This window comes from Pseudonocardia adelaidensis (assembly GCF_039543345.1).
GTDB lineage: Bacteria > Actinomycetota > Actinomycetes > Mycobacteriales > Pseudonocardiaceae > Pseudonocardia > Pseudonocardia adelaidensis.
Genome location: NZ_BAABJO010000045.1, coordinates 1 through 54749, shown reverse-complemented (window position 1 = coordinate 54749; position 54749 = coordinate 1). Strand labels below are relative to the sequence as shown.

Annotated in this window: 58 protein-coding genes, 1 tRNA gene and 1 pseudogene (1 of these 60 running past the window's edge); 33 read left to right on the top strand and 27 right to left on the bottom strand. The window is 73.6% G+C overall.

Going from position 1 to position 54749, the window contains the following annotated elements:
* From ABEA81_RS38315 to ABEA81_RS38305, 3 genes are all read left to right on the top strand, one after another.
* A protein-coding gene (locus tag ABEA81_RS38315) for an SDR family oxidoreductase (protein ID WP_345612313.1) crosses the window boundary here: on the top strand, positions 1-487 show its 3' portion. It extends 479 nt beyond the left edge of the window; the window shows 487 of its 966 coding nt (coding positions 480-966); its start codon lies beyond the left edge, outside the window; the stop codon is at positions 485-487.
* Positions 406-1311, top strand: coding sequence for an SDR family oxidoreductase (locus ABEA81_RS38310; RefSeq protein ID WP_345612344.1), 906 nt, complete (start codon positions 406-408; stop codon positions 1309-1311). The genes ABEA81_RS38315 and ABEA81_RS38310 overlap by 82 nt, the downstream gene beginning before the upstream one ends.
* 250 nt (positions 1312-1561) lie before the next feature.
* Complete coding sequence (locus ABEA81_RS38305) at positions 1562-1831, top strand: transposase (protein WP_345612342.1); 270 nt, start codon at positions 1562-1564, stop codon at positions 1829-1831.
* Positions 1832-2298: 467 nt separating this feature from the next.
* On the opposite strand, the gene ABEA81_RS38300 is transcribed toward ABEA81_RS38305, so the two are convergent.
* Positions 2299-2946, bottom strand: a complete 648-nt coding sequence (locus ABEA81_RS38300; protein ID WP_345612311.1) for an NAD(P)-dependent oxidoreductase — start codon at positions 2944-2946, stop codon at positions 2299-2301.
* A gap of 100 nt (positions 2947-3046) precedes the next feature.
* On the opposite strand from ABEA81_RS38300, the gene ABEA81_RS38295 reads away from it, so the two are divergent.
* Positions 3047-3430 carry a winged helix-turn-helix transcriptional regulator gene (locus ABEA81_RS38295; protein WP_345612309.1) on the top strand — a complete coding sequence of 128 codons (384 nt, stop codon included), beginning with the start codon at positions 3047-3049 and terminating at the stop codon, positions 3428-3430.
* Positions 3431-3440: 10 nt separating this feature from the next.
* On the opposite strand, the gene ABEA81_RS38290 is transcribed toward ABEA81_RS38295, so the two are convergent.
* The 4 genes from ABEA81_RS38290 to ABEA81_RS38275 form a co-directional block, all read right to left on the bottom strand.
* Positions 3441-6185, bottom strand: a complete 2745-nt coding sequence (locus ABEA81_RS38290) for an ATP-binding protein (RefSeq protein WP_345612307.1) — start codon at positions 6183-6185, stop codon at positions 3441-3443.
* 150 nt (positions 6186-6335) lie between these two features.
* Positions 6336-7856 carry an aldehyde dehydrogenase family protein gene (locus tag ABEA81_RS38285; protein ID WP_345612305.1) on the bottom strand — a complete coding sequence of 507 codons (1521 nt, stop codon included), beginning with the start codon at positions 7854-7856 and terminating at the stop codon, positions 6336-6338.
* Positions 7853-9172, bottom strand: coding sequence for a multidrug effflux MFS transporter (locus ABEA81_RS38280; protein WP_345612303.1), 1320 nt, complete (start codon positions 9170-9172; stop codon positions 7853-7855). Before ABEA81_RS38280 ends, ABEA81_RS38285 begins: the two co-directional genes overlap by 4 nt.
* Positions 9173-9345: 173 nt before the next feature.
* On the bottom strand, positions 9346-10371 hold the full coding sequence (locus ABEA81_RS38275) for an aldo/keto reductase (RefSeq protein ID WP_345612301.1): 1026 nt from the start codon (positions 10369-10371) through the stop codon (positions 9346-9348).
* A 449-nt stretch (positions 10372-10820) separates the two neighbouring features.
* Between ABEA81_RS38275 and ABEA81_RS38270 the strand changes: the two genes are divergently transcribed.
* Positions 10821-11678: a hypothetical protein gene (locus ABEA81_RS38270; RefSeq protein WP_345612299.1), complete on the top strand. Its 858-nt coding sequence runs from the start codon at positions 10821-10823 to the stop codon at positions 11676-11678.
* Positions 11679-11704: 26 nt separating this feature from the next.
* On the opposite strand, the gene ABEA81_RS38265 is transcribed toward ABEA81_RS38270, so the two are convergent.
* Positions 11705-11788, bottom strand: a tRNA-Leu gene (locus tag ABEA81_RS38265).
* Positions 11789-11859: 71 nt separating this feature from the next.
* Between ABEA81_RS38265 and ABEA81_RS38260 the strand changes: the two genes are divergently transcribed.
* Genes ABEA81_RS38260 through ABEA81_RS38250 form a run of 3 tightly spaced genes read left to right on the top strand, consistent with a single transcriptional unit; the run spans position 11860 to position 14323 of the window.
* Positions 11860-13176, top strand: coding sequence for a M20/M25/M40 family metallo-hydrolase (locus ABEA81_RS38260; RefSeq protein ID WP_345612297.1), 1317 nt, complete (start codon positions 11860-11862; stop codon positions 13174-13176).
* The gene (locus ABEA81_RS38255) at positions 13176-13946 is read left to right on the top strand and encodes an SDR family oxidoreductase (protein WP_345612295.1); all 771 of its coding nucleotides are present in this window, start codon (positions 13176-13178) and stop codon (positions 13944-13946) included. Before ABEA81_RS38260 ends, ABEA81_RS38255 begins: the two co-directional genes overlap by 1 nt.
* On the top strand, positions 13931-14323 hold the full coding sequence (locus tag ABEA81_RS38250; RefSeq protein WP_345612293.1) for a hypothetical protein: 393 nt from the start codon (positions 13931-13933) through the stop codon (positions 14321-14323). The genes ABEA81_RS38255 and ABEA81_RS38250 overlap by 16 nt, the downstream gene beginning before the upstream one ends.
* A 66-nt stretch (positions 14324-14389) precedes the next feature.
* On the opposite strand, the gene ABEA81_RS38245 is transcribed toward ABEA81_RS38250, so the two are convergent.
* A complete protein-coding gene (locus ABEA81_RS38245; protein ID WP_345612291.1) occupies positions 14390-15256 on the bottom strand; it encodes an aldo/keto reductase family oxidoreductase in 867 nt (288 codons plus the stop codon).
* A 101-nt stretch (positions 15257-15357) separates the two neighbouring features.
* Between ABEA81_RS38245 and ABEA81_RS38240 the strand changes: the two genes are divergently transcribed.
* Positions 15358-16206, top strand: a complete 849-nt coding sequence (locus tag ABEA81_RS38240; RefSeq protein ID WP_345612288.1) for a helix-turn-helix domain-containing protein — start codon at positions 15358-15360, stop codon at positions 16204-16206.
* Between the two features lie 16 nt (positions 16207-16222).
* Here ABEA81_RS38240 and ABEA81_RS38235 read toward each other — a convergent pair whose 3' ends face one another.
* Positions 16223-16462 (bottom strand): DUF5703 family protein, encoded by a 240-nt coding sequence (locus tag ABEA81_RS38235; RefSeq protein WP_345612286.1) that lies wholly within the window; start codon positions 16460-16462, stop codon positions 16223-16225.
* A gap of 98 nt (positions 16463-16560) precedes the next feature.
* Positions 16561-17505 (bottom strand): aldo/keto reductase, encoded by a 945-nt coding sequence (locus tag ABEA81_RS38230; RefSeq protein WP_345612284.1) that lies wholly within the window; start codon positions 17503-17505, stop codon positions 16561-16563.
* Between the two features lie 51 nt (positions 17506-17556).
* On the opposite strand from ABEA81_RS38230, the gene ABEA81_RS38225 reads away from it, so the two are divergent.
* The 6 genes from ABEA81_RS38225 to ABEA81_RS38200 all read left to right on the top strand — a co-directional run bounded on the left by ABEA81_RS38225 (position 17557) and on the right by ABEA81_RS38200 (position 22215).
* Complete coding sequence (locus ABEA81_RS38225) at positions 17557-18378, top strand: undecaprenyl-diphosphate phosphatase (protein WP_345612282.1); 822 nt, start codon at positions 17557-17559, stop codon at positions 18376-18378.
* Positions 18379-18413: 35 nt separating this feature from the next.
* Positions 18414-19121 carry a histidine phosphatase family protein gene (locus ABEA81_RS38220; protein ID WP_345612279.1) on the top strand — a complete coding sequence of 236 codons (708 nt, stop codon included), beginning with the start codon at positions 18414-18416 and terminating at the stop codon, positions 19119-19121.
* Between the two features lie 50 nt (positions 19122-19171).
* Positions 19172-19741 (top strand): DUF3090 domain-containing protein, encoded by a 570-nt coding sequence (locus ABEA81_RS38215; protein WP_345612277.1) that lies wholly within the window; start codon positions 19172-19174, stop codon positions 19739-19741.
* Between the two features lie 11 nt (positions 19742-19752).
* Positions 19753-20547, top strand: coding sequence for an SCO1664 family protein (locus ABEA81_RS38210; protein WP_345612275.1), 795 nt, complete (start codon positions 19753-19755; stop codon positions 20545-20547).
* A 248-nt stretch (positions 20548-20795) separates the two neighbouring features.
* On the top strand, positions 20796-21263 hold the full coding sequence (locus ABEA81_RS38205; protein WP_345612273.1) for a TetR/AcrR family transcriptional regulator: 468 nt from the start codon (positions 20796-20798) through the stop codon (positions 21261-21263).
* A 79-nt stretch (positions 21264-21342) separates the two neighbouring features.
* The gene (locus ABEA81_RS38200) at positions 21343-22215 is read left to right on the top strand and encodes an alpha/beta fold hydrolase (protein ID WP_345612271.1); all 873 of its coding nucleotides are present in this window, start codon (positions 21343-21345) and stop codon (positions 22213-22215) included.
* Here ABEA81_RS38200 and pdxR read toward each other — a convergent pair.
* Positions 22190-23608 carry a MocR-like pyridoxine biosynthesis transcription factor PdxR gene (gene pdxR / locus ABEA81_RS38195; protein ID WP_345612268.1) on the bottom strand — a complete coding sequence of 473 codons (1419 nt, stop codon included), beginning with the start codon at positions 23606-23608 and terminating at the stop codon, positions 22190-22192. The two genes, ABEA81_RS38200 and pdxR, sit on opposite strands and share 26 nt — an antisense overlap.
* Positions 23609-23636: 28 nt before the next feature.
* Here pdxR and ABEA81_RS38190 point away from each other — a divergent pair, with 28 nt between their 5' ends.
* Both ABEA81_RS38190 and ABEA81_RS38185 read left to right on the top strand, forming a co-directional pair.
* Positions 23637-24302, top strand: a complete 666-nt coding sequence (locus ABEA81_RS38190) for a B3/B4 domain-containing protein (protein WP_345612266.1) — start codon at positions 23637-23639, stop codon at positions 24300-24302.
* Between the two features lie 106 nt (positions 24303-24408).
* A complete protein-coding gene (locus tag ABEA81_RS38185) occupies positions 24409-25275 on the top strand; it encodes an LLM class F420-dependent oxidoreductase (protein ID WP_345612264.1) in 867 nt (288 codons plus the stop codon).
* Between the two features lie 74 nt (positions 25276-25349).
* Here ABEA81_RS38185 and rpsT read toward each other — a convergent pair whose 3' ends face one another.
* The gene (rpsT, locus tag ABEA81_RS38180; RefSeq protein WP_345612261.1) at positions 25350-25610 is read right to left on the bottom strand and encodes a 30S ribosomal protein S20; all 261 of its coding nucleotides are present in this window, start codon (positions 25608-25610) and stop codon (positions 25350-25352) included.
* A gap of 148 nt (positions 25611-25758) precedes the next feature.
* Positions 25759-27471, bottom strand: a complete 1713-nt coding sequence (locus tag ABEA81_RS38175; protein ID WP_345612259.1) for a GGDEF domain-containing protein — start codon at positions 27469-27471, stop codon at positions 25759-25761.
* A gap of 230 nt (positions 27472-27701) precedes the next feature.
* On the opposite strand from ABEA81_RS38175, the gene lepA reads away from it, so the two are divergent.
* On the top strand, positions 27702-29540 hold the full coding sequence (gene lepA / locus ABEA81_RS38170) for a translation elongation factor 4 (RefSeq protein ID WP_345612257.1): 1839 nt from the start codon (positions 27702-27704) through the stop codon (positions 29538-29540).
* Positions 29541-29622: 82 nt separating this feature from the next.
* Here lepA and ABEA81_RS38165 read toward each other — a convergent pair whose 3' ends face one another.
* Positions 29623-29991 (bottom strand): hypothetical protein, encoded by a 369-nt coding sequence (locus ABEA81_RS38165; RefSeq protein WP_345612255.1) that lies wholly within the window; start codon positions 29989-29991, stop codon positions 29623-29625.
* A 70-nt stretch (positions 29992-30061) separates the two neighbouring features.
* Here ABEA81_RS38165 and ABEA81_RS38160 point away from each other — a divergent pair, with 70 nt between their 5' ends.
* The 3 genes from ABEA81_RS38160 to ABEA81_RS38150 are packed head-to-tail and all read left to right on the top strand — an operon-like array spanning position 30062 to position 32176.
* Entirely contained in the window at positions 30062-30442 is a 381-nt protein-coding gene (locus tag ABEA81_RS38160; protein ID WP_345612253.1) for a hypothetical protein, read from the top strand.
* A 55-nt stretch (positions 30443-30497) separates the two neighbouring features.
* On the top strand, positions 30498-31532 hold the full coding sequence (locus ABEA81_RS38155; RefSeq protein WP_345612252.1) for a nitronate monooxygenase: 1035 nt from the start codon (positions 30498-30500) through the stop codon (positions 31530-31532).
* Positions 31529-32176, top strand: coding sequence for an MOSC domain-containing protein (locus ABEA81_RS38150; protein WP_345612250.1), 648 nt, complete (start codon positions 31529-31531; stop codon positions 32174-32176). The genes ABEA81_RS38155 and ABEA81_RS38150 overlap by 4 nt, the downstream gene beginning before the upstream one ends.
* Positions 32177-32210: 34 nt before the next feature.
* On the opposite strand, the gene ABEA81_RS38145 is transcribed toward ABEA81_RS38150, so the two are convergent.
* Positions 32211-32621: a MarR family winged helix-turn-helix transcriptional regulator gene (locus ABEA81_RS38145; RefSeq protein WP_345612248.1), complete on the bottom strand. Its 411-nt coding sequence runs from the start codon at positions 32619-32621 to the stop codon at positions 32211-32213.
* A 148-nt stretch (positions 32622-32769) separates the two neighbouring features.
* Positions 32770-33735 carry a zinc-binding dehydrogenase gene (locus ABEA81_RS38140; protein WP_345612246.1) on the bottom strand — a complete coding sequence of 322 codons (966 nt, stop codon included), beginning with the start codon at positions 33733-33735 and terminating at the stop codon, positions 32770-32772.
* A gap of 86 nt (positions 33736-33821) precedes the next feature.
* Here ABEA81_RS38140 and ABEA81_RS38135 point away from each other — a divergent pair, with 86 nt between their 5' ends.
* Positions 33822-34013, top strand: a complete 192-nt coding sequence (locus ABEA81_RS38135; RefSeq protein WP_345612244.1) for a hypothetical protein — start codon at positions 33822-33824, stop codon at positions 34011-34013.
* A 183-nt stretch (positions 34014-34196) separates the two neighbouring features.
* Positions 34197-35453 carry a lipopolysaccharide biosynthesis protein gene (locus ABEA81_RS38130; protein ID WP_345612242.1) on the top strand — a complete coding sequence of 419 codons (1257 nt, stop codon included), beginning with the start codon at positions 34197-34199 and terminating at the stop codon, positions 35451-35453.
* Here ABEA81_RS38130 and ABEA81_RS38125 read toward each other — a convergent pair.
* Positions 35450-36283 (bottom strand): NAD-dependent protein deacetylase, encoded by an 834-nt coding sequence (locus tag ABEA81_RS38125; protein ID WP_345612240.1) that lies wholly within the window; start codon positions 36281-36283, stop codon positions 35450-35452. The two genes, ABEA81_RS38130 and ABEA81_RS38125, sit on opposite strands and share 4 nt — an antisense overlap.
* Before the next feature lie 77 nt (positions 36284-36360).
* On the opposite strand from ABEA81_RS38125, the gene ABEA81_RS38120 reads away from it, so the two are divergent.
* Together ABEA81_RS38120 and ABEA81_RS38115 are read left to right on the top strand one after the other, a co-directional pair.
* A complete protein-coding gene (locus ABEA81_RS38120; RefSeq protein ID WP_345612238.1) occupies positions 36361-36948 on the top strand; it encodes a TIGR03086 family metal-binding protein in 588 nt (195 codons plus the stop codon).
* On the top strand, positions 36945-37388 hold the full coding sequence (locus ABEA81_RS38115; RefSeq protein WP_425570835.1) for a nitroreductase/quinone reductase family protein: 444 nt from the start codon (positions 36945-36947) through the stop codon (positions 37386-37388). The genes ABEA81_RS38120 and ABEA81_RS38115 overlap by 4 nt, the downstream gene beginning before the upstream one ends.
* A gap of 53 nt (positions 37389-37441) precedes the next feature.
* Here ABEA81_RS38115 and ABEA81_RS38110 read toward each other — a convergent pair whose 3' ends face one another.
* Positions 37442-38278, bottom strand: a complete 837-nt coding sequence (locus ABEA81_RS38110) for an SCO6745 family protein (RefSeq protein WP_345612237.1) — start codon at positions 38276-38278, stop codon at positions 37442-37444.
* A 144-nt stretch (positions 38279-38422) separates the two neighbouring features.
* Positions 38423-39346, bottom strand: a complete 924-nt coding sequence (locus tag ABEA81_RS38105; protein ID WP_345612235.1) for a LysR family transcriptional regulator — start codon at positions 39344-39346, stop codon at positions 38423-38425.
* A 72-nt stretch (positions 39347-39418) separates the two neighbouring features.
* On the opposite strand from ABEA81_RS38105, the gene ABEA81_RS38100 reads away from it, so the two are divergent.
* Together ABEA81_RS38100 and ABEA81_RS38095 are read left to right on the top strand one after the other, a co-directional pair.
* Positions 39419-40795, top strand: a complete 1377-nt coding sequence (locus ABEA81_RS38100; RefSeq protein WP_345612233.1) for an MFS transporter — start codon at positions 39419-39421, stop codon at positions 40793-40795.
* 14 nt (positions 40796-40809) lie between these two features.
* A complete protein-coding gene (locus ABEA81_RS38095; protein ID WP_345612231.1) occupies positions 40810-43035 on the top strand; it encodes an arylsulfatase in 2226 nt (741 codons plus the stop codon).
* A gap of 88 nt (positions 43036-43123) precedes the next feature.
* Here the strand turns inward: ABEA81_RS38095 and ABEA81_RS38090 are convergent, their stop codons facing one another.
* The 3 genes from ABEA81_RS38090 to ABEA81_RS38080 all read right to left on the bottom strand — a co-directional run bounded on the left by ABEA81_RS38090 (position 43124) and on the right by ABEA81_RS38080 (position 45434).
* Complete coding sequence (locus tag ABEA81_RS38090) at positions 43124-43894, bottom strand: enoyl-CoA hydratase-related protein (protein ID WP_345612229.1); 771 nt, start codon at positions 43892-43894, stop codon at positions 43124-43126.
* Positions 43891-44223, bottom strand: a complete 333-nt coding sequence (locus ABEA81_RS38085) for a hypothetical protein (protein WP_345612227.1) — start codon at positions 44221-44223, stop codon at positions 43891-43893. Before ABEA81_RS38085 ends, ABEA81_RS38090 begins: the two co-directional genes overlap by 4 nt.
* Before the next feature lie 86 nt (positions 44224-44309).
* Positions 44310-45434: a serine hydrolase domain-containing protein gene (locus tag ABEA81_RS38080; RefSeq protein ID WP_345612226.1), complete on the bottom strand. Its 1125-nt coding sequence runs from the start codon at positions 45432-45434 to the stop codon at positions 44310-44312.
* Between the two features lie 370 nt (positions 45435-45804).
* Here ABEA81_RS38080 and ABEA81_RS38075 point away from each other — a divergent pair, with 370 nt between their 5' ends.
* On the top strand, positions 45805-46029 hold the full coding sequence (locus tag ABEA81_RS38075; protein WP_345612224.1) for a hypothetical protein: 225 nt from the start codon (positions 45805-45807) through the stop codon (positions 46027-46029).
* Here the strand turns inward: ABEA81_RS38075 and ABEA81_RS38070 are convergent.
* Together ABEA81_RS38070 and ABEA81_RS38065 are read right to left on the bottom strand one after the other, a co-directional pair.
* Entirely contained in the window at positions 46013-46366 is a 354-nt protein-coding gene (locus ABEA81_RS38070) for a hypothetical protein (RefSeq protein ID WP_345612223.1), read from the bottom strand. The two genes, ABEA81_RS38075 and ABEA81_RS38070, sit on opposite strands and share 17 nt — an antisense overlap.
* A 56-nt stretch (positions 46367-46422) precedes the next feature.
* The gene (locus ABEA81_RS38065; protein WP_345612222.1) at positions 46423-47220 is read right to left on the bottom strand and encodes a helix-turn-helix domain-containing protein; all 798 of its coding nucleotides are present in this window, start codon (positions 47218-47220) and stop codon (positions 46423-46425) included.
* 87 nt (positions 47221-47307) lie between these two features.
* On the opposite strand from ABEA81_RS38065, the gene ABEA81_RS38060 reads away from it, so the two are divergent.
* Together ABEA81_RS38060 and ABEA81_RS38055 are read left to right on the top strand one after the other, a co-directional pair.
* The gene (locus tag ABEA81_RS38060) at positions 47308-47709 is read left to right on the top strand and encodes a PaaI family thioesterase (protein ID WP_345612220.1); all 402 of its coding nucleotides are present in this window, start codon (positions 47308-47310) and stop codon (positions 47707-47709) included.
* Positions 47710-47924: 215 nt separating this feature from the next.
* Positions 47925-48863 (top strand): NADP-dependent oxidoreductase, encoded by a 939-nt coding sequence (locus ABEA81_RS38055; protein ID WP_345612339.1) that lies wholly within the window; start codon positions 47925-47927, stop codon positions 48861-48863.
* Here ABEA81_RS38055 and ABEA81_RS38050 read toward each other — a convergent pair.
* The gene (locus tag ABEA81_RS38050) at positions 48853-50112 is read right to left on the bottom strand and encodes a sensor histidine kinase (RefSeq protein ID WP_345612217.1); all 1260 of its coding nucleotides are present in this window, start codon (positions 50110-50112) and stop codon (positions 48853-48855) included. The two genes, ABEA81_RS38055 and ABEA81_RS38050, sit on opposite strands and share 11 nt — an antisense overlap.
* Complete coding sequence (locus ABEA81_RS38045) at positions 50109-50783, bottom strand: response regulator transcription factor (protein WP_345612215.1); 675 nt, start codon at positions 50781-50783, stop codon at positions 50109-50111. Before ABEA81_RS38045 ends, ABEA81_RS38050 begins: the two co-directional genes overlap by 4 nt.
* A gap of 122 nt (positions 50784-50905) precedes the next feature.
* On the opposite strand from ABEA81_RS38045, the gene ABEA81_RS38040 reads away from it, so the two are divergent.
* A complete protein-coding gene (locus tag ABEA81_RS38040; protein WP_345612213.1) occupies positions 50906-51343 on the top strand; it encodes a hypothetical protein in 438 nt (145 codons plus the stop codon).
* 83 nt (positions 51344-51426) lie between these two features.
* Here the strand turns inward: ABEA81_RS38040 and ABEA81_RS38035 are convergent, their stop codons facing one another.
* Both ABEA81_RS38035 and ABEA81_RS38030 read right to left on the bottom strand, forming a co-directional pair.
* Positions 51427-52095 (bottom strand): response regulator transcription factor, encoded by a 669-nt coding sequence (locus ABEA81_RS38035; protein WP_345612210.1) that lies wholly within the window; start codon positions 52093-52095, stop codon positions 51427-51429.
* Positions 52092-53201: a sensor histidine kinase gene (locus ABEA81_RS38030; protein WP_345612208.1), complete on the bottom strand. Its 1110-nt coding sequence runs from the start codon at positions 53199-53201 to the stop codon at positions 52092-52094. The genes ABEA81_RS38035 and ABEA81_RS38030 overlap by 4 nt, the downstream gene beginning before the upstream one ends.
* Before the next feature lie 168 nt (positions 53202-53369).
* Between ABEA81_RS38030 and ABEA81_RS38025 the strand changes: the two genes are divergently transcribed.
* Together ABEA81_RS38025 and ABEA81_RS38020 are read left to right on the top strand one after the other, a co-directional pair.
* On the top strand, positions 53370-53753 hold the full coding sequence (locus ABEA81_RS38025) for a hypothetical protein (protein ID WP_345612206.1): 384 nt from the start codon (positions 53370-53372) through the stop codon (positions 53751-53753).
* A gap of 419 nt (positions 53754-54172) precedes the next feature.
* Positions 54173-54749, top strand: a pseudogene (locus ABEA81_RS38020) (hypothetical protein); the annotation flags it as partial.

Genomic DNA, 54749 nt, shown 5'->3' with positions numbered 1-54749 from the left:
GTGGGCCGTCACCGGACTCGCCGAGAACCTGCGGATGCACGCCACCACCCGCGGCATCGGGATCACCCTCGTCAACCCCGGCATGATCGACACCCTTCTGGCAGGACGGCAGCGCACCCCCCTTCGCTCTGCCACCTCGGCACGTCGCCGAGTCCATCTGCTTCGCCCTCGACCAACCCGCGGGCGTCGACCTCAACACCCTGACCATCCGACCGATCGGACAGCCTGTATGACCCACTGCGCCGGTCTCGACGTAGCGCGGTGCCGCGTGTGGTTCTGGGTGAGAAGCCGCACCCGCGCAGGGTCATGCGGTACCCCTTCGCCTGCCGGGCTTTTGTCACGGACCCCAGGGCTGGTTGGTGGGCCTCACTCATCGCAGGTATTGACATTACGAAGGAGAGCGTCATTCACGTCTTCGTCACCGGAGCTTCCGGGTTCATCGGTCGGGCGGTCGTGGCCGAGCTCGTCGACAACGATCATGAGGTGACTGGTCTCGCCCGCTCGGACGAGTCGGCTGCCGTCGTCAGGAAGCTCGGCGCAGCCGTCCACCGCGGCGACCTCGATGATCTCGACTCGATCCGCGTCGCGCTCGAGAACGTCGATGCGGTCGTCCACCTCGCCAACAAGCACGACTGGTCCAACCCCGCCGAGAACGACCGCGCCGCGCGTGCCGCGGTGGAGACGATCAGCGAGGCGTTGGTCGGATCGGACCGGCCGCTCGTCCTCGCCTCCGCCACCGCGCTCGCCGGGCAACCCGGCATGGGACGCCCCGCCACCGAGGACGACCCGAGTCGCGCCGTGGGCCGCGCCTCGCTGCGTGGCGGGGAGGAGAACCTCGCGCTGGATTACGTGGACAGGGGCGTTCGCGCCATCCCGGTGCGGTTCGCGACCAGCGTGCACGGCGAGGGCGACCCGAACTTCATCGCCATCGTCAGCCGAGCCGCGCGGCGCCGCGGATCGGTTCCGTACGTCGGCGACGGCGCCAACCGATGGCCAGCGGTGCACCGTTCCGATGCAGCCCGGGTGCTGCGACTCGGCCTCGAGAGCGCCCCCGCCGGCACGATCCTGCACGCCGTCGCAGAAGAAGGCATCGCCTTCCGGGAGATCGCCGAGGCACTGGCCGCCCGGCTCGGCGTCCGGGCCGAGTCGGTCACCGCCGAGCAGATCGCCGACGAGATCCCGTTCGTCGGTCGATTCGTGGCCGCCGACTGTCCCGCTTCGAGCGCCATCATGCGCGCGGTGCTGGGCTGGGAGCCCACCGGACCCACGCTGCTGGAGGACATCGCGGCGGGCCATTACGACCAGGCGTGAGTGGCGCGGAGTTCCGACATGCGCAGGACTCGGCAATGTTGATCCCTGGCGGAACGGCGCCTTCAACGGCGCGGCGATCCAGCCCGGTCGGCCCGCTCGACACCACGACCGAGGAGGACATCGACGAGCAGTTCGCCATGCCCTTCACACGCATTGGACCGCCGTTGACCGCTGAGCCACGCTCGTGCGCCGAAACGGCGGCGGGGCGATCGTCAACCGCGGGCGTTGCCGCAACGACGCCGCGTTCGCCATGCTCGCCGGCGCCGCCCCGATCCCAGCCTCCTCGGGCAAGACCGTGCGCTACCGGCTCAACCGATCCGGCGACCGGCAGCTCGACCGGGCACTGCACAACATCGCCCTGTCCCGGCTGCGTCACGACCCGACACCCGCGCCTACGCCGACCGTCGCCGAGCCCAGGGCAAGACCGACCGCGACATCACACGCTGCCTCAAGCGATACATCGCCCGCCAGCTCTACCGCCAGCTCGAATCAGGCGCTACAGCGGCTTGACGAGCCGTAGGAGCGTCCTCGGCACCCTCAGCCCGGGGCTACGTGGGCGAGAAGTCCAGTAGAAGGGGTGGGTCGCGTCGGCGTGGGTGGTGCCTCCCAGCGGTAGCGCAGCACGGTGAACGTCGCGCCGGCCAGTTCGGCGAGGGGACCCTCGCGCGGCGGCCGTCGAACTCGGGGAGGTCGAGCACGCCGGAGGCGATGATCGGGTCGTCGTCGGGACCTGGAACTCGCGGCCGTCGTGAGCTCCGCCGATCAGGACGACGAGGGTGCTCACAGCGATGAAGCCTCTCGGCTCCGGCCGGCCAGCGTGTCGCTCGGTGTTCGGGCGCGCCGCGCGAGCGAAGGGATCGCCGTCCCGAGCGGCCTGGAGATGGTGGTCAGGCGGGTCGCTGGGACATGGACGCGGCCGAGGTACCGGTAGGCCGGCACGCCCGGATCGTCGGCGCAGCCGCGAAGGCCGTGCCGACGAGGGCCGCCTCAGTAGCCGAGGTTGACGTGTGCGCGGTGGTGGTTCCCCTCCTCGATGAGGTCGACGAACCCGAGGGCGTAGTCCGGGCCGGAGATCGCGCCGCCGTCCTCGGGCTGGACCGCGACGTCATCGCCTAGCCGGTAGCGGCCGAGTCGCTCGCCGGGCACGTGCGCGCCGAACCGGGCGGCCGGGCTCACGAAGACCCAGTTGAGCGTCTCCGGCGTGGCCGGGAGGTCGTCGGTCACGAGCGCCGCGACGGCGATGAGCTCGTCGTGGTACTCCGCGGGGGCGTGGCCGAGGTCCGCCGCGAAGCGGTCCGCTCCGGGCGCGGGACGCAGCGACGAGAATCCGCCGACGACGTAGAGCGGTGCACCGACGGCATCCGCCAGACGCGCGATGGTGCGGTAGACCTCGCGGAACGGGCCGGCGAGCGCCCCGCGCGGCGCCAGCGCCCCCACGACGACGTCTGCGCCCTTGATGACCGACGACAGGGCCGTCTCGTCGGTGGCCTCGCCCTCGCGGTAGGTGACGTTCGGGATTCGCTCGTCCGGCAGGGAGCGGCTGAACGAGGTGACCTGGTGGCCGCGAGAGGCGGCCTCGGCGACGATGGCCGACCCGGCGTAGCCGGTGCCGCCGAGAACGGTGATGTGGGACATGTGTGCCCTTCTCAAGGGGGGTTTCTCGAGGAGCGATGGCATCGGTGGCACGCTGGGGTTACCGTAAGAGACCAGGTATCCATCTTGAAGAAGGCACTTCGTGGTAACCCAGTCGGAAGGGCCGGTCCTCTTCGGCAGCCCGTACCAGGCGGACTGCCCGGCCCGCAGGATCCTCGATCGCATCGGTGACCGGTGGACGGTGCTCGTGGTGGGCGTCCTCGCCGACGGCGAAGCGCGGTTCTCGCAGCTGAGCCGGCGGATCGAGGGTGTGTCGAAGAAGATGCTGACGCAGACCCTCCGCGGCCTCGAACGCGACGGCCTCGTGCGCCGGACCGTGTATCCCGAGGTGCCGGTGCGCGTCGTCTACGCGCTCACGGATGCGGGCCGCACCCTGTGTGAACCGCTGCGCGCCCTCCAGGAGTGGGCGATCGCGCACCTCGGCGACGTGGCGGCGTCGCAGGAGGTCTACGACCGCGCGAACTGACCCGACGTGGTCAGGAGAGCTGCATGGTCCGCAGTTCGCGGCGGGACGTGATGCCGAGCTTGCGGTAGATGTTGCGCAGGTGGGCCTCGATCGTGCGCGGACTGAGGAACAGCTGGGCGCCGATCTCCCTGGACGTGGCGCCGGTGGCGACCAGGCGGGCGATGTGCAACTCGTGCTCGGTGAGCCCGGTCGCGGGCCGCTCGGACCGTTCGCGCGGCTGGTCGCCGGTGGCGCGCAACTCGCGGGCGGCGCGGGCGGCGAACCCGTCCGCGCCGATCACCGTGAGCTGGTCGTGGGCGATCCGGAGCTGTTCGCGAGCCTCGCGGCGGCGGCCCTCGCGGCGCAGCCATTCGCCGTAGACCAGGTGGGCGCGGGCGAGGTGGGCCGCCATCCGGCAGCCGCCCAGGTGCTCGATCGCCTCGCGGTAGCCCGCCTCGGCGGCGGGCCCGGTGCTGGTCAGCGCACGGGAACGGGCCTCGAGGCCGAGCGCCCACGCGGTGCCGCAGGCGCGGGCCCGCGGGCCGAGCACCGCCAGCGCGGCCGCGGCGCGTTCCGGCGCACCGGCGCGGACGGCCGCCTCGATCAGCTCGGGCAGGACCAACGTGCTGTGCACCAGCTCTCCGGACTCCCACACCCGCTCCCCGGCGGCGAGCGCGGCGGCGTAGCCGCCCAGCCCGTTGTGGAGGATCGCCAGGTTGGTGTCCGCGATGGTCACCGCCGTGGCTTCGCCCCGCTCGTTCGCGTCCTTCACCGCGGCCGTGTGGAGCGTGGACGCCTCGGCGCGCCTGCCCCGCCAGGCGGCGAGCATGAGCCGGGTGTGGGGCAGCGGTGCGGCTCCGGTCGCCCGCGTGATCGTGTCGGTCTCCGCGATCAGCTCGGAGACCCGGCCGAGCTCGCCTGCGTGCGCCAGCACGGTGGCGTGGAAGGTCAGCGCGACCGGCAGCGTGGACAGAGCACCCGCGTCGCGGGCGAGCCGGAGGTGGCGATCGGCGAGGGTCGCGGCCGCTGCGTCGTCCCACAGCGCCAGCGCGGTGTGGGAGACCAACCACAGCCAGCGGAGGTTGCCGGTGTCCGGAGCCAGGCCGAGGAACGTGTCCAGCGTCCGGCGGAAGCCGGGCGCGCCCGCCTCGTACCCGTGGAGGAAGTAGGTCACCAGGCCATCGAGCAGGACGTCCACGGGCCGGGGCGGTGCCGGTGGGGCGGGCGCCGCCCGGGCGGCCTCGGCGACCTCGCCGATCCCGTGGCCGCAGGTACGGGCACCGGCCATGATCGACGCCTCGAGCGCCTGGAGGTAGGCCTCGCGGGACAGCGCGGCGTCGAGCGGGGCGAGCCCCTCGGCGGCCGTCAGCAGCATCCCAGGAACGTCGTTTCCCCGGGTGACGTGGAACGCGACCTGGGCGCGCAGCAGGCCGACCCGGGCGGCCTGCAGCGCGTCGAGCGGGCCTGCGGCCGCGACCGCCAGGAGGTCCGACGCGGCCTCGGGGTCGCCTGCCTCGTGCATGGCGGACGCGGCGGCCAGGGCCCGGCGGGCGCGGTCAGCCGGGCCGGGGGAGAGGGCGGCCGCCCGTTCCAGGAAGGCGGCGGCCGAGGAGAGCCCGCCGCGGGTCCGCGCCCGGTCCGCCGAGCGTTCCAGCTCCACGGCGGCCGTCTCGTCGGTGCCGAGCACGCTCTGCGCGTGGTGCCAGGCCCGGCGGTCGGGGTCGGTCTGCGGGTCGGTCGCCGCGGCCAGCGCGTGGTGGACCCGGCGCCGGTCGGGCGGCGTCGCGGCCCGGTGGACGGCCGAGCGGGCCAGCGGGTGCGGGAACCGGACCTCGGTGGCGATCTCCAGCAGGCCGGCTTCCTCGGCGGGTGCGGCGGCGTCGGCGCCGATGCCGAGGTGGGCGGCGGCGCGCATCAGCAGCGCTGAGTCCCCGGTCGGGTCGGCGGCGGCGGTCAGCAGTAGCAACCGGGTGGCGGGGGGCAGGCTCTCGGACCGCTGCCGGAAGCTCTCCTCGACCCGGTCCGGGACGGTCACTGCGTCGGGTAGGCCGAACCCGGCGGCCAGTGCGGCCGTCCGCGCCTGCGGGCTGCCGCGGGCCAGTTCCCGCAACGCGAGGGGGTTGCCACGGGCCTCGGCGAGGATTCGGTCGTGCACCCGCTCGTCGAGCGGGGCGGGGACCGCCTCGGCGAGCAGCCTTCGCGCGTCGGCGTGGCCGAGCCGGTCCAGGTGCAGGTGCGGCAGGCCGGTGAACACCTCGGTGCCGCCGGTGCCGGGTGCGGTGTCGCGCCGGGCGAAGATCAGCGCCAGCTGCTCGACCTCGACGCGGCGCGCGACGAAGGCCAGGGTCTGCGCGGAGGCCGGGTCCAGCCACTGGACGTCGTCGATCAGGCACAACAATGGTTGCTCGGCGGCGGCCTCGGCGAGCAGGCCGAGGGCGGCGAGCCCGACCAGGAACCGGTCCGGGGGGTCGCCGGCGGCCTGTCCGAGTGCCACGCCGAGCGCCGTCTGCTGCGGGTCGGGCAGGGCGGCGAGCTGGTCGAGGAGGGGTGCGCACAGCTGGTGCAGAGCCGCGAACGCGAACGGCATCTCGGCCTCGACACCGGCGATCTGCTGCACCCTGAACCCGGCCGCGGCGTCGCGGGCGTGTTCCAGCAGCGCGGTCTTGCCGATGCCGGCCTCGCCGTGCACCACCAGCGCGCCGCTGCGGCCGTCCCGGGCCCGGGCGAGCAACTGATCGACGGCGGCGCACTCGGCGCTGCGGCCCAAGAGCAGCACGTGGTCCTCCCGCGCGGAGCCTACCGTCGGCCGCGGAGACCGCGATCACCGCGAGAGCGCCCCGCCCGCGGGGACGGGCTGCCGGCAGGTCGTGCCGGCAGCCCGTCGCCATCGGCACCGGCCGGGATCGTGTCCCGAGCCGGTGCCGAGCTACAGGGCGATCAGGACGGCCTTGTGCCTGGTGAAGGCGTCCATCACCTCGGGTCCGCCCTCGCCGCCGACGCCGGACTGCTTGAAGCCGGCGAACGGCATCGGCCCGGTGGTCATCTCGTGGTGGGTGTTGACCCAGACCGTGCCGGCGTCGATGCCGGCGGCGACCCGGTGGGCGGTGGCGAGGTCCTTCGTCCACACCGAGGAGGCCAGCCCGTACTCGGTCTGGTTGGCCTTGGCGATCGCGTCGTCGACGTCGGTGAAGCCCATCAGCGCTCCGACCGGGCCGAAGATCTCCTCCCGGACCACGCGCATGTCCGGCGTGACGTCGCCGAGCAGCGTCGGGGTGACGAAGAACCCGTGGTCGCCGTACCGCCTGCCGCCCGTCAGGGTGCGGGCACCGTCCTGGGCGGCGATGTCGAACCAGGACGTCACGCGCTCGAAGTGCGGCCGCGCGGCGAGCGGCCCCATCATCGTCGCCGGGTCGAGGGGGTCGCCCACGACGAACGCGGCCATCGCGGCGACGAGCCGTTCGGTGAACTCCGCGCGGATGCTGTCCGCGACGATCAGGCGGGTCCCCGCGGTGCAGGCCTGGCCGGCGCCGCCGAGCAGCGCGATCGCGGCACCGCTCGCCGCCACCTCGAGGTCGGCGTCGGCGAACACCAGGACGGGCGACTTGCCGCCGAGCTCCAGGGTGAGGCGCTTGAGGTCGGCGCTCGCCACCTCGTGCACGTGCCTGCCGACCGCGGTCGACCCCGTGAACGCGATCTTGGCCACTCGCGGGTGGCGGACCAGGGCTTCCCCCGCCTCGCGCCCGGGGCCCGTGACGACGTTCACCACGCCAGGGGGCAGGTCGGTGTGCTCGTCGAGCAGCTCGGCGAACCGCAGCGTGGTGAGCGAGGCCCACTCCGGCGGCTTGAGCACCGCGGTGTTGCCTGCCGCGAGCGCCGGAGCGAGCTTCAGCGCGAGCTGCGGCATCGGGCCGTTCCAGCCCCAGATGAGGCCGACGACGCCCAGGGGCTCCCGGCGCGTGTAGCCGAGGCGGTTGTCCGGCGTCGGAACGGTGTGGCCGCTCAGCATCGTCGGCCACCCCGCGTAGTGCCGGTAGGTCTGGGCGGCCGCGGCCATCATGTGGCGCGTCATCCTGATCGGCCCCCCCATGCTGGTGGACTCGATGGTGGCCAGTTCCTCGGCGTGCTCCTCGACGACGGCGGCGATCTGGAACAGGATCCGGCCGCGGTCGGCGGGGTCGACCCCCGACCAGGTCGGGTCGGTGAACGCCCGCTGCGCGGCGTGGACTGCGATGTCGACGTCCTCGGCGCCACCGCGGGGGATGCTCGCGAGCGGTGCCTCGGTGGTCGGGTCGGTGTTCGGCGTGGTCTGCCCGGACACGGCGGGCACGCGGCGGCCGCCGATGATCATCAACCGGTCACCGCTGCGCGCGAATGCGGGGATCGCGCGCCGTGCCGCCTCCGCGATCGGCGGGGTGCTGCCTGCGGGGATCGTGGTTTCCACGGTCATGGTCGTTCCTCTCGATCAGTTCTTCGGCTCGAAGGTCGGTGCGCGGCCGTCGCCGCGGGCGGGGCGGGGAGTTGCCAGGGACGCAGCACGAGCAGCAGGACGGCGTTGGCCGCCAGCAGCGCACCGGTGATCACCAGCGCCATCGCGACCACGCCCGCGCCAAGCACACCGACGAGCGGGGCGGCGATCGCCCCGATGCCGAACTGCACGGCGCCGAGCAGCGCCGCGGCGGTCCCGGCGGCCTCGCCGTGCCGGGACAGCGCCAGCGCCGGCGCGTTCGGCACGGCGAGCCCGGTCGCGGCCAGGACGAGCCACAGCGCGACCACGAGGGCGGGCAGCCCGCCGAAGCCGGTGGTAGCGAACAGCAGCACCAGCAGGCCGGCGATCGCGCCGCCGGCGACGGCGCCGGTCAGGATCTGCGTGGGGGTGAACCGGCGCAGGAGCCGGACGTTGACCTGGGTGGCGCCCACCAGACCGATCGCGCCCGCGCCGAAGACCAGCCCGAACTGCTGTTCGGTCAGGCCGTACTGCTCCTGGAACACGAACGAGGATCCGGCGATGTAGGCAAAGTTCGCCGACAGGGAGAGCCCGGCGACGAGGATCAGCCCGACGTAGCCGCGGTCGGTCAGCAGCCGCCCGTAGTCGCGGACGGTGCCGCGGACGCCTCCGCCCCGGCGGGCGGTCACAGGCAGGGTCTCGGGCAGCAGCCGCGCGGTGACGAGCAGGATCGCCACCCCGTACGCCGCGAGCAGCGTGAAGACGCCCCGCCACGACGTCACGCCGAGCACGAGCCCGCCCACCGTCGGCGCCAGGATCGGGGCGGCGCCCATCACCAACATCAGGCGGGACAGGACCCGCGCGGCGGCGGGCCCGGTGAACAGGTCGCGCACGATCGCCATGGCGACGACCGTCGCCGCGGCGCAGCCCAGTCCTTGCAGCACGCGCAGCACGCCGAGGATGGCGATGTTCGGCGCGACGACGCAGAGCACGGATGCCACGACGTGCAGGGCGATACCGGCGAGCAGGGGGGTGCGGCGGCCGATCGCGTCCGCGAGGGGACCGACGAACAGCTGTCCGAGCGCCAGCCCGGCCAGCATCCCGGTCAGGGTCAGCTGCACGGAGGCGGCGGTGGTGATCAGTTCGGCGGTGATGGCCGGGAGCGCCGGGAGGTACAGGTCGACCGTGAGCGGCCCGCTCGCGGTGAGGAACCCGAGAACGAGCACCAGCCGCAGCCGTTCCCGGGAGGTCATGCGCGCGCCCGCGGTGGGCCCGGTCGGGGCCGCGGCCGCGTGCCGTTCGCTCGTTTCGCTCGACATGCCTCGAGGTTCGCGCCGGCGGCCCGGGTACCGCGTCGGTGGAGAACCCGTGGGTCCGGCTACGTAGCGCCGAGGCGCGACTCGGTAGCGGTGCCGGCGCGAAGAAGAAGGACGGGCCGGCGGCGCGAGGTGCGCCGCCGACCCGTCCGGTTCCGGGGCGGTGTGCGCAGGTGTCAGCGTCGCCGGCTGGCGGGCTTCAGGGCAGCGGAGAACGACATGTTGTCCGCGTCGGGGTTGAGGGTGACGCCGGGCGACACGATCTCGTCGACGCGGTCCAGCACATCGGTGGACAGTGCGACGTCTGCCGCCGGGAGCTGGGACTCGAGGTGCTCCGTGGTGCGCGGGCCGATGATCGCCGAGGTGACCGCGGGGTGGCGGAGCACGAACGCGATCGCCATCTCGATCAGGGTCAGCCCGGCCTCCTCGGCGAGCACGGCGAGCGCCTCGACCGCGTCGAGCTTGCGCCGGTTGGCCGGCAGCGTGGGGTCGAAGCGGCCGGGGAAGATCTCCGAACGGCCGCTGCCCGGTGCTTCCCGGCCGGCGCGGTAGCGGCCGGTGAGCCAGCCCATCGCCAGCGGGCTGTAGGTCAGCACGCCCATGCCGTAGCGCTGGGCGGTGGGCAGGACGTCCGACTCGATCTCGCGGGTCAGGAGGTTGTACGGCGGCTGCTCGGTGCGGAACCGTTCCCGCCCGCGTCGCTCCGCCACCCACTGGGCCTCGACGATCTCGGACGCGGGCACCGTGGAGGCGCCGAACGCACGGATCTTGCCGTGGGACTGGAGGTCGGAGAGGGCGCCGAGCGTCTCCTCGATGTCCGTGGTGGGGTCGAGGCGGTGGATCTGGTACAGGTCGATCCAGTCGGTGCCCAGCCGCCGCAGTGAGTTCTCGACGGACTGCGTGATCCAGCGGCGGGAGGCGCCGCCGTGGTTGGGCCGGTCGTCCCAGGGCAGGCCGACCTTGGTGGCGAGTACGACGTCGTCGCGCCGCCCGCCCGTCAACGCCTTGCCGACGATCTCCTCCGACTCGCCGTACGAGTACATGTCGGCGGTGTCGATGAAGTTGATGCCGGCGTCCAGCGCCCGGTGGATGATCCGGATCGACTCGTCGTGGTCGGGGTTGCCCGCGGCGCCGAACATCATCGCGCCGAGGCACAGCTCGCTCACCGAGATGCCGGTGCGCCCCAACGGCCGGTAATCCATAGCTACTCCTTTGGCGGGGAAGGGGATCGTCCTGCCGCGAGGTTCGCGCCGGCGGCATCCGGTTCGCGTCGGTGGAAGACACGTCCTTCCTGCTACGTAGTGCCATGGCCGAGTGCACTGAATGGGCCCGGCCCGTCCCCGAGACGGCCCTGGGCCGGCTGGACTGCGCCGCGCACAGCGGTGCTCGGGAAGGCTGCGACGAGGGGCTCGTGATCGTCGGCACGCGTGACGACCACGACCCGCGTCGGACCGACCCCTCGAGGGGGACGATGGTGAGGTCGTCGCGCAGGCTCACTCGCCGGTCCCCGGCGGGCAGGACGGCGATGGCCTGACCATCGGCGACGAGTTCGAGCTTGTCCTCGTAGCTCTCGACCGGAAGGGGCCCGACCGGGGCCGGGCCGCCGTCGGGCCGTGGTTCGAGGCGCCAGAACTCGCGCCACGAGGTGGTCGTGGCGCTGCAGCCGACCACTGCGTCGGCGGCGATGTCGTTCAGCCGGACCGACTCCTTGCCCGCGAGTCGATGCCCGATGGGCACGACCAGCACCCGGCTCCTCGTAGCGGACCGTCACGCCGAGCCGGTCGGTCGGATACGGGAGCGGCATCCGGGCGATGATCGCATCCACCCGGTGTTCGGTCAGTGCGGTGGCGTCGTTCCCGTCCAGGTGCCGGGGCGGCGTGTGGAACAGTCGATCAGGCCGACCTTTAGCGCCTACATCCCGCGGGTCTCGCGCGTCGTCTCCTCCGGAACGCGGCGCGTCTACGCGCCGTACTGGTCTCGGGTGCAGGAAAAGTGGGGTGATCGTCCTATAGATGAGCCGTCACCGCTGGAGATCAGAGAGCTCGCCGAGGCGGTCCGGGGGGACGTCGTCACTCGACGCAACGCCCGCGGAGGACGATCTGCGGTGGAGCATTTGATCGCTGCGCTCCGGTGCCTGTACCACCATGCCGTCTCCGATGGACTCATCTCCGAGGCGGCCAACCCCGCACGCAAGGTGGCCAAACCACGCCGGCTGCCCAGCACCCGGCGCGCACTCCCCGACGCGCGGCTCGCCGAGATCAACGAGGTTGCGGCCAGCACCGGGAACGACCACGCGCTCGACGCCCTTCTGCTGCGCCTGCACATCGAGACCGCCTGTCGTCGCGGCGAGCCTCACCTCGACCGCAAAGACGTCGCGTGGCAGCGGACGGGAGCCTGCTCGGAACGGCGGGAGCGATCGGTTTGCTCGTCACCGGCGGCCACCGCCGCGTGGTGCCGGCGCACAGTCGGAGGTTTACCTGGTCAAGCCCGCTTGACCACAACCACGTGACTTGACGCAGGTGTGCGCATTTTCTGTGTCCGAGGGGGGACTTGAACCCCCACCCCCTACTCGGGGACTAGCACCTCAAGCTAGCGCGTCTGCCATTCCGCCACTCGGACTTGCTGGGAGCAGGATAGCCCACACCCTCCGCACCCCCGCGACCGGACCTCCTGGTGGTAGGAAGATCGGCGTGACCAGGCAAGGAGCAGCCGAGGACGAGGTCGTCGAGCTGACGTCGGAGCTCATCCGCATCGACACGACGAACACGGGTGACCTCGACACGACGACGGGGGAGCGGGAGGCCGCCGAGTACGTGGCGGGGAAGCTCACCGAGGTCGGGTACGAGGTGGAGGTGCTCGAGTCGGGGGCGCCGGGGCGGTCGAACGTGTTCTGCCGGCTGGCCGGGGCCGATCCGTCGCGCGGGGCGTTGCTCGTGCACGGGCATCTGGACGTGGTGCCGGCCGATCCGTCGGAGTGGTCGGTGCACCCGTTCTCCGGGGCGGTGCAGGACGGCTACGTGTGGGGCCGGGGCGCGGTCGACATGAAGGACATGGTCGGCATGACCCTCGCCGTCGCGCGCCGGTTCAAGCGGGACGGGGTGGTGCCGCCGCGGGACATCGTGTTCGCGTTCGTCGCCGACGAGGAGGCGGGCGGGTCGTACGGGGCGCAGTGGCTCGTCAAGCACCGGCCCGACCTGTTCTCCGGCTGCACGGAGGCCGTCGGCGAGGTGGGCGGGTTCTCGCTCACGCTCGGCGAGGACCAGCGGGTCTACCTGATCGAGGCCGCCGAGAAGGGCATCGCGTGGATGCGGCTGCGGGCCCGGGGCAAGCCGGGGCACGGGTCGTTCCTGCACGACGACAACGCCGTGACGCACGTGGCGGAGGCGGTCGCGCGGCTCGGGAACCACACGTTCCCGCTGGTGCTCACCGACACCGTCCGCGCGTTCCTGGAGCAGATGTCCGAGCTGACCGGGCTGGAGTTCCCCGAGGACGATCTCGAGGGGTCCATCTCCAAGCTCGGGCCGCTGTCGCGCCTGGTGGGGGCGACGATCCGCGACACGGCGAACCCGACGATGCTCTCGGCGGGCTACAAGGCCAACGTCATCCCGTCGACGGCGGAGGCGGTGGTGGACTGCCGCGTGCTGCCGGGACGGGAGGAGGCGTTCCTGCGGGAGGTCGACGAGCTGCTCGGGCCGGACGTCACGCGCGAGTGGGTGCAGAACCTGCAGGCGGTCGAGACGCCGTTCGAGGGTGCGCTCACCGACGCGATGGCGGCGGCGCTGCGGGAGGAGGACCCGGGGGCGAAGACCGTGCCGTACATGCTCTCCGGCGGAACGGACGCCAAGTCGTTCGCCGACCTGGGCATGCAGTGCTACGGGTTCGCCCCGCTGCGGCTGCCGCCGGACCTGGACTTCGCCTCGCTCTTCCACGGCATCGACGAGCGGGTTCCGGTGGACGCGCTGCAGTTCGGCACCCGGGTGCTCGACCGGTTCCTGCGGAGCTGCTGATGGATCTCACGGGCAAGGGCGCCCTGGTCACGGGCGGTGCGTCGGGGATCGGGGCCGCTGCGGTGCGGCGGCTCGCGGCGGCGGGGGCGCGGGTCGCGGTCGCCGACCGGGACGAGGCAGCGGCCCGGGTGGTCGCCGACGAGGTGGGCGGCATCGCGCTGGCCGGTGACGTCGCCGATCCGGATCGGATGCCGGCGCACGTCGCCACCGCCGAGGACGCCTTCGGACGGTTGGACGTCGTGCTTCTGAACGCCGGGGTCACGGCGGGCCAGTCCGGGGTGGAGGACCTCGACCTGGCCGGCTACCGGCGGATCGTCGGCGTCAACGTCGATCACGTCGTGTTCGGGCTCGCGGCCGCCGTGCCTGCACTGCGCCGCGCGGGCGGCGGCCGGGTGGTCGCCACCGCCTCGCTGGCCGGGCTCGTGCCGATGCCGGGCGACGCGCTGTACACGATGACCAAGCACGCCGTGGTGGGCTACGTGCGGGCGGCGGCGCCCGTGCTCGCAGCCGACGGGATCCGGGTCAACGCCGTGTGCCCCGGCTTCGCCGACACCCCGCTGATCGCGCGGGCGAAGCCCCAGTTCGGCGACTTCCCGCTGCTCACCGCCGAGGACGTGGCGGGCGCGATCGAGGCCGTGCTCGAGCGCGGAGAGCCGGGGGAGTGCTGGTTCGTGCAGCCGGGCCGGGAGCCCGCGCCGTACGGGTTCCGAGGCGCGCCCGGGCCGGCGGGCGGGGCCCGGCCGCCGGGGGTGTCGTGGGCGGACCACTGACGGTGGAACGCCTGCTCACCACGGCGGACGTCGAGGACCGGGCCCCGGACGACGGCCGGGTGTCGGTGCGGGCGCGCCACGATGCGGTGCTCACGGACGGTCGCCGGCTCCTCCTGCTCGACGACCGCGGCTGGGCCTCGTCCGCCACCTGGACCGCGACCTCGGTGGCCGAGGTGGAGGAGACCGCACGCATGGTGGTCGGCCCGGACGAGCCGGCCGAGGGCAGGACCTGGAAGGAGTCCCAGGCCGGCCACTGGGCGTACCTCGCCCGGAGGCTCCACGGGCACGGGGTGCGCGTCGATCCCGGGGAGCTGCGGCGGCTGCCCCACGACGTCGTGCTCGGCGACCGGCTGCGTGCCCGCATCGCCCGTGGATGATGGCGCGAGCGGGCCGTTCGCGCGCTTGGTGCGTGCGGAAGTGCCGTTCGCTCCACGCGCGGGGCGCTAGCTCCCGATCGCGTCCAGCTCCGCGAGCGCGTCGGCCGGCAGCTCGAGTGCCGCGCCGGCGACGTTCTCGCGCAGGTGCGCCACCGACGACGTGCCGGGGATCAGCAGGATGTTCTCCGACCGCTGCAGCAGCCATGCGAGCGCGACCGACATCGGCGTCGCGCCGAGCCGCGTCGCGACGCCCTCCAGCGCGTCCGACTGCAGCGGCGAGAAGCCGCCCAGCGGGAAGTACGGCACGAACGCGATGCCCTGTCGCGCGGTGAGGTCGACGAGGGCGTCGTCGTCGCGGCGGGCGACGTTGTAGAGGTTCTGCACGCAGACGACGGGCGCGATCGTCTGCGCCTCGGCCAGCTGGTCGGCGGTGACGGTGCTGATACCGAGGTGGCGGATCAGCCCCTGCTGCTGCAGCTCGGCGAGCGCCTCGAACTGCTCCGCGATCGAGCCCGGCTCGGGGGTGTCGAAGCCGCCGACGCGCAGGTTCACCACGTCGAGGGCGTCGAGCTTCAGGTTCCGCAGGTTGTCGTGGACCTGCTCGCGCAGCTCCGCGGGGGTCCGGGCGTGCGGCCAGCCGCCGTTCTCGTCGCGGCGGGCGCCGACCTTCGTGACGATGTGCAGGTCGTCCGGGTACGGGAAGAGCGCCTCGCGGATGATCTCGTTGGTGACGCGCGGCCCGTAGAAGTCGGCCGTGTCGATGTGGTTGATACCGAGGTCGACGGCCTCGCGCAGCACGGCGATCGCCGCGTCGCGGTCCTTCGGCGGTCCGAAGACGCCGGGGCCCGCGAGCTGCATGGCGCCGTAGCCGACGCGGGTGAGGTCGATGTCGGCGACGCGGTAGCGGCCGCCGGGGAGATCGCTGGATGTCATGACCCCATGATTCGCCCGGCGCCGCGGAACGGGGAACGCCCTGTTCATCCTGGGGGCGGCGGGACCAGGATCGCTGGCGGATTCCCTCCTAGGATGGAATCGTGACCAGGCAGAACGTGCTCGGTGAGTACCTGCGTGCGCGTCGTGAGCTCGTGGACCCCGCCGACGTGGGGCTCCGCGTGGCGGGGGTGCGGCGGACGCCGGGCCTGCGCCGTGAGGAGGTCGCGACCCTCGCCGGCATCAGCGCCGACTACTACCTGCGGCTCGAGCAGGGACGCGACCGGAACCCCTCGTCGCAGGTGCTCGAGGCACTGGCCCGCGTGTTCCGGCTCGACGCCACCGCCACCCAGTACCTGCTGAGCCTGTCGGCCGCCCGGCCGGCGCGCACGAGGCGGCCGCGCCGCGAGGTGGTGCCGACCGGGATCCGCCAGCTGCTCGACGTGGTCGGCCTGCCGGCGTTCGTCGAGAGCCGGGTGTTCGACGTGCTCGCCGCGAACCGGCTGGCCATGGCGCTGTCGCCGCGGATCCGGCCCGGGGAGAACCGGCTGCGGTCGATCCTCCTCGACGAGGAGGAGCAGGATCTGCACCCGGGCTGGGAGCGGTTCATCGGCGGCATGATCGCGGCGTTCCGCACCTCGCTCGGCACCGACGTCGGTGACCCGCGGCTCGCGCAGCTGGTGGGGGAGCTGTCGCTCGCGAGCGAGCTGTTCCGGCAGCTGTGGGCGCGCCACGACGTCAAGCCGCTGGCGGGCGGGCTGATCCGGATGCACCACCCGGAGGTCGGGGTGCTGGACCTGCGCCGGGAGAAGCTCCCGATCGCCGACTCGGACGGCCAGCTCCTGGTGATCTACCACGCCGAGCCGGGTTCGGAAACCGCAAGGTCCCTCGCGCTGCTCGGGTCGCTCGCCTCGGAGCCCCTGGAGGAGCCGCGCACGTCCTCGCGTGGGTGAGGACGCGGACGAGAAGTCAGACGGAGAGCTCCGGCAGCATTCTCGAGCTGCGCCGACGGCGCAACACCACCTTGCGGACCCCACCCGGGTAGAGCCGTACGCGGGACAGCTCCCAGCCGCCGAACTCGGCCTGGATCGCCAGCCGTACCGCCGCGGTCATCCGGGACACATCACCCGGGAGCTGGACCGGGCGGTACTCCCAGTCCCCGTCGGCAGAATCCCCCTCGACCGTGCCGGTCGGGCCGCTCCGCGCCACCGGCTCACCTCCCTAGCACCTCGCTGCCACCCGACGGTGCGATGAACGTCAGGTGGAATGCCCACACCATAGGCGCGCCCGACCGGGCGTGCCACCGGTCAGCCGGGGTCGCTCACGTCGTCGAGAGCGGCGCGGATCTCCGCAGGGAGCACGAGCGGGTCGGCGGCCATCGAGGCCATGAGCTGGGCCGCGTCCCGGGCGCCGACGACGGCCGCCGCCACGCCGGGCTGGTCGCGCACCCACGCGAGCGCGACGGAGAGCGGGGACGTGCCCAGCCCGTCGGCAGCGGTGAGCACGGCGTGCACGATCCGGGCGGAGCGCCCGGTCCGGCGGGCCTCGACGTACGGGGCTAGCTCGGGAGAGGCGGCGCGGGAGTCGGCCGGGGTGCCGTCGACGTACTTGCCGGTGAGCACACCGCGCCCGAGCGGGGCCCAGGCGAGCAGGCCGATCCCGTGGTGGAGGGCAGCGGGAAGCAGTTCGCGCTCCGGGTCGCGGCACAGCAGCGAGTACTCGGCCTGCGCCGAGACCGGAACCGCGACGCCGCCGAGCATCCGGCCCCGCTCGGCCACAGTCGCGAGCTGCCAGCCGGCGGGCCCGGCGAGCCCGGCGTAGCGCGCCTTGCCGGAGTACACCGCCACCTGCACGGCCGACAGCGTCTCCTCGACCGGGACCCGCGCGTCGAAGAAGGGCAGCTGCCAGAGGTCGACGTGGTCGGTGCCGAGCCGCTCCAGCATCGCGTCCAGCCCGGCGAGCAGGGCCCCGCGGGCGGCGCCGTCACCGAGCGGGCCGCTGGGCACGCCGCCGCGCCCGGCGATGACGACGTCCTCCCGCCGGACGCTCGTGGCCAGCACCTCGCCGAGCATCTCCTGGGCGGTGCCCGCCCCGTAGCCCTCCGCGGTCTCGACGAGGGTGCCGCCCGCGTCGACGAACGCCGTGAGCTGCTCGGTGGCACCGTCGATGTCGGTGCCGGAACCCCAGGTCATCGTGCCGAGTCCGATCTGGGAGACCTCCAGCCCGCTGTCCCCGACCCGTCGCCGCCGCACGAGGGAAGCCTATGTGGGGCGGTCTCAGGGACCCTCGGTACGGTCCCGCGAGTGACGTGGCTGGAAGTGATCGTGCTCGGTGTTGTGCAGGGACTGACGGAGTTCCTGCCGATCTCCTCGTCGGCCCACCTGCGGATCGTGTCCGGGGTGTTCTTCGGGCGCGACGCGGGCGCTGCCTTCACCGCGGTCACGCAGCTAGGCACGGAGGCCGCGGTGCTCGTCTACTTCGCGCGGGACATCGGTCACCTGCTCCTCACGTGGCTGCGCGGCTTCCGCTTCCCCGCCGTCCGCGCCACCCCGGACTACCGGATCGCCTGGCTCGTGATCATCGGCACGATCCCGATCGGCGTGCTCGGCGTCCTGTTCGAGGACGAGATCCAGACCGCGGCGCGCAACCTGTGGCTGATCGCCTCGACGCTGGTGCTGTTCGGCCTGCTGCTGGGGCTCGCCGAGCGGATGGGGCGGCAGCGGCTGGAGCTGCAGCAGATGAAGGCCGCCGACGGGATGCTGCTGGGGCTCGCACAGGCCATGGCGCTGATCCCGGGCGTCTCCCGTTCCGGCGGCACGATCACCGCGGGCCTCTTCCTCGGCTTCACGCGTCCCGCGGCCGTGCGCTACTCGTTCCTGCTGGCGATCCCGGCCGTGGTGGCGTCGGGGATCTTCCAGATCCCGGACGTCTTCGCGGGCGACGGTCCGACCGGCGCGCAGATGCTGGTGGCGACGGTGATCGCGTTCGCGATCGGCTTCGCGTCGATCGCCTGGCTGCTGCGCTACGTCGAGCGGCACAGCGTCTACCTGTTCGTCTGGTACCGGGTGGCGCTGGGTGCGGTGCTGTTCGTCGCGCTGGGCGCCGGGTGGCTGGCCGCTGTGTGAATGCACCGGTCTGACCACACGTACGCTCGGCGGTCGTGACGACGCTCATCCTGCTCCGCCACGGCCGGTCGGCGGCCAACGCGTCCGGCGTGCTCGCCGGGCGCACCGCGGGCGTCGGGCTCGACGACACCGGCCGGGCGCAGGCCGAGAAACTGGTGGACCGCCTGGCGGGCGTGCCGCTCGCGGAGATCGTCTGCTCGCCGATGTTGCGGTGCGAGCAGACGGTGGCCCCGCTGGCCGAGGCCAGGGGCCTCGTGCCGGGCACGGAGCCGGAGCTCGCCGAGGTGGACTACGGCTCGTGGACGGGCCGGGAGCTGAAGACGCTGGCGAAGGAACCGCTGTGGAAGGTGGTGCAGGCCCACCCGTCGGCGGCCGTGTTCCCGGACGGCGAAGGGCTCGCGGGCATGCAGGCTCGGGCGGTGGCGGCGGTGCGCCGGCACGGGGCGCGGATCGCCGCCGAGCACGGCCCGGGCGCGGTCTGGCTGGCCTGCAGCCACGGTGACGTGATCAAGTCGGTGCTCGCCGACGCGCTCGCCACCCACTTGGACAACTTCCAGCGCATCGTCGTCGACCCCGGCTCGATCAGCGTGGTGCACTACACCGAGACGCGCCCGTTCGTGGCGCGGGTGAACGACCTGGGCGGCGACGTGTCCGGGCTGATCCCACCCGCTCCGAAGCGCAGGCGGCGCAAGGCGCCGGCACGCAGCTCCGACGCCGTCGTCGGCGGCGACACCGGGACTTGATGGTCACGGACGTGCCGTCCGAGCCGGAGCGGTCTACCCTCGACGTCGCCATGTCACGCGTCATCCACGTCTTCCGCCAGCCCGAGCGCTTCGTCGCGGGCACCGTCGGCGAGCCCGGCGACCGCTCGTTCTACCTCCAGGCGATCCAGGAGGCGCGCACGGTGAGCGTCCTGCTGGAGAAACAGCAGGTGTCGGTGCTCGCCGACCGGATCAGTGCGTTGCTGCAGGAGGTCGCCCGCCGGTTCGGGGGCGACGACCTGCCCGACGACGAGCCCGGCACAGACCTCGACCCCCTCGCGGTGCCGCTCGAGGAGGAGTTCCGCGTCGGCACGATGGGCCTGGGCTGGGACGCCGAGTCGCGCTCGATCGTGGTGGAGCTGCTCGCCGTCACCGAGGAGGAGGTCGACGAGTCGGTGGTGCTCGACGACACCGAGGAGGGCCCCGACGCCCTGCGCGTGTTCCTGTCGCCGGTGCAGGCGCGGGCCTTCGCCGACCGCGCCGAGCGCGTGGTTTCCGCGGGCCGCCCGCCGTGCCCGCTGTGTGCCGAGCCGCTCGACCCGGAGGGTCACGTCTGCGTGCGGCTCAACGGGTACCACCAGCGGTCCCCGGCCGAGGACTGACGCGAGATCCGGTGGACCCACGCGACCCGGCCGTGCCGGGACTGCTGCGGCACGGCCGCATCGAGATCACCGGCCGCCTGGTCGACGCATCGAACGCCACCCTCTTCGGCAGCATCACGCTCGACGGGCTGGCCGCTGAGTGCGTGTACAAGCCGGTGCGCGGCGAGCGGCCGCTCTGGGACTTCCCGGACGGCACGCTCGCCGGCCGGGAGGTGGCCGCCTACCTGGTCTCCGAGGCGGGCGGGTTCCACGTCGTCCCGCCCACGGTGCTGCGCGACGGGCCGTTCGGGCCCGGCATGGTGCAGGTGTGGGTCGACACCGACGCCGAGCGCGAGCTCGTGGACGTCTGCCACCCGAAGGCGGTGCCCCCGGGCTGGATCGGGGTGCTGCGCGCCCGTGGCGACCGCGGGGAGCCCGCCGTGCTCGTGCACGCCGACACGCCCGAGCTGCAGGCGATGGCCGCGTTCGACGTGGTCGCCAACAACGCCGACCGCAAGGGCGGGCACGTGCTCGCCGGGGTCGACGGCAACGTCTACGGCGTCGACCACGGCCTGTGCATGCACATCGAGGACAAGCTGCGCACGGTGCTGTGGGGCTGGGTCGGCAAGCCGCTGCCGCGCCTCGTGGTCGAGATGCTGGAGCGGCTGCGTGCCGAGCTGGACGGCGGGCTGTCCGAGGACCTGTCCGAGCACATCACCCGGCGCGAGCTGCGCACGCTCGTCCACCGCGTCGAGAACCTGCTCGAGGAGTCCTGCTACCCGGAGCCGTCGGGGTACGGGCCGGCGATCCCCTGGCCGGCCTTCTGAGGCTGCGGGAACGCGCCGGACGGTCGATCACAGGGGTGGGTGACGAGGTCGTGGATCCTGACCCGGTGGACGGCTCGACGGACGAGGGCTCACGAACGCGAGCGGGTTACCGGCGATCGGCGGGGTCGCGGCGCGGCGAGGCACGTCGGCGGGAACTGCTCACGCGGGTCGCCGACGATCTCGCGACGAACGGTCTCGTGGACTTCTCGCTCCGGCGTGCGGCACGGGCGGCGGGTACCACGCACAAGGTGCTGCTCTACTACTTCGACGGAGCCGAGGACCTGCTCGAGCAGGCGATCCTCGAGCTGCGCCGGAAGCGCATCGGCAACGTGCTGGCCGCGACCGGGGTGACCGACCATCCGAGGCTGGCGGACCGGGTGCGCGCCATGTGGTCGGTCCTCCGGGAGGCGGAGTCGGGCCTGCGCGTGCTCGATCAGGCCATCGGGTTGGCGATGTACGACTCCGGCCGCTATGCGGAACTCGGACGGGGGGCGTCCGAGCAGTACCTGCCGACGTTGGTGGCCCTCTGCCCTGATCACTGGTCCGACCAGCGCAAGGTCGAGGTGGCCGAGATGATCCTCGCGGTGCTCCGAGGCTTCCTGGTGGACTGGCTGACCAGCGGCGACACGGCGGGTGTCGCCGCAGGTTTCGAGGCCCTGGCCCGCGCGCTGGAGCGAGAGGAGGCCGCCGACGATCACCCTGCCTCCGCGCGGTAGCCGCGACGGTCGGTGGACACTTTGCGAACCGCGTGGTTCACTTCGCTTCTGGGGCGAACCCGCCCACTCGGAGGTCGACGTGCGAGAGCTCGCGGAGCGGAAGACGGTTCGCATCACCCTGTCCGCCGGCACGATCGAGTACGAGGACACCGGCGGCGCCGGGCCCACGGTCGTCCTGTTGCACGGGCTGATGATGGATGCCTCCCTGTGGGACGGCCCCATCGCCGACCTGTCCGCCGATCACCGGTGCGTGGCACCGACGCTGCCGCTCGGGGCGCATCGTCACCCGATGCACCCGGACGCCGACCTGTCACTCCCCGGTGCTGCCCGGCTCGTCTCGGAGTTCCTCGATCGCCTCGATCTGCGTGATGTCACCCTCGTGGGGAACGACACCGGGGGTGCGCTCGTCCAGCTGCTCATGCGCGAGAGCACGAGCCGCGTGGGACGGGTCGTACTCGTCTCGTGCGATGCGTTCGACAACTTCCCGCCGGGCCTCACCGGCAGGACGCTCGTGTTCGCCGGAAAGCTCCCGCCCCTGGTGTTCGGGCTGTTCATGCAGCAGATGCGGCTCCGGGCGATCCGACGGCTCCCGGTGGCCTTCGGGTGGCTGACCAAGCGGGGCGACGCCGCCACCGCCAGGTGGGTCGGGCCCGTCATGACGCAGCCGGGAATCCGGCACGACGCCGTGCGAACGCTGCGAGCGGCGGCGGCGGACCCGGGATTCCTGCTCGAGGCGGCACGGTTCCTGCCGAGCTTCGACCGTCCGGCCCTCGTGGTCTGGGCGGGCGACGACCGTGTGATGCCGCCCGAGCACGGCCGTCGCCTCGCGGAACTCCTCCCGCAGGGGAAGCTGGTCGAGGTGGACGACAGCTACACGCTCATCCCCCTGGACCAGCCGGCGCGGCTCGCGCGGATCATCCGCGAGTTCACCCACGCACCCGCAACGGCGTAGCGGCCATCGCGGCGATGCCCCGTTCGATCCGGTCGGTGGTGAGCGACCCGTAGCCGACCACGAGGCCCGGCCGGGGCCGGGCCGACTGCGCGTACGCGGCGAGCGGGATCGCGCCCAGCCCGCCGGGCGCGTGCGCCATCGCGTCGAGCGCGTCGGGCGGCACCGGGCGTTGCGGGACGAGCACGGCGTGCAGGCCCGCGGCGACCCCGGTGACGGACCAGCCGGGCAGGTGCCGGGCCACGGCCGCCAGCAGCGCGCGGCGGCGTTCCGCGTAGCGGACGGCCATCCGCCGGATGTGGCGGTCGAGCGCGCCCGTCTCGATGAAGACGGCGAGCGCGACCTGGTCGAGCACCGGTTCCGCGATGTCCGCCCAGTGCTTCACCTCCGTCAGCGTCGTCGCGAGCCAGGCGGGCGCGACGACCCACCCGAGCCGCAGGCCGGGGGCGAGGGTCTTGGAAATGCTGCCGCCGTACACCACGCGGTCGGGGGCGAGGCCCTGCAGCGCGCCGACGGGGGAGCGGTCGTAGCGGTACTCGGCGTCGTAGTCGTCCTCGATCACCACCGCCTCGCGCGCGACGGCCCACTCCAGCAGCGCCGTGCGCCGGGCGGGCGCGAGGACGGCGCCGGTGGGGAACTGGTGGGCGGGCGTCACGGAGACGGCGCGCAGCTCCGTGGCGGCCAGCGCGTCCACGTCGAGGCCGTTCTCGTCCACCGGGATCGGGTGCGTGTCGAGGCCACCGATGCGGAACGTCTCGAGGACCCCGACCGAGCCGGGGTCCTCGACACCGACGGCCGGGACGTCGTGGCGGACGAGCGCCTCCGCGATCACCCGGGCCGCCTGCGCGAACCCGCCGGTGACGACGATCCGGTCCAGCGGGGCGACGACCGCGCGGGTGCGCCCCAGGTAGGCGGCGAGCGCGCGGCGCAGCCGGGGGTGGCCGCGCGGGTCGCCGTAGCCCAGCTCCGCGTCGGGCAGCGACCCCATCGCCGTCTCCAGCGCCCGGAGCCATTCGGTGCGGGGGAACGCGCCCAGCGCCGGCACGCCCGGGTTGCCCGGCTCGAACGGCCGGATCGGCGGCGGGGCCGCGCTCCCGCCGGTGTGGACGTCGCTCACCACCGTGCCGCGCCCCGTGTGCGCCTGGAGGTAGCCCTCGGCCACGAGCTGCTCGTACGCCCGCACCACCACGCCGCGGGAGACCGCGAGGTCGGCGGCGAGGCTGCGCGACGCCGGCAGCCGTGTGCCGGCGGGCAGCCGGCCGGCGCGGACCGCGTGGCGCAGCGCGTCGGCCAGCCCGTCGGCCAGCGCCCGGGAGCCACGCGCCCTGACGTCGTCGAGCTCGATGCGCAGACCCGGATTGGTCCCGTTGATCACGGGCTCCGTGGACTCGGTCACGGGACCAGTCTGGCCTAGCGTGTCCGGCGTGTTCCGCTACGACCGTGCCGTGCTCGACCGGTACCCGGGCGTCCACGCCGGGACCGTCCTCGCCTCCGGCCTGACCAACGGCCCGACGCCCCCCGCGCTGCTGCAGCGCTACCGCGCCGTCCAGCGGGAGGTCGCGGGGCGCCTCGCGACCACGCCGCCCGCCGGGCTGCCGTCGATCGCGGCGTGGCGGCGGGCGTTCGCCGGGTTCGGCGCCAAGCCGACGCAGTACCGCAGCGCCGCGGAGGCGCTGCTGCGGCGGCTCGCCAAGCAGGGCGACATCCCGTCCATCAACGCACTCGTCGACCTCGGGAACCTCGTGTCGATCCGGTACGCCCTACCGGTCGCGGTCGTCGACCTCGCCGGGATCGACGAGGACATCACCGTGCGGTTCGCCACCGGGAACGAGCGGTTCACCGACCTCGGAGCCGAGCAGCCCGTCGCGCCGGAGCCGGGGGAGGTGGTGTTCGTCGACCGGGCGGAGGTCGCCTGCGCCCGGCGCTGGTGCTGGCGGCAGAGCGCCCAGAGCGCGACCCGGGAGACGACGACGGACGCGCTCGTCGTCGTGGAGGGTCTGCACGACGGGGCGGCGCGGGACGTCGCCGCGGCGCGGCAGGAGATCGTGGCGCTCCTGCGCGAGTTCCAGCCGGCCGCGACCGTCGACTGAGCCGATCCTGGTATCAGCAGGGCCAGCCTGACGACCCGTCCGTGGACGTCGTGAGGGATAGCGTCGGTGGTGACGCGATCGAGAAGCGGACTACGGAGGATCAGACGTGGACATCGGTCTGCACATCGCGGACTTCACCTACCCGTCGGGCCCGGCACGCCTCGCCGATGACCTGACCCGCATCGCCACCGCAGCCGAGGAGGCCGGGTTCGCGCGCGTGAGCGTGATGGACCACGTGTGGCAGATCTCCGTGCTCGGCCCGCCCGAGCACGAGATGCTGGAGGCCTACACGACGCTGGGGTACCTGGCCGCGCGCACGTCGCGCGTGGAGCTGCTCGCCTGGGTCACGGCGGTGAGCTACCGCGAGCCGGGGATGCTCGCCAAGCTCGTCAGCACGCTGGACGTGCTGTCGGGCGGGCGCGCGATGCTCGGGATCGGGGCCGCGTGGAACGGCGACGAGGCCCGTGGGCTGGGGCTGCCGTTCCCGCCCACCGCGGAGCGCTTCGAGCGGCTCGAGGAGACGCTGCAGATCGTGCAGCAGATGTGGAGCGAGAGCGAGGAGCCCTACGTCGGCAGGCACTACCGGCTCGACCGCACGCTCAACCGGCCCCAGCCGGTGCGCCGCCCGCCCATCCTGATCGGCGGGGGCGGGGAGAAGAAGACGCTGAGGCTGGTGGCGCAGTACGCGCAGGCGTGCAACCTGTTCAACGGGCCCGATCTCGAGCGCAAGCTCGACGTCCTGCGGGGGCACTGCGAGGCCGTGGGCCGGCCCTACGAGGAGATCGAGAAGACCGTCATGTTCCCGCTCGACGTCGGGGAGCGGGGTGAGAAGGTCGACGCGGTGCGCTCCGAGCTGGAGCGGCTCGCCAAGCTCGGCGTGCAGGAGGTGCACGGCTGGGTGCCGCGGGTCTGGGAGCTGACCCCGCTGGAGATCATCGGGCGTGAGCTGGTGCCGGCGGCCGCCGAGCTCTGACCCCGTTCAGCACGACGGCGCCGATCCGCATCTCGCGGATCGGCGCCGTGGTGTCGGTATCGCCGTTCTCGGGATCAGAGCGCGTCGACGCGCCTGGCCATCGCCGACTTGCGGTTGGCGGCCTGGTTCTTGTGGATGACGCCCTTGCTGGCGGCCTTGTCCAGTGCCCGAGAGGCCGCGCGCTGGAGCTGCGTGGCCTTCTCGGTGTCGCCGGCCTCGGCGGCCTCGCGGAACTGCCGCACGGCCGTGCGGACGGCGGACTTGACCGACTTGTTGCGCAGGCGGCGCTTCTCGTTGGTCTTGACCCGCTTGATCTGGGACTTGATGTTGGCCACGCGAATGCCTCGAGTTTCTTCCTGCCGGTGGACTGCTCGCTCTCCGCACCGGCGGCGAGGGATCGTGCGGCACGCCGGGCGCTCGACGGTCCATGTTACAGCGGGTCGGATTCCCGGACGAAATCGGCCCTGTTCGCCGGAGCGGGTGCTAGCGCCCGGCGACCGGCACCGCCGCGCCGCTGACCACCGCGTTGCCGCCCGCGTGCTTGGCGCGGTACATGGCGGCGTCGGCCGCGGCCATCGCCACGGCGGGATCGCCGTCCAGCGGGGCCCGCACCACCCCGATCGACGTCGTGACACCCGCCGCGACGTCGACGGGCAGCGAAGCCACCGCCGCGGCCGCCCGCCGCATCGCCGCGGCCGCCACCGGCAGTGGCGTGGACGGCATGACCACGACGAACTCGTCGCCGCCGTAGCGGGCCACGAGGTCCTGCGCGCGGAGCGTGCCGCGCAGGCAGTCCGCGATCACGCGCAGGACCTCGTCGCCCGCGGCGTGCGAGCGCTCGTCGTTGACGTCCTTGAACCCGTCGAGGTCGATCAGGGCCACCGCGCAGGGCTGGCCCGCGATGTCAGTGCAGGCCTCGGCGAGCCGGACGTCGAGCGCCCGCCGGTTGGGCAGCCCGGTGAGCGGGTCCTGCATGGCCTGGGCGGCCACGGCGCCGTGCTCGCGGGCGAGCCGGTGCTGCTCGGCGTGGCTGCGCAGCGCCGTGTGCCGCGCCTCGCGCAGTTCCCACAGCTCGCTCTCCAGCGCGCTGGTGTAGTGCTGCAGCGTCTCGGACGGGGCGCCGCGGTGGGCGATCTGGTCGACGCGGGCGACCTCGCGGTGCAGTGCGAGTGCGAGCACGCCCTCGGAGGTTTTTCCGTGGAGCAGCTCCGCCTGCAGCGGGTCGAGCGCGACCGCGGCGTCCCGGGGCCGGCCCGCCTCGAGCAGGCAGCGGGCGGTGGCGATGGCCAGCGCGATCCGGTCCTCGGGGAAGTGCGCCACCGGGTGCAGGCGCACCAGCATGTCGAGGTGCCGCGGGTCGGGCCGGACCAGCGCGTACGCGGCACCGATCACCGAGCACTCCTCGGTGGCGGGCCGCCCGCTGCGCATCGCGGTGGTCCAGAGGCCGGCCGCGGCGTGCGCGGTGTGCGCCGCGGCGGTGAACCGGGTGGCCGCTGCCGTGTCGCGCCCGCCGCGTTCGAGCCGCAACGCCCACGACAGCTGCAGGCGCACCCGGTTGAGCTGGTGCACGAGCCGGTCCATCACCGACCCCGTGCCCTCCGAGACGGCGACGGCGCGCTGCGAGACCTCGTCGGCGAGCTCGTGGGAGCCCAGCTTGAGCAGCACGACCACGAGCCCGTTGAGGCTGCGGGAGAGGTAGCGCGACCAGCGTGCCGGGTCCTCGTCCGGCGCCGGGGCGGTGATGTCGGTGAGGATGGCGAACGCGGAGGCGGCATCGGCGAGCGCGTTCTCCGCGTGGCCGAACACCGCGGTGCGGTGCGCACGCAGGGTGGCGGCCTCGCCGAGGCGGCGCGGGTCGGCGTCGATCTCGGCGAGCTCGATGAACTCCTGCAGCAGCGCCTCGACGTCGTCGGCGTCGGCCTCGTCCGCGCCGAGGAGCCGGATCATGAGGCCCATCCGGAGCAACTCGGAGACCAACGTGGACGGGCCCTCCCGGCGGGCCTGGGCGAGCATCGCGTCCAACCCCCGGCGCGCCGCCGCCTTGCCCGCGGGGTCGGCGCGCTGCTCGAAGCGGAGCTTGCTGAGCGCGCGGGTGACGATCTGCTCCTCGGTGAGGACCGGGCTGTCCTGCGTGCACGTGCACTCCGGCGCCCCCCTCAGGAGGGCGCACTCGGCGGCCGTGCGCGTCGATGTCACCGCTCGCTCCCCGCAACCTCTGGTGTCCGGCATCGTGGCACGTCACAGGGCCTGCGATGAGCGTGCGGGGCGATCTTGGCCCCAAGATCCAACGGATGGTTGCCCGGCGGTCACGCACCGTGACCGGGCAGGCCCGGGGGTCCGTTCGTCGGATGAGGGTGGCAGCCCGTTCGGACCGGGCCCCCTGCCCGCGTGGGACGATGTGGGGAACCCGTAGGAGAAGGAACAGAGTGAGTTTCGCCGATCAGACGTTCACGCCGCCGGAGCTGATCCGGAACTTCTGCATCATCGCCCACATCGACCACGGCAAGTCGACCCTGGCCGACCGGATGCTGCAGCTCACCGGCGTGGTCGAGGAACGCCTGATGCGCGCCCAGTACCTCGACCGGATGGACATCGAGCGCGAGCGCGGCATCACGATCAAGGCCCAGAACGTGCGGCTGCCCTGGCAGGTCGACGGCAAGGACCACGTCCTGCACCTGATCGACACGCCGGGCCACGTCGACTTCACCTACGAGGTCTCGCGCGCCCTCGAGGCGTGCGAGGGCGCGATCCTGCTCGTCGACGCCGCGCAGGGGATCGAGGCGCAGACGCTCGCCAACCTCTACCTGGCGCTCGACAAGGACCTCACGATCATCCCGGTCCTCAACAAGATCGACCTGCCGGCGGCCGACCCGGACCGCTACGCCGCCGAGATCGCCCACATCATCGGCTGCGAGCCGTGGGACGTGCTGCGGGTGAGCGCCAAGACCGGCGAGGGCGTGACCGAGCTGCTCGACGAGGTCGTGGACGCGGTGCCGGCGCCGCAGGGCGACCCGGACGCCCCGGCCCGGGCGATGATCTTCGACTCGGTGTACGACACCTACCGGGGCGTCGTCACGTACATCCGCGTCGTCGACGGGAAGATCACCCCGCGCGAGCGGATCAAGATGATGTCCACCGGCGCCACCCACGAGCTCCTCGAGGTGGGGATCGTCTCGCCGGAGCCCAAGGCGTCGGCCGGTCTGGGCGTCGGCGAGGTGGGCTACCTCATCACCGGCGTCAAGGACGTGCGCCAGTCGAAGGTGGGTGACACCGTCACCAGCCAGCGCCACGGCGCCACCGAGCCGCTCACCGGCTATCGCGAGCCGCGCCCCATGGTCTACTCCGGGCTCTACCCCGTGGACGGCTCCGACTACCCGGAGTTGCGCGACGCGCTCGACAAGCTGCAGCTCAACGACGCCGCGCTCACCTACGAGCCGGAGACGTCGGCGGCGCTCGGCTTCGGCTTTCGCTGCGGCTTCCTCGGCCTGCTGCACCTGGAGATCACCCGCGACCGGCTGGAGCGCGAGGCAGGCCTCGACCTGATCTCCACCGCCCCGAACGTCGTCTACCGGGTGGTGCTCGACGACGGCACGGAGATGATCGTCACCAACCCGTCGGACTGGCCCACCGGCAAGGTCGCCGAGGTGTACGAGCCGGTGGTCAGGACCACGATCCTGGCGCCGTCGGAGTACATCGGGGCGATCATGGAGCTGTGCCAGGCCAGGCGTGGGCAGCTCGGCGGCATGGACTACCTCTCGGAGAGCCGCGTCGAGCTGCGCTACACGATGCCGCTCGCGGAGATCATCTTCGACTTCTTCGACGCGCTGAAGTCCCGCACCCGCGGCTACGCCTCGCTCGACTACGAGGAGGCGGGCGAGCAGGCGTCCGACCTGGTCAAGGTCGACATCCTGCTGCAGGGCGAGCCGGTCGACGCGTTCTCGGCCATCCGGCACAAGGACCAGGCCTACTCCTACGGCACGACCATGGCCTCCAAACTGCGCGAGCTGATTCCGCGCCAGCAGTTCGAGGTGCCGATCCAGGCGGCGATCGGGTCCCGCATCATCGCGCGCGAGAACATTCGCGCGATGCGCAAGGACGTCCTCGCGAAGTGCTACGGCGGTGACATCACCCGCAAGCGCAAGCTCCTGGAGAAGCAGAAGGAGGGCAAGAAGCGGATGAAGACCATCGGGCGGGTCGAGGTCCCGCAGGAGGCCTTCGTCGCGGCACTGTCCACGGAGTCCACGGCGGACAAGGCGAAGAAGTAGGCCGGTCGCACACCGACATCGGTGCCGGCACGCGAACTGCAGTTGGTGTGTGAGTACCGCAGTTCGTGTGTGACACCCGCCGCTATGTGGTGGTCAGCTCGATCACCGCGGCATCGGGGCCGAGCTCGAGCAGGCGCACGGCGAGCGAGCCCTTGTCCGATGTGAACCGCACGGAGCCGGAGGGGCCGACCACGCCCAGGCCGTTGCCGCTGGGCCGGTGCACCCAGAACGCCACCGCGAACGGCCCGATCGACGACACCGAGAGCCCGATCGGACCGGCGCGGCCGTCGAGCGGGATGTCGACCGGACCCGTCACCCGCAGCGTGCAGTTCCCGTCGAGGCACGCGCCGACGTCGCTGCCGGGCGGCTGGGCCAGCGCGGTGGCGGGCGGGCCGAGCACGCCCAGCGCGAGCGCGGTGACCAGGGCGGTTGCGGCTGTCGAGCGGCGCACGCCTCGACGCTAGATCAGCATCGGCGCGGCGGCCGCCCGGATGACCCGGTCGGGGGGCACGATGGGGTGCATGATCGACGGTCTCCTGCCCTACGCCCCCGCCGTGACGGGCGCCGCGCTGCTCGCCGTGCTCCTCATCGGCGTGGTGGCGGGGCGGGCGAAGGGCAGGTGGACGGCCCTCGCGGCCGGCATCGTCGTCATCGCGGCCGTCGGGGTGGTGCTCACGGCGGTCGGGGGCGGCCCGCCGTCCGACGAGCCCGGTGCCGAGCTCACCGCGCTCTACACGATCACCCTGCCGCTCGTGGTCGCCTACGTCGCGGGGTGGCTCGTGGTCCGCGGCGGCTGGCTGCGCCGCGTCCTCGTCATCGCGGTCGGGGCGGTGCTGCTCGTGGCGTTCCCGTACGCGGCGGCCGGTCAGGCGACGGCCGAAGCCTTCCTGCGCGGCGGCTGACTCGCCGCTCACAACTCCGGTGCCGCACCCGCACCGCCGGGCTAGCGTGATCAGGGTGCTGACCGCGCTCGACTCCCCGATCGTGCTGGCCCCGATGGCAGGCGGCCCCACCACACCCGAGCTCGTCACAGCGGTGTCCGACGCAGGCGGCTTCGGGTTCCTCGCAGGCGGTTACCTCGACGCCACCGCTCTGGGAGCCGCGATCGGCGCCGTCCGGGAGCGCACCGCACGGCCCTTCGGCGTCAACCTGTTCCTCCCGGGCGAGCGCCGCGACGCCGGGGTCGCCGACTACCGGGACCGGCTCGCCGCCGCCGGCATGGAGCCGGGCGACCCGGTCTGGGACGACGACGGGTACCCGGACAAGCTCGCCCTGCTGCTGGCCGACCCGGTGCCGGTGGTGTCGTTCACGTTCGGCTGCCCCGACCCGGACGCGGTGTCCCGGTTGCAGGCGGTGGGCACCGAGGTGCTCGCCACCGTCACCAGCCCGCAGGAGGCGCGGCGGGCGGCCGCGGCGGGCGTCGACGGGCTCGTGGTGCAGGGCATCGAGGCGGGAGCGCACCGGGGCGTGTTCGACAACGACCCCGCCGACCCGGCGGGCGGGCAGCAGTACGGGCTGCTCGCGCTGCTGCGGCTGGTCGCGGCCGCCGCCGACCTGCCGCTGGTGGCCACGGGCGGCATCGTCGACGGCGCGGGCATCGCCGCCGCGCTCGCCGCGGGCGCGGTGGCGGCCCAGCTCGGCACCGCGTTCCTGGTCTGCCCGGAGGCCGGCACCAAGCCGGCGCACCGGGCCGCGCTGGCCGATCCCGGCGGCCCGCCGACCGCGATCACCCGCGCGTTCACCGGCCGCCCGGCGCGCGGCATCCGCAACGCGTTCCTCGACGCCCACTCCGCCGCGGCCCCGGCCGCCTACCCACAGGTGCACCACATGACGCGACCGATCAGGGCCCACGGCGACCCGGCCACCACGAACCTCTGGGCGGGGCAGGCCTACCCGCTCGTGCGGGAGCTGCCGGCGGCCGAGCTCGTGGCGAGGCTCCTGGAGGAGACCCGCGCAGCGGCGTCCCGTGTCGCCGCGGGGGTCGCCCGATGACGGGGAGGATCGAGTCCGTCAACGTCGCCGTGGTGCGCAGCGACATCGAGACCCGGGCGCCGGACGGCAGGACCGGCATCGACAAGCGACCCGTCGACGGCCCGGTGCTGCTCGACACCGAGGGCGTGCAGGGCGACACGATCTGCCACACCGAGCACCACGGCGGCCCGGACCAGGCCGTCTACGCGTACGCGGTCGAGGACCTCGCCTTCTGGGCCGCCGAGCTCGGCCAGGCCGTCCGGCCCGGCGGTGTGGGCGAGAACCTCACGGTGTCCGGCGTCGACTGCACCGGCGCGCTGCTCGGCGAGCGCTGGCAGGTGGGCGAGGCCGTGCTGCAGGTGCGCAGCACCCGCATCCCGTGCCGGGTGTTCGCCGCGTTCCGCGGGGTGCCCGATCTCGTCAAGCGGTTCATCGCGGCCGGGCGACCGGGGGCGTACCTGGCCGTGGAGCGGCCAGGGCCGGTGCGCGCCGGCGACACGGTGGAGGTGCTCGACCGGCCGGGCCACGGGGTGACCGTGGCCGACCTGTTGGCGGCGTCCACCGTGTCGCGGGAGCGTGCACCCGAGGTGGCCGTGGCCCGGCGGTACATGGGGGTCCGGGACCAGGCCTGGTTGGACAGGACGCTTCAGCTGTTGGGGGCGTAGGTCGGGGATTCGGGGGATTCGGGGGATGTCGGGGTCAGGCGGGCTGGCTCGCCAGTGCCTCGAGGAGCTCGGCGAGTTGGGCGCGTTCGGGGGTGTGGGCGGAGCCGAGGGCTTCGCCCGCGTGGCGCTCCACCCTGCCGCAGACTCTCTCGACCACGGCGCGGCCTCCACCCGCGAGGTGGACGAGCACCCGCCGGCGATCGACGGGGTCGGTGCGGCGGTAGGCCAGCTGCGCGGCGACCAGGCGGTCGACCACGCGAGTGGCGGTGGGGGCCGGCAGGGCGGTGTGCGTGGCGATCTCGCCCATGCTCCGCCCGCCGCCGCGGGCGAGCATCAGCAGCACCCGCCATCCGTCACGGCTCACGCCCTCGGCCGATGTGACCGGCGAGAGCGAGGCGGCGACGGCGCGGTCCAATCGGTCGAGGAGTTCGACCAGACCTGTCACCCGCGGCGCCGGGGCGGGGATACTCCCCGGCGCCATTCGACTTGGTGGCTCAGACACGGTCACACACTGTACGTCCTGAGAGGGCCGAACGGGGTTCTCAGCAACAAGAACCGCTAGACGAACGGCCGATTCAGCGCGATAAACGGCTTCATCGGGTGAATACGATCTTTCCGGAAGTGTCTCCGTCGAGCATCGCGCGGAACCCTTCGGGCGCCCGATCCATCGGCAGCTCGAGCCCGATCTCGGGCGAAATGCCGGCGTTCTCGACGAATCGCAGCAGGTCGGCGAGCTCCTGACGGGTGCCCATGGTGGAGCCGAGGACGCGCAGCTGGAGGAAGAACAGCCGCTGGAGGTCGGCCCCGGGGTTGGGCCCACTGGTCGAACCGGAGACGACTATCACCCCGCCCGGCTTGAGCGCCCGCATCGAGTGCGACCACGTGGCGTCACCGACCGTCTCGAAGACGGCGTCGACCCGCTCCGGCAGCCGCTCGCCCGACGCGAACGTGGCGTGCGCGCCGAGCCGCTCGGCGACGGCCCGCTTCTCGTCCGTGCGACCGGTCACCCAGACCCGCATCCCCGCGGCGCGGCCCAGCTGGACGAGCGCCGTCGACACGCCGCCGGACGCGCCCTGCACGAGCATCGTCTGGCCGGGCTTCAGCCCCGACTTGGTGAAGAGCATCCGGTAGGCGGTGAGCCACGCGGTGCCCATCACCGACGCCTGCACGGCGGTGAGCCCCGCCGGCTTCGACACGGCGTTGCGGGCCGGCACCACGACCGTCTCGGCGAACGTCCCCTGGTGCTTCTCGGTGAGCAGGGTGCGCTTGGGGTCGAGCGTCTCGTCGCCGTCCCACGCCGGGTCGCCGATCACCGAGTGCAGGACGACCTCGGTGCCGTCCTCCAGGGTTCCGGCGCCGTCGCACCCGAGGATCATCGGGAACTGGTCCGGCTTGATCCCGACGCCGCGCAGCGTCCACAGGTCGTGCATGTTGAGGCTCGCGGCGGTGACGGTCACGGCGACCCAGCCCTCGGGCACCTCGGGGGCGGGCCGCTCGCCCACGGTGAGCGGGTCGAGCGGCGCGTCGGCGTTGGGCTCTGCGGCGTAGACGGCGAACATGCCGCGAATCTAGCCAGGAACGCCCGCGGCTACTGTGTGGGACACGACGGGGACGGAAGCCGGCGGAGCCGGCGGGGTGGGTAGACATGGTACGGGCGTTGGCGGACTGGTGGGACGCGGTGGAGCTGTGGCTCACGCAACTGCCGTTCGGGTTCCAGGTCCTGCTCGCCACCGTCGTGCTGGTGCCGCTGTGCTGGGGCACCGCGGTGGTGTCCGACCGCGTGGTGGACGCCGCGGCGGCCCGGATCGCCGCGCGGCGATCCGCCCAGCGCGACTGAGGCCCCCGCCCGCCGCTCTCAGCGTGGGTTCAGCGTCGCGCGTGCTCTCAGCGTCGCCTCAGCGCCCAGCCCGCAGGGTGTGCGCAATACCCGGTGCGGTCGCTCCGGGTGACCCGGCGAGCGGAAGGGCCCATGACGACCTTGCAGGAGCATCGTGTCCCGACTCGTGACCGTGCTGCCCAGGTGCGATCGGGTCTCCTGGGCGGCTGGCGGACCCCCCAGCACCGGGACGGGCTCGCGCTCGTGCTCAGCTCCGGCCTCACCTCCGGGCTGGGGCTGCTGTTCTGGATCATGGCCGCCCGGCTGTACGACTCGGCGACCGTCGGGGTGAACAGCACGGTCCTGTCCGCGATGACGCTCCTGGGCACGGCGGCGCAGCTCAACCTCGGCAACGCCCTGCTGCGCTTCGTCCCGGTGGCGGGGCGCAACACCCGCGCGCTCGTGGTGGGCTGCTACGCCGCGGCCGTCGCGGCGGCGACCCTGGCCGGTGCCGTGTTCGCCCTCGGCGCCTCGTGGTGGGCTCCCGAGCTGCATGCCGTGTTCGGCGGATCCGAGCTGGTGGCGTTCTTCACGTTCTCCACCCCGGTGTGGGCGATGTTCGTGATGCAGGACTACGTCCTGCCCGCGATCAAGAAGGCCACCCTCGTGCCCGTGGAGAACCTCGTGTTCTCCGTGTTGAAGATCGTGTTCCTCGGCGGGGCGGCCGCGCTGGGCATGTGGATCGGGCTCGCCGTCGCCTGGGTCGCCGCCACGGCCGTGATCGTCCTGGTCGTCACCGTCTACCTGGCACGGGTGCTCCCGCGCGCCGACGCCGCCGGGGTCGCCCCCGCCGTCACGGCCCGGGACGTCGCCTCGTTCGTCCGCGCCGACTACGCCGGCACGGTGTTCCTGCTCGCCGCGGTGTTCGGCCTTCCGCTCGCCGTACTGGCCCGCCTCGGTCCGGAGGCGGCCGCCGTGTACGGCATCGCATGGCAGATCGCGTACGCGCTCTACCTGGTCGTCAACGGCATGGGGCAGTCGCTGGTGGCCCACGTCGCCGCCGATCCCCACCGCCTGGAGGCGGCGCGGCGCGGCATGCTCCACAAGGCCATGGCGCTCCTCGTCCCGGCGGTGCTCGTGATCGCCGTGGCCGCACACCCGCTGCTGTCGCTGTTCGGTCCCCACTACGCCGACGAGGGCAGCCTGCTGCTGGTGCTGCTCGTGCTGTCGGCGATCCCGAACGCGATCACCTGGTCGGCGGTCTGGGCCGCCCGCGTGCGCCGCGACGGCCGCGTCCTGTTCGGACTGCCGGCAGCGGTCACGACCGCGGTCATCGCGGGCAGCTGGTTCCTCATGCCGGTGATGGGCGTGGCCGGCACCGGGGTCGCGTGGCTGGGCGCGCAAGGCGTCGCGGCCGCCGGTGTTCTCCTGGTGCGTGCGGCGAGGGGCGGGGGGCACTAGGCCGCGGTGCTCGCCGCGGCGGCCAGGGCGGAGAGCGTCTCCGAGCAGCCGGCGTCGACCCGCACGTCCGCGAGCTCGTCGCCCCGGGTGGTACCGCGGTTGACGATCACCACCGGGACCCCCGCCTTGTGGGCGTGCCGGACGAACCGCAGGCCCGACATCACCGTCAACGACGACCCCGCGACGAGCAGCGCCGCGGCGGCGTCGACCATCGCGTAGGCGCGGGCCACCCGCTCGCGCGGCACGTTCTCGCCGAAGAACACGACGTCCGGCTTGAGCACACCCCCGCAGTCGGTGCAGCGGGCCGTCCGGAACCCGTCGACGGCGGCGAGCTCGGCGTCCCCGTCCGGCGCGGTCTCGACGGCGTCGCCCGCGGCCTCGACGAATCCCGGGTTCAGCGCGGCGAGCCGTTCCTGCAGCGCCGCGCGGGTGCTGCGCCTGCGGCAGGCGACGCAGACGACGTCGGCGATGCGGCCGTGCAGGTCGATCACGGCACGGCTCCCGGCCGCGGCGTGCAGGCCGTCGACGTTCTGCGTGATCAGACCGCGCAGCACCCCGCACCGCTCGAGCGCCGCCAGCGCGATGTGGCCCGCGTTCGGGGTGGCGTGCGCCATCCGTGCCCAGCCGACGTGGCTGCGGGCCCAGTACCGCCGCTGCGCCGGCTCCCCGGAGAGGAACTCCTGGTAGGTCATCGGGGTGCGGCGCGGCGAGTCGGGCCCGCGGTAGTCGGGGATGCCGGAGTCGGTGGACAGACCGGCTCCGGTGAGTGCCACGATCCGGCGGCCGGCGAGCACACCGAGCGCACGGTCGAGCGCGGGCGCATGCAGCACGCCCCCAGGTTAGCCGCGTCGGAGCGGGTGTCGCGTTCGTCCAATACCGCGGGGACGCCGCGGAGCAGGCTCGGGGCATGCACACGAACTTCCTGCGCCAGAGCGTCGACCTGGCCGTCGCGACGATCCGCGACACCGACCTCGCCCGCTACGACGACCCGTCGCCGTGCGCCGAGTACGCCGTGCGGGACGTCGTGAACCACCTGGCGTTCGGGTTCCTGCTGGCCCGCCTCTCGGGCACCAGGGAGCCGTGGGACCCCTCGTGGACCGCCGCGGACCGCACCCCGTACCTCGTCGGTCTGCCGGAGGACAAGTGGGCGCAGGCGTGCGCGGACGAGGCGGAGGCCGCGGCCGGGGCCTGGGCCGACCCGGCCGCGTGGGAGGGCGAGTCCAGCATGGGCGGCGGGCCGATGCCCGCGGCCGCGATCGGCTCGATGCTCACGGCCGAGTTCGCCGTGCACGCATGGGATCTCGCCGTCGCCACCGGCCGCACCGTCGACGTCCCCGACGAGCTCGGGGCGGTGGTGCTCGAGGGCGTGCTCGCGATGGCGCCGTCCGGGCGGGACGGCGGCTGGTTCGGCGCCGAGGTCACGGCGCCGGCCGACGCCCCGGCGTTCGAGCGTGCCCTCGCCGCGTCGGGCCGCGACCCGCGGTGGACGCCGTGACGGGGCAGGCTGTGCGGATGGATGTGCGCGAGGTCAACAAGCGCGTGATCGAGCAGTTCCGGGCGGGCGGCCCGGTCGACGGCATGCACCGCGAGCGGCTGGTGCTGCTCACCACCACGGGACGGCGCACGGGCGAGCGCCGCACCACCCCGATGATGTTCCACCGCGACGGCGACCGGGTGCTGGTGATCGCCTCGAACATCGGTGCGCCCCGGCACCCGGACTGGTACCTCAACCTCGTGGCCCACCCGGAGGTCACCGTCGAGGTGGGCGACGAGTCCGGTGCCCCCCGCGGCGCCGTCGCGCGCACCCTCGAGGGTGCCGAGCACGAGCCGGTGTGGGAGATGCTGAAGACGACCTACCCGTTCTTCGCCGAGCACGAGCGGAAGACGACGCGGGCCATTCCCGTGGTCGCGCTGGTGCCGAACACGGAGGGCTGACCCGGCGCCCCGCGGCCCGGGCGAGCCGCCTTCGTCCCGTCGGTCGCTGCTCGTCAGCGCGAGCCCGCGGCCACTAGGGTCGCGGTGATCGGTTCGAGCTCGGCGACCAGCTCGTCGAGCTCGGCGGGGGAGAGGGCGTCGTACGGCGGGGCGGCGAGCTCGTCGGTGAGGGCTTCGATGCGTCGCTTGGTCTCGCGGCCGGCGTCGGTGAACCGGCCGTCGGCGTCGACGAGCACGCGCTCGCGCAGGCCGTCCATGACGGCGGCCAGCCGCTCCTCCGGGAGGTGGTGGATGCGCCCGAACGACTCCGGCGGGTGAATGCCCTGCTCCAGCGCGGACAGAACGTGGGCCTCCGTGCCGCCGATGCGCGCGCCGACGAGAGCGGCCACGTGCCCGTCGCCGCGGTGCTCGCGCAGCATGGTTGCGGAGTGCCACAGCCGGGCGACCGGGTCACCCGGCACCGGGAGGGTGCGCATCCCGGCGTACATCACCCGGCCCTCCGTTGGCGCGCTCGTCGCGGCCTTGGTGGTCAGGTCGGCGGCGCGCGCCAGGCCGGGGGAGTGGGCCAGCTCGGCGCCGAGGATGCGCCGCAGCGAGGCCGCGCTGCCCCGCTCCCGCGCGGCGACGGACGCCTCGGGCGGGATCGTCTCCCACGCGCTCGGGATGTGCCGCGCGGCCTCGCCGTCGGCGAAGCTGTAGAAGGCCGCGTGCACCACCTGCGCAGGCACCCGCCCCAGCGGCGCAGCGCGGCTGGCGAAGTAGCCGTCCCAGTAGGTGCGGTGGCCGAGCGCGGCCAGCTCCTCGTTGCACTCGTCGGCGAAGAAGGTGACGAGGCAGATCGGCTCGAGGAGCTCGTGGAGGCGACGGGCGGTGGGAGCCATGAGCGACATCGTGCCTGCGATCAGGCCCGTGGGGCCCAGGCGGGTGGCCGTTTCTCCGAGAAGGCCCGGATGCCCTCCTGGCCCTCCGCACCGGCGCCTCGCGGCCCGGGGCGAGCCGCGCGTCGGCCGAATCTCGCCCCGGACCGCCGCCGCTCACCAGGACGCAAGGCCCTCGGTGAGGCCCGGCCCGTGCCGGCGGAGCAGCTGGATGAAGGCCTGCGAGGGCAGGCTGTCGGCACCGGCGGCGGGGACGATCCGCACCTCGCGGCGCCACGGGGGCGTGGGCAGCTCCAGCGTCGCGGTATCCGGCCCGCCCACGGCCCGAGCGGCGAACGCGCCGAGGAGGCCGAAGCCGAGGCGGGCGCGGACGAACGCTGTCACGGTCGTCGGCATCGTCGCCGTGATCACCCGCCCGGGCCGGACGCCCATCTCCGCGAGGCGGTCCGCGTAGTCCGACCACCCGCCCTGCGGGTCGCCGCTCACGATCACCGTCTGACCTGCGACGAAGCCGAGGTCCGCGACCGCGTCCGGGTCGAGGGCGGTCCTGGCCGGCACGATCGCGACGATCTTCTCCTGGCACAGCGGCGAGGAGGACGGGGGCGGGTCGCCGGTCGGGCCGGCGGGCCGCACGGCGAAGTCGACCTGCTCGCGCAGCACCGCACGGTCGAGCTTCGCCACGTCCCCTTCCAGGAGGTCGACCTCCACCCACGGGTGGCGCGCGCGGTAGCGGGCCAGCAGCGGCGCGATGAGGACCGCGCTGGCCCCCGGGTAGCTGCCGATGCGCAGCCGTCCCTGCAGGCGGTCGCGGGCCGCGTCGAGGTCGTCGGCGGCGGCCTGCAGCTCGTCGAAGACCTTCCGCGCCCGGGGGAGCAGCCGCAGCCCGAGCGGGGTGAGCGTGACGCCGCGCGCCCCGCGCTCGAAGAGCGGTGCGCCCACCGCCGCCTCCAGCGCGGCGATGTGCGCGCTGATCCGCGGCTGGCTGAGGTGCAGCGACACCGCCGCCGCCGTCATCGAGCCGTCCTCGGCGACGGCGAGGAACGAGGCGAGCCACGCCAGCTGGAGCCTCCGGACATCCATCCGTGAACCGTATAGGTCCGAGTCGAAACACAAGTTGGACGGATGGCTCGCCGCGTCGCTAGCGTCCCGACCATGACGACGCCGTCGACGTTGCCGGACTTCGAGTCGGGCCGGCTCACGAGGCCACAGCGCAGGATCGCGATCACCGCGATCGGCGGCTACTTCGTCGACGGGTACGACCTGCTGATCCTCTCGGGCGCGCTACTGGGGATCGTGCCGGAGTTCGGGCTCGGCCCCGCCGAGCTCGGGGCGCTCACCGCGGCGGCGTTCCTCGGGATGTCGGCCGGCTCCCTGCTCGCGGGACCGATGACCGACCGCTACGGCCGGCGGAAGGTCTTCTTCGCCTCGATGGCGCTGTTCGTCGTCGGTTCGCTCGCGTTCCTGCCGGCGCAGGCGGCGTGGCAGATCATCGCCATCCGGTTCCTGGTCGGGCTCGCCATCGGCGCCGACATGCCGGCCGCCGGCGCGCTCATCGCCGAGTTCATCCCGTCGCGCCGCCGGGGCACCTACACCGCGTTGGCCGGCGTCGCGTGGATGCTGGGTTCGGTGGTCGCCGTGGGCGTCACCCTCATCATCTTCACGACGGGCGGCGGACCGCAGCACTGGCGCTGGGCACTCGCCACCGGCGCGATCGCCGCGATCATCCTGCTTTTCCTGCGCCACCGCACGCCGGACTCGCCGCACTGGCTGCGCAGCAAGGGGCGGGAGGCCGACGCGCAGGCCGCGTGGCGCTACGCCACCGGCGACTCCGGCACGGCCCCGATCCCCCCACTGTCCGAGCTGGCCTCCCCGAACGCGGGCGCGGGGGCGCTGCGCAGGCTGTTCCGGCGCCCACTCTCCCTGGTGCTGCTCGGCATGTGCATCTACTGGGGCTTCAACAACCTGTACGGCTCAGCGATCCTGCTCTACCAGCCCACGCTGATCCAGCGGATCGCGGTCCCGGGCACCTTCGGCCCGCTGCTCTTCACCGCGGCGACGTCGCTGCTCGCCGTCGTGATCGGCCTGATCGTCTGCTTCGTCGTCGTGGAGCGGGTCGGGCGCCGGTTCATCGCGATCGCCGGCACCTCGACCGTCGTCGTCGCCGGGGTGGTGATCTGGGCGGGCTTCCAGTCCTCGACGCTCGTCCTCGTCGCCTTCGCCGCGGCCATCGGCTTCATCAACGGTGGCACGTCGATGGCCTTCTACGCCTGGGCGCCCGAGGTCTTCCCCACCGAGCTGCGGGGGAGGGGCATCGGCCTGGTCAACACCGTGGGCAAGCTCGGGAGCGTCGTCGGCACGTTCCTGTTGCCGTTCGCCTTCGCCGCCTTCGGCGGCGGGGCCTTCCTGCTCATCGCCGTCCTGGCCGCCGTGAACGTCGCGGCCATCTCGGTGCTGTCGATCGAGACCAAGGGCCAGACCCTCGACGAGGTGCAGGCCACCGCCGAGCGGCGGTTCGGCCCGGCCCGTTGATCGCAAGGAGGAGCATGGAGAACGCCGGTCGCGTCGGGATCACCTACGCCGATTCCGACCCGTGGTGGCCGGAGCCCCCGCGCCCGCGCGAGGGCAGCCCCGATGTTGTGCTGATCGTGCTCGACGACGTCGGGTTCGGCACGCTCGGCTGCTACGGCTCGGAGATCCGCACGCCGACGATGGACGCGCTGGCGCGCGCCGGGCTGCAGTACACCAACTTCCACGTGACGCCGCTGTGCTCGCCGACCCGGGCGTCGCTGATGACCGGCCGCAACCACCACGCGGTGGGCATGTCGCTGCTGTCCAACGCCGACAGCGGCTTCCCGAGCAAGCGGGGCACGATCAGCCCGAACGCGGCCACCGTGGCCGAGGTGCTCAAGGACACCGGCTACAGCACGGCCTGCTACGGGAAGTGGCACCTCGCGCCGCTCGACCAGACCGGGAGCGCCGGGCCGTTCGACCAGTGGCCGCTCGGGCGGGGCTTCGAGCGCTACTACGGCTTCCTCGAGGGCATCTCCGACCACTTCCACCCGGAGCTGGTGCAGGACAACCAGCGCGTCGACCCGCCGAAGACGCCCGAGGAGGGCTACCACCTCACCGAGGACCTGATCGACCACGCCATCGACTTCGTCTCCGACCAGAAGTCGAACGCGCCGGACAAGCCGTACTTTCTCTACCTCGCCCTCGGCGCCGCGCACACCCCGCACCAGGCGCCCCGCGAGTACCTCGAGCGCGTGCGCGGCCGCTACGACATCGGGTGGGACGAGATCCGCGCGGCCCGGCACCGGGAGCAGCTGCGCACCGGCGTGGTGCCGGAGGGCACCGACCTTGCCCCGCGCAACGAGTCCGTGGTGGCGTGGGACGAGCTCTCCGAGGACGACCGCCGTGCGATGGCCCGGATGCAGGAGGCGTTCGCGGCGATGGTCGAGCACACCGACGACCAGCTCGCCCGGCTCGTCGCGCACCTCGAACGCCTCGGGGTCCGGGAGAACACGCTGATCATCCTGATGTCGGACAACGGCGCCAGCCAGGAAGGTGGGCGCGACGGCACCACCAACACGATCGCCTACGAGAACGGCGACGCGGTCACCACCGCGGACAACCTCGCCGGCCTGGACGACATCGGGGGACCGCGCAACCACAGCAACTACCCGTGGGGCTGGGCGCAGGCCGCGAACACCCCGCTCAAGCGCTACAAGCAGAACACCCACGCCGGCGGGGTGCGGGCTCCCCTCGTCGTCTCGTGGCCCGCCGGGATCGCGGTTCGCGGGGTGCGGAGCCAGTTCCACCACGTCATCGACGTCACCCCGACCGTCCTCGACATCGTGGGGACGGCGATGCCGGAGCTGCGGGCCGGCCGTCCGCAGCTGCCGGTGCACGGGACCTCGATGCGGTACACGTTCGACGACCCCGCCACCCCGTCCCGCCGGCACACCCAGTACTTCGAGATGTACGGCCATCGCGCCATCTGGCACGCCGGCTGGAAGGCCGTGGCCTACCACGAGCGCGGCAGGTCCTACGACGACGACGCCTGGGAGCTCTACCACCTCGACACCGACTTCTCCGAGTGCCACGACGTGGCCGCGGAGCACCCGGAGGTCCTGGCGAACCTGGTCGGCCGGTGGTGGTCGGAGGCCGAGCGCTACGACGTCTTCCCGCTCGACGACCGCAACTTCGCCGAGCGGGCCGCGCGCTACCACAGCGCGACCTCGCCCCGAAGGCGCCGGTCCTACCGCTACTACCCGGGCATGACGCGGGTCCCCGGCGGGATCACGCCACTCGTCTACGACCGGTCCTTCACGATCGACGCCGCCGTGCGGATGGAGCGCGACGACAAGGGGGTCCTGCTCGCCCACGGGGACGTCTGCGGCGGACACGTCCTCTTCGTGAAGGCCGGCGAGCTGCGCTACGAGTACAACCACCAGGGCACCCGCTACCACGTCAAGGGCGCCATCCCGGACGATGCCGCGCCCCGGCGCCTGTCGATGCACTTCACGAAGACGGGCGTGCGGCGTGGCCGCGCGACCCTGCTCTGCGACGGCTCCGAGATCGGCACGGGCGAGATCGCGTCCACCGCCCGGTACCTGATCGGCTGGCAGGGACTCACCGTCGGTGGCGACTCGCTGTCGCCGGTGTCGTGGGACTACGAGGGCGGCTTCCCGTTCACCGGGATCCTGGAGCACGTCGACCTCGCCCTCGCCGCCGACGGCCCGCACGAGGTGCACGAGGTGATCGACTGATCCGGACGGCTGATGTCGCGATCCGGCCGATCTCGCCTGGATGCGGAAGCCCTCCGCGAACGGAATCACCCCCTGCAGCGCGGCGGAACTACGGCTCCTGCGCCCAGACCGGCTTGCGCTTCTCCGCGAAGGCGCGCATGCCCTCCTGGCCCTCCGCACCGGCGAAGAACCGGGCGGACAGCTCCTGCATCTCGGTGAACTGGGCGCCCAGAGCGGCGGGGCGCTCGCGGCGCAGCATCTCCTTGGCGGCGGCCAGGGCCCCGGGGGCACCGAGCCGCAGCATCTCGACGTACCGCGCGACCTCGGCGTCGAGGTCGAACGCCGGGACGGAGCTGTTCACCAGCCCGATCCGCACGGCCCGCGGCCCGTCGAACGTCTCGCCGGTGAGGAACAGCTCGTGCGCCGCGCGGGGCAGCAGCCGCGGCAGCACCACGACCGAGATGACCGCCGGCACCACGCCGATCCGCACCTCGCTGAACGCGAACGTGGCGTCGTCGGCCACCACCGCGATGTCGCAGGCCGCGACCAGGCCGACCCCGCCCGCCCGCGCCGGGCCTGCGACCCGGGCGACGACCGGCTTGGGGGAGGTCCAGATCCGCTCCAGGATCGCGGGGAGCTCGTTGACGCCCTGGTCCCCGGTGCCGGCGTCGCGCGACTCCTTGAGGTCCATCCCGGAGCAGAACACCCGCCCGGTGTGGTTCAGCACGATCACGCGCGCCGCGGCGTCGTCGATCGCCCCCTGCAGGTGCGCGGAGAGCTCCCGGCGCAGCTGCGCGGAGAGCGCGTTGCGGTTGGCGGGGGAGTCGAGGGTGATCGTGGCGACGCCGGCGGCGACGTCGAGGTGCACCAGCTCCGTCATGCCGGGACCGTATCCCGCGCATCGCCCTCGCCGGTGTACGCGCTGGCCTGGAGGGTGAAGAGCTCGTGGTAGGTGCCGCGGCGGGCGATCAGCTGCTCGTGGGTGCCGTGCTCGATGAGCCGGCCCCGCTCCAGCACCAGGATCTGGTCGGCGTGCCTGACGTTCGCCAGCCGGTGCGTCACGAGCACGGTGATCCGGTCGCCTGCCGCGCCCGAGCGGGCGGCGGCGTCGGCGAGCCGCGCACCGCCCGGGTCGGGGTGGTCGAGGCGTCCGATGCGGACGTTGTTCTCCGCGTGCACCGGCCAGCGCAGCGGGTCCTGGAACACCACTGCGACCCACTGGAAGCGGACCGGCTTCGAAGCCTCCGGCTACCGCACGACCGCCTGCACCGCGCCGGTCTGCCGCGACCAGTAGTTCAGCGGCACAACTCTGCGTCGAGCAGCGCGTCCACCGCATCGCCGGGATCACCCGGCCCCCAGGTCACCGACACCGTGAGCTGCCGGTCTCCGCCGGGCGAGACGAACGTCGAGCTCGAGTAGCCCGGGGCGTCGCCGTCCTTGCCCCACGCCGTGCCCCCGCAGGGCAGGGACCGCCGGATGATGCCGAGGCCGTACTCGGAATCGAGGACAGGTGTCCGCATCTCCCGCAGCAGGTGGTCGGGAAGCAGCCGGCCGCCGAACAACGCCTCGAAGAAGCGGTTCAGGCTTCGGGCGGTGGAGATGATGTCACCACCCGCGTTCATGATCGAGGGGTTGATCTCGGTGACGTCCACCAGTTGCTGCTCCCCGTCCCGCTCGATCGCCAGGTACCCACGGGCGTGTGGACCGTGGATGACGGGATCGGTGCCCGGTAGCGAGGTGCCGTGCAGCCGCAGCGGCCGGATGATCCGGCCCTCGATCTCCTCGGCGTAGGCATTGCCGGTCAACCGTTCGACGAGCATCCCGAGGACGAGGTAGTTGGTGTTGGAGTACTCGGCCTTCGCCCCCGGCTCGAAGAGCAGCGGCTTCGCCATCGCGCGGGCGACGAGTTCCGCGGTCGTCCAGGTTCGCCAGCGCAGCTGCAGGAACTCCTCCGAGCGTGGCGACGGCAGCGTGGCGAGCACCTCGAACAGCCCGCTGCTGTGGTTGAGCAACTGCCGGACGGTGATCCGGTCGCCCTGTGGGACGACGCCGGGCAGCCGGCTCTCCACGGTGTCGTCGAGCCCGAGCCGGTGTTCGGCCACCAACTGCAGGACGACGGTCGCGAGGAACGTCTTGCTCTCGCTTCCGACCCGGAAGCGGGCGTCCGGCGGAACCGGCCGATCGGTACCCGCTCGGGCCGTACCGCTCGACATGCGTAGGTGCCGGCCTCCGGACGTGATATCGGCGGTGGCACTGGTCGCTCCCGCCGTGACGACCGCGTCGAGTTCCCGCTGGAGCTCCTGCTGCTCGGCCGGTACACCGTGCTCACCGTTCGCCATCGCGGTCGTGGGTACGGCAGCCAGTGCGACGGTGAGGACGCCCGCCAGTGCGGCTCCGAGAGCCGCGGCCCGCCTCGTCATGCAAACCCCCCTGTTCGATCAACCCCTCGATCCTTTCGTCGCGGTATGACGACCGGCACCGGGACATCCCCCGACTCGGGACTCGGGGAACCCCCTGGGGGGTAGGGGTCTTGATCGGCGCCGACGTGGGCCGGCCCCGGTCGCGAGCGCGATCGTCGAGGCGTCACCTGCTGCGGTGACCGCGGGTCGGGGAGCCTTCGTGCGCCGAGGCGCCAACGGTTTCAGGCGGGGGTGTGCCACCCCTGCGCACGGGGGTTTGCGCAGTGCCGGCCCGGACCCCGGATGTAATCGTTCGACGATGTTCTCCGGACATCGTTCGGCCCCCTGGGCGGTGGCCCTCACCCTGCTGGTCGGAGGTCTTTCGGCGGGAATGCCGGCCCCATCTGCCGCCGCGCCCGCACTGACCGAGAGCGAGGTGACGTTCCAGGGCAGCGGCGTCGAGCTGTCCGGGACGGTGCTCGCCCCCGCCGGCGCCGGCCGCCGTCCGGGCATCGTCATCGTCACCGGAGCCGGGCCGGGACCTCGCGACGACCACCGCGCAGAGGCCGAGGCGTTCGCGCGCGCGGGCATCGTCACGCTCATCTACGACAGGTGATCAGGTCGCCGACCCGGCGGTGCTCGGCCGGCAGGACCCGCTGGGTGGTGAACGCCCGCACCTCCGCCGCGGGGTCGCGCCCTGTGATCAACGTGCTCGTGACCGAGCCCCGGCGCCGGGCCGGCCCGAACGCGGTGACAGCGCCCGCGGCGAGCTGCACGGCGCCCGCGAGCAGCGTGAGCGGCGGCGACGCCCGCCAGGCCCACCGGACGGCGAGCGCGACGGTGCCGGGCACCTTCGCCGCGACCGCCCGCAACCCCGCGTTCGCCGTGGCCGCGTAGCCCTCGGCCCAGCGCTGGGTCTCCATGTCCTCGACACCGATCAGCGGCTCGCCCACCCGCCCCACCCCCGGCGGTCCATGGTGCCGGGTGGGGCCGACGTTCCCGGCCGGATTTACCCGAACCGCTCCCGGAGGTAGGCGGTGGTGGCGTCGTCGGCGGGGAAGAAGCTCTCGATGGCGATCTCGTCGAGCGTGACGTCGAGCGGGGCGCCGAGCACGGCCACCGTGCTGAACAGCGTGAGCTCCTGGTCGGGGTGGCGCAGCCGCAGCGGCAGCACGATCCGGTCGCGCGGGTGGGCGTTCGGGTCGAGGCCGGCGTCGCGGCAGTAGCCGGTGAGCTCGTCGAGCAGGGCCCGCAGCCCGGTGGTCGCCGCGCGCTCGGCCTGCCGGCGCAGCCGGGACACCAGGTGCGCCGCGTACTCGGGCAGGTCGAGGACGTGTGGGGCGAGGCCCCGCGGGTGCAGGCTCACGCGCAGGACGTTCACCGGCGGTGCGAGCAGCGCCGGGTCGACGAGGTCGGTGAGCAGCGCGACCGCGCGGTTGGCGCCGATCATGTTCCAGGACCCGTCGACGAGCACGGCCGGGTACGGCAAGTGGCCCTCCAGGACCCGGTTCAGCGAGCGCTGCACCTCGTTCATCTCGGCGTCGTCGAGCGAGTGCTCGCTGTACGCCGGCGCGAACCCGGCGGCCATCATCAGCTCGTTCCTCCCGCGCAGCGGCACGTCCAGCTCCTCCGCGAGCAGCAGCACCATGTCCCGGCTCGGCCGGGACCGGCCGGTCTCGAGGAAGCTCAGGTGCCGCGCCGACACGTCGGCCTGGATGCCGAGGTCGAGCTGGGTGAGCCTGCGGCGCTGGCGCCAGTCGCGCAGCAGGGACCCGAACGAGGTGCCGGTGACGGTCGCGGCGGTCATGACGACGACGCTAGCGCCCCCCGCGCTGCTGCTCCATGACGTCGCAGGTAATGGACCCGTGTCGGCAGGCCGGGCAGGGTGGTGGTCATGGCCGACGAGCTCACCGCCCAGCTGCACGCAGCGATGCCGTTCACCGCCGTGCTCGGTGCGACGGCGCTGAAGGTGGGGTCGGACGAGGTCGTGCTCCGGCTGGACTGGGACGCCGCCCGCTGCACCTCGGGCGGGCTGCTGCACGGCGGGGCACTGATGGCGCTCGCCGACGCAGCAGGCGGCTGGTGCGCGTTCCTCAACCTGCCCGACGGGGCCAGGGGCACCGCCACCGTGACCTCGGCGACGAACTTCCTGCGGCCGGTGACGGCCGGCCACGTGGAGGCGACGGCCCGTCCGCTCAACGTCGGGCGGACGGTGATCGTGGCCGACACCGAGCTGCGGGACGCCGACGGCCGGCTCGCCGCGCGGGTGACCCAGACGCAGGCGGTGATCCGGTAGCAACCGCAGGTCGCCGAGGTCGAGCCGGATCGGGGAACGGCTCGGCTGCCTCATCGTGCCGGTGACGGCACCGGCCTTCGCCGCCGAGCGCGCGTGGGTGATCCCAGGACGGCCTTGGCGCGGGAAGGGTGCCGTTCGTCGCGCGACAGGTGGGAAGGCCGGGTTGAGGGCCTCGGTGCGGGCGGCGGCGGTGGTAGGCATCCGCCGTGGGAACGATGCGCGTGATCACGCAGCTGGCGACCGGCGGACCGGAGGTGCTCGAGCTCGGCGAGGCGGAGATCCCGCAGCCCCTGCCCACCGAGATCCGGGTACGGGTCGGTGCGGCGGGCGTGAACCCCGTGGACTGGAAGACCCGTGCCGGAGCCGGGATGGCCGCGGTGCTCGGGCCGCCCCCGTTCACGGTGGGTTGGGATGTCGCGGGCGTGGTCGACGCGGTGGGGCCGGGCGTCACGCGGTTCGTGGTGGGCGACGCGGTGTTCGGCATGCCGTGGTTCCCGCGGCAGGCCGGCGCGTACGCCGAGTTCGTGACGGCCCCGTCCCGGCACTTCGCCCACCGCCCGGCCGGGCTGTCCGAGGTGGAGGCTGCCGGTCTCGCGCTCGCCGGGCTCACCGCGTGGCAGTGCCTCGTGGACATCGCGGCCGTGCAGCCGGGGCAACGGGTGCTGGTGCACGCCGCGGCGGGGGGCGTCGGGCACCTCGCCGTCCAGATCGCGAAGGCGCGGGGAGCGCACGTGATCGGCACGGCGTCGGCCGGTAAGCACAACCTGCTGCACGACCTCGGCATCGACGAGGCCGTCGACTACCGCGCGGAGGCGTTCGAGAAGGCGATCGACCCGGTCGACCTCGTGCTGGACCTCGTCGGCGGCGACGTGTCCACCCGCTCGCTCGAGATCCTGCACCCCGACGGCAGGCTCATCTGCCTGCCGTCGGCCGCGGCGGCGGCCGCCCTCGCCGCGGCGGCGGAGCGCGGCCTGCGCGCCACCTCGATGCTCGTCGAGCCGGACGGCGACGGGCTCGAGGAGCTCGCCCGCCTCGTGGACGACCGGCGGCTGCGCGTGCTCGTCGCCGAGACCTTCCCCCTCGAGCGGGCCTCGCACGCCCACCGCGCGGGGGAGCTGGGCCGCACCACCGGCAAGCTCGTGCTCATCGTGTAGGGATCAGGGCCTGCAGCACCGCACCCGGCGGCCCGCCCACCACGGCGAGGGAACCGCCGTGGTGCACGGCGATGTCCCGGGCGATGGCGAGGCCGAGCCCGGACCCGCCTGCGTCGCGGGCCCTGGCCTCGTCGAGCCGGGCGAAGCGGTCGAACACCGCCTCGTGCCGGTCGGCCGGTATGCCCGGCCCGTCGTCCTCGACCTCCAGCACGGCGTCCCCGTCGCGCTCCCGCAGGCCCACGGTCACGACGCCCGCGGCGTGCCGCACCGCGTTGTCGACGAGGTTCGCCACCAGCCTGCCCAGCTGCTCCGCCGATCCGCGCACGACGATCCCGGCGTCGATCCGCAGGTCGACCCGGACGTCCGTGCGCGGCCGGCCGCGGGCGGCCTCCTCCGCGGCGACCTGTCCCAGGTCGACCTCCACGTGCTCGGGCGGCTCGCCGGCGTCGAGCCGGGCGAGGAGCAGGAGGTCGGTGGTGAGGCGTTGGATCCGGTCGACGTCGGCGAGCGCCTCGGCCGCGAGCGGCTGGGGCGGGGCGATCTCCAGGCGGGTGCGCAGCACGGCGAGCGGGCTGCGCAGCTCGTGCGCCGCGTCGGCGACGAACCGGCGGTGCCGCCCGACGGCCTGCTCGAGCCGGTCGAGGGTGCGGTTCGTCGTCTCGGCGAGCAGCCGCACCTCGTCGCGGGTGTGCGGCACCGGAACGCGCCGGTGCAGGTCGGTTGCGGTGATGTCGGCGAGCTCGCGGCGGATCGCCGAGACCGGGACGAGCGCGCGCCCGACCGCGATCCAGGTGAGCGCGGCGACCAGCAGGAGCAGGGCGGGGACGCCGGGCAGCAGCACCGAGCGCAGGGTCTCGAGCGCGTCGGCCGCCGGGTGCAGTGACGCCCTGGCCTGCACGAGCATCGCTCCGTCCGCGGTCACCACGGGCCGGCTCGCCACGGCGAAACGCTCCGTCCGGCCGAAGCTCGGCGTGGCGGGCGCTGGGGCTCCCGGTTGCGCGGGCTGCACGACGACGTCGGGCGCGACCACCAGCCGGGGCTCCGCGGCGGGCGCCGGTGGCGGCGCCACGGTGAGCAGCTCCGCGGTGAGAGCGGCCCGGCGCTCCGCCTCCGCGGTCGCGCTGTCGGCCAGGCTGTCGGCCAGCACGCCGGCGAGCACCGCGGACGCGATGCCGAGTGCGACGGCGACGACGGCGGTGGCCGCGAGCGTCGTCCGCAGCCGCACCGACATCCGCGGGTGCGCCCTCATGGAGTGGCCTCCAGCCGGTAGCCGGCGCCGCGCACCGTGACCAGCGACGTTCGTCCGAAGGGCGCGTCGATCTTGCGCCGGAGTGCGCTGACGTAGACCTCGACGATGTTCGGGTCGCCGTCGTAGGCGAAGTCCCACGCCTGCGCGAGCAGCTCCCGCTTGGACACGACCTCGCCCGCCCGCCGGGCCAGCCCGTGCAGCACGGCGAACTCCTTCGGCGTCAGCGCGATGTCCACCTCACCCCGCCGGCAGCGCAGGCCGGCCGGGTCGAGCGTCAGGTCGCCGACGGCGATCGACACCGGCCGGGCGGGCCCGCCCCGCCGCACGAGCGCGCGCAGCCGGGCCAGCAGCACCACGTAGGAGAACGGCTTCGACAGGTAGTCGTCCGCCCCGGTGTCCAGCGCCTCGGCCTCGTCGTGCACCCCGTCCTTCGCGGTGAGCATGAGGATCGGCGTCCAGTTCCGCGCCGTGCGCAGCTCGCGGCAGACGGCGTAGCCGGACAGCCGCGGCAGCATCACGTCGAGGACGATCACGTCGTAGGCGTTCTCGGTGGCGAGCCACAGCCCGTCCCTGCCGTCGTGCGCGACGTCCACCGCGAAGCCCTCGTTCGCCAGGCCGCTCGCGAGCACGTCGGTCAGCCGTCGCTCGTCGTCCACCAGCAGCATCCGCACGGCGGGAGTCTCGCGCGTCCGCCTGAGCCGAACCTGAAGACGCGTTCGGGCGCGTTCAGGCTCGGTTCAGCCCGCCCCGGTGATGCTCCCCTCGTCCCTGAAGATCGAGTGGAAGGTGGACGATGCGCAAGCCAGGTGGATGGCCGGCCGGCGGAGCCGGCGGGGTGGGCAAACGCAGCATCGCTGTGGCCGTGCTGGTGGCGGCGGGCCTGTCCGTCGCGACGGCCGGCGCGGCCTCGGCGGGCGAACCGGACGACGAACGCGAGCCGTTGATCGTGACCTGCGAGAACGGTGAGCTCGTGACGCGCGAGCCCACCGACGAGGAACGCGAGCGGCTCCGAACCCTGCCGGCCCCGCCCGAACGTCCCCGGGTGGAGGAGGGGAGGCGGCAGCGCGTCGAGCCGGGCGGGGGAGACGCCCGCGTCCTACCCGAGGGGGGAGTGATCCGGGTCGCGCCCGCCGAGCCCGCGGGTCCGCCGCCCGTGACGTGCGACGCCGACGGACCGCGGGAGCCGCGCCTCGAGCGGGTCGAACCGGCGGTGCCGGCACCACCGCGCTGAGGGTCGGCGTGGCGGTCGGGGGGCCGCCACCCCGGTTCAACGCACGGCGCTTCGCGCGGGCGCTGTGCTGGTGATCCGCTCGCTCATCCGGTCACATCGGGGATGGTCAGCCCCTGCCGCATCGCGAAGACGACGAGCTGCGCCCGGTCGCGGGCGGCGAGCTTCACCATCGCCCGGCTCACGTGGGTGCGCACGGTGTCCGGGCTCAGCACGAGCTCGCGTGCGATCTCGTCGTTCGAGAGGCCCGTGGCGACCCAGGCGACCATCTCGCGCTCCCGCGTGGTCAGCGAGTCCCACGCGGCGCGCGGCGGCGTCGGCCCGGCGAGGTGGCGCCCGAACATCCGGACCACCCGGCGCGTCACCGACGGCGAGAGCAGCGCCTGGCCCGCGGCCACCACCCGGATCGCCCGGACCAGCTCCGCCGGCACGTTGCTCTTGAGCAGGAACCCGCTCGCCCCGGCCTGGAGCGCCTCGGCCACGTAGCGGTCGATCTCGAACGTCGTGACGACGATGACCCGCGTGCCGGCCAGCCGAGGGTCGGCGGCCACCGCCCGCAGCACGCCGATCCCGTCCAGCCCGGGCATCTTCAGGTCGAGCAGGAGCACGTCCGGGCGGGCCGAGCGCACGACGTCGAGCGCACCGGCGCCGTCGTCCGCCTCGCCGACGAGCTCGAGATCGTCCTCGCGGTCGACGAGGACCCGAAGGCCCATCCGCACGAGCTCGTCGTCGTCGGCGAGCGCGACCCTGATCACCGGCCACCTCCGTGGGGGAAGGTGGCCGCCACCTCGTAGCCGCCGGTGGACCGCTCCCGCGCGGTGAACGTGCCCCGCAGCTCCTCGACCCGCTGCCGAAGGCCGTTCAGGCCGCGCCCGGGCGCGGCCGCACCGCCGGTGCCCCGGTCGCGCACGGCGACCGACACCTCGCGCGCCCCGTACTCGATGTCCACCTCCGCCGCCGTCGGCCCCGCGTGGCGCAGCACGTTGGTGAGCGCCTCCTGCACCAGCCGGTAGACGGCGGCCGACTCCCGGTCGCCGAGCACGGCGGGGTCGCCGGTGATGCGCAGCGCGACCGGCAGCCCCCCTGCCCGCACGCGCTCGACGAGATCCGGGACGTCGCGGGCGGTGGACACCCCCGCGTGCAGCGTGTCGAGGACGGCCTGCAGCTCCTGCAGCGCGTGCTCGCTGGCGGACCGGATCGCGTCGAGCGACACCCTGGCCTGCGCCGGCTGCTCGTCGAACACGGTGAGCGCGACGCCGGCCTGCATCGCCACCACGGCGAAGCCGTGGCCCGCGATGTCGTGGACCTCGCGCGCCACCCGCAGCCGTTCCTCGTCGGCCCCGCGGGCCAGCAGCGCCGCGCGCTCCCGGGTCACGGCCTCGGCGCGCATCCGGGTCAGCGCACCGGCGAGCGCCGGCACCGCGACGAACACACCCGGCCACGCCAGCAGGACCGTCACCGCCACGGCGTGCGGCACCGCGTCCAGGCGCGTCCCCAACGCCGCGGCCAGCGCCGCGCCTGCCGCGGCGCAGACCGGTGCGGTGATCCGGGCGCGGCGGTGCCGGGCGAGGGCGAAGCAGGCGAGCACGACGAAGGAGAGGATCGGCCCGTAGGGCTGGCCGGCGAGGACGTAGCCGACGACGGTGGCGGTCGCGGCGGCGGCCGACACGGCAGGTGCGGCGTTGTGGAAGCTCCACGCCGCAGCGGCCACCAGGATCGCCGCCACCCCTCGCGCGTCGAACACCGCCTGGGACTGGAGCCGGGCGACGAGCGCGGTGCCGGCCAGCACCACGACGGCCAGCACCGCGGCCGCGACGGCGATGCGGCCGCGCACCGCGCCGCGCCCGGTCCGGGAGATCACGAGCGCCGAGGCTAGCGGCCCGCCGCGCGCCCCGGACCTCGCCGGACCCGACCTACGCGGATCTGCGTAGCGCCGGTGCCGCTCCCGGGCGGACGCGCCCGGGCGGCGCCGTCCCTAGCGTCGGCGACGGCCCGCAGGAGCGGGCCGACCAGAACCTTGGGGGTAGCCATGTTCCGGATCCTCGCCGACCGCCTGCGGCGCACGGTCCTCGTCAGCCTGGTGGTCTCGGCCGTCGGGATCCCCGTGCAGATCCTCGGCGGCTGGGACTACCCGGTCGTCCCGCCGGGGATGCTGATCCTGCTGGTGGCGGGCGCCGCCGCCCTGCTCCCGGTGCGCTGGGCGCCCGCGATCTCGCTCGTGGCGGGCGGGTTCATCCTGGTCGGGTTCTTCGTGGTGGGCGACGCCGCGAACATGCTCGGCAGCCAGAACGCCCTCGTCACCGTGGGGAAGTGGGTGCAGATGGTCGCACTCGTGGTGGGCGTCGTCGCGGCGGTCGGTTCCCTCGCGAAGCCCCCCGTGCCGCTGGGGCGCGACCGGACTCGGCCCGCTTGACGGACGCCGCGACCGCCGATCCTGATCATCGATCGGAGCCGTCCACCGCAGCCGTTGCGGTGATCGGCGGGCGAGGATGCCCCGTTCGTCGGTACCGGCACGTGCCGGCGCGGTCCCACTGATCTCTTGGACGACCGCCCGCCGGGGGACAGGACGTGACCGTGCGGTGAACGGCGAGCGGTCGACGGCCCTGTGACCAGGCTCTCGCGTTCCTGCCGCTCGTCGCGTGACTCCGGCCAACGGCCTCAGCCGGCGCTGCCGCGGCTTGTTCAACGCCCGGCGCCCGCTAACGTTGCTCCCGGATCGATAACGACCCGGTCACGAAAACCGGACACGGACCGAACGCCCCCCGACGGTCCGCCCGCACCCCCGAGCGGGACGTCCGGGCCGGGTCGCCACGAGATCCGGAAGGAAAGGTCGTGGCTCGGCACCGCTCCCCCCAGGGCCGGCGCGCGCACCTCGGGCCCCCGCTGACCGCCGCACTGGCGGCAGCGGGGGTCGGTGGCGCCCACCGGTCGGTCCCCGTCCAGCAGCTGACCTCGTCGCTGCCCGCACGGTTCGTCGCCACCGTCGTGGCCGGCGGAGCGCTCGCAGCCACGGCTCAGCACGCCCTCGCCCAGACGCTCCCCGTCGCCGCGGACGGCGCCGCCCTGCGCGTCGCCGTCGAAGAGCTCCTGGGTACCGAACCCGCGTCGGAGGGTGCGGACGCGTTCGACGTCACCGAGGCGGTCTCGGCGGCGTTCACGCCCGTCGCCCCCGCCGCCGAGGCGATCGGCGCGCTCGCCGACCTCCCCGTGGCCGACGCCGCGTCACTCGTGAAGGCCGCCGACATGCAGCGGGCGGCCGCCGAGGCCGACGCGGCCCGGGCCGCTGCGGACGCAGCCGAGGCGGCGAAGGCCGCCAGCGCCGCCGAGGCGGCGGAGGCCGCCCGCGCGGCCGAGGCGGCGGAGGCCGCCCGCGCGGCCGGGGCGGCGGAGGGCGCCCGCGCGGCCGTGG

Excerpts from the sequence above, each read along its gene's own strand:
- ABEA81_RS38305 (WP_345612342.1), top strand. The coding sequence starts at position 1,562 with ATGCTCGCCGGCGCCGCCCCGATCCCAGCCTCCTCGGGCAAGACCGTG.
- ABEA81_RS38300 (WP_345612311.1), bottom strand. The coding sequence starts at position 2,946 with ATGTCCCACATCACCGTTCTCGGCGGCACCGGCTACGCCGGGTCGGCC.
- ABEA81_RS38285 (WP_345612305.1), bottom strand. The coding sequence starts at position 7,856 with ATGACCGTGGAAACCACGATCCCCGCAGGCAGCACCCCGCCGATCGCG.
- ABEA81_RS38280 (WP_345612303.1), bottom strand. The coding sequence starts at position 9,172 with ATGTCGAGCGAAACGAGCGAACGGCACGCGGCCGCGGCCCCGACCGGG.
- ABEA81_RS38275 (WP_345612301.1), bottom strand. The coding sequence starts at position 10,371 with ATGGATTACCGGCCGTTGGGGCGCACCGGCATCTCGGTGAGCGAGCTG.
- ABEA81_RS38255 (WP_345612295.1), top strand. The coding sequence starts at position 13,176 with ATGGATCTCACGGGCAAGGGCGCCCTGGTCACGGGCGGTGCGTCGGGG.
- ABEA81_RS38245 (WP_345612291.1), bottom strand. The coding sequence starts at position 15,256 with ATGACATCCAGCGATCTCCCCGGCGGCCGCTACCGCGTCGCCGACATC.
- ABEA81_RS38215 (WP_345612277.1), top strand. The coding sequence starts at position 19,172 with ATGTCACGCGTCATCCACGTCTTCCGCCAGCCCGAGCGCTTCGTCGCG.
- ABEA81_RS38160 (WP_345612253.1), top strand. The coding sequence starts at position 30,062 with ATGATCGACGGTCTCCTGCCCTACGCCCCCGCCGTGACGGGCGCCGCG.
- ABEA81_RS38150 (WP_345612250.1), top strand. The coding sequence starts at position 31,529 with ATGACGGGGAGGATCGAGTCCGTCAACGTCGCCGTGGTGCGCAGCGAC.
- ABEA81_RS38140 (WP_345612246.1), bottom strand. The coding sequence starts at position 33,735 with ATGTTCGCCGTCTACGCCGCAGAGCCCAACGCCGACGCGCCGCTCGAC.
- ABEA81_RS38135 (WP_345612244.1), top strand. The coding sequence starts at position 33,822 with ATGGTACGGGCGTTGGCGGACTGGTGGGACGCGGTGGAGCTGTGGCTC.
- ABEA81_RS38120 (WP_345612238.1), top strand. The coding sequence starts at position 36,361 with ATGCACACGAACTTCCTGCGCCAGAGCGTCGACCTGGCCGTCGCGACG.
- ABEA81_RS38110 (WP_345612237.1), bottom strand. The coding sequence starts at position 38,278 with ATGTCGCTCATGGCTCCCACCGCCCGTCGCCTCCACGAGCTCCTCGAG.
- ABEA81_RS38105 (WP_345612235.1), bottom strand. The coding sequence starts at position 39,346 with ATGGATGTCCGGAGGCTCCAGCTGGCGTGGCTCGCCTCGTTCCTCGCC.
- ABEA81_RS38100 (WP_345612233.1), top strand. The coding sequence starts at position 39,419 with ATGACGACGCCGTCGACGTTGCCGGACTTCGAGTCGGGCCGGCTCACG.
- ABEA81_RS38095 (WP_345612231.1), top strand. The coding sequence starts at position 40,810 with ATGGAGAACGCCGGTCGCGTCGGGATCACCTACGCCGATTCCGACCCG.
- ABEA81_RS38090 (WP_345612229.1), bottom strand. The coding sequence starts at position 43,894 with ATGACGGAGCTGGTGCACCTCGACGTCGCCGCCGGCGTCGCCACGATC.
- ABEA81_RS38080 (WP_345612226.1), bottom strand. The coding sequence starts at position 45,434 with ATGACGAGGCGGGCCGCGGCTCTCGGAGCCGCACTGGCGGGCGTCCTC.
- ABEA81_RS38075 (WP_345612224.1), top strand. The coding sequence starts at position 45,805 with ATGCCGGCCCCATCTGCCGCCGCGCCCGCACTGACCGAGAGCGAGGTG.
- ABEA81_RS38065 (WP_345612222.1), bottom strand. The coding sequence starts at position 47,220 with ATGACCGCCGCGACCGTCACCGGCACCTCGTTCGGGTCCCTGCTGCGC.
- ABEA81_RS38060 (WP_345612220.1), top strand. The coding sequence starts at position 47,308 with ATGGCCGACGAGCTCACCGCCCAGCTGCACGCAGCGATGCCGTTCACC.
- ABEA81_RS38055 (WP_345612339.1), top strand. The coding sequence starts at position 47,925 with ATGCGCGTGATCACGCAGCTGGCGACCGGCGGACCGGAGGTGCTCGAG.
- ABEA81_RS38050 (WP_345612217.1), bottom strand. The coding sequence starts at position 50,112 with ATGAGGGCGCACCCGCGGATGTCGGTGCGGCTGCGGACGACGCTCGCG.
- ABEA81_RS38040 (WP_345612213.1), top strand. The coding sequence starts at position 50,906 with ATGCGCAAGCCAGGTGGATGGCCGGCCGGCGGAGCCGGCGGGGTGGGC.
- ABEA81_RS38025 (WP_345612206.1), top strand. The coding sequence starts at position 53,370 with ATGTTCCGGATCCTCGCCGACCGCCTGCGGCGCACGGTCCTCGTCAGC.